34 protein-coding genes and 2 tRNA genes (1 of these 36 cut by a window edge) are annotated in these 44,031 nt (G+C 54.4%); 28 read left to right on the top strand and 8 right to left on the bottom strand.

Annotated features, from left to right (window positions below; genetic code table 11):
• Window position 1 precedes the first annotated feature (1 nt).
• The 3 genes from L6R44_RS15310 to L6R44_RS15300 all read left to right on the top strand — a co-directional run bounded on the left by L6R44_RS15310 (window position 2) and on the right by L6R44_RS15300 (window position 2,599).
• A tRNA-Ala gene (locus L6R44_RS15310) sits at window positions 2-77 on the top strand.
• A gap of 41 nt (window positions 78-118) precedes the next feature.
• Window positions 119-194, top strand: a tRNA-Ala gene (locus tag L6R44_RS15305).
• Window positions 195-409: 215 nt separating this feature from the next.
• A complete protein-coding gene (locus L6R44_RS15300) occupies window positions 410-2,599 on the top strand; it encodes a sensor domain-containing phosphodiesterase (protein WP_237424677.1) in 2,190 nt (729 codons plus the stop codon).
• Window positions 2,600-2,643: 44 nt separating this feature from the next.
• Here L6R44_RS15300 and L6R44_RS15295 read toward each other — a convergent pair whose 3' ends face one another.
• Complete coding sequence (locus tag L6R44_RS15295; RefSeq protein ID WP_237424674.1) at window positions 2,644-3,831, bottom strand: NupC/NupG family nucleoside CNT transporter; 1,188 nt, start codon at window positions 3,829-3,831, stop codon at window positions 2,644-2,646.
• Between the two features lie 348 nt (window positions 3,832-4,179).
• Between L6R44_RS15295 and L6R44_RS15290 the strand changes: the two genes are divergently transcribed.
• The gene (locus L6R44_RS15290) at window positions 4,180-5,418 is read left to right on the top strand and encodes an Nramp family divalent metal transporter (RefSeq protein ID WP_237424673.1); all 1,239 of its coding nucleotides are present in this window, start codon (window positions 4,180-4,182) and stop codon (window positions 5,416-5,418) included.
• Window positions 5,419-5,450: 32 nt separating this feature from the next.
• Here L6R44_RS15290 and L6R44_RS15285 read toward each other — a convergent pair whose 3' ends face one another.
• Window positions 5,451-5,807, bottom strand: coding sequence for a DUF2502 domain-containing protein (locus tag L6R44_RS15285; RefSeq protein ID WP_032643447.1), 357 nt, complete (start codon window positions 5,805-5,807; stop codon window positions 5,451-5,453).
• A 127-nt stretch (window positions 5,808-5,934) separates the two neighbouring features.
• Window positions 5,935-6,933 (bottom strand): L-glyceraldehyde 3-phosphate reductase, encoded by a 999-nt coding sequence (mgrA, locus tag L6R44_RS15280; RefSeq protein WP_237424672.1) that lies wholly within the window; start codon window positions 6,931-6,933, stop codon window positions 5,935-5,937.
• A 185-nt stretch (window positions 6,934-7,118) separates the two neighbouring features.
• On the opposite strand from mgrA, the gene ipdC reads away from it, so the two are divergent.
• Complete coding sequence (ipdC, locus tag L6R44_RS15275) at window positions 7,119-8,777, top strand: indolepyruvate decarboxylase (RefSeq protein ID WP_237424671.1); 1,659 nt, start codon at window positions 7,119-7,121, stop codon at window positions 8,775-8,777.
• Here ipdC and L6R44_RS15270 read toward each other — a convergent pair whose 3' ends face one another.
• Window positions 8,778-10,013 carry an ion channel protein gene (locus tag L6R44_RS15270; RefSeq protein WP_032643442.1) on the bottom strand — a complete coding sequence of 412 codons (1,236 nt, stop codon included), beginning with the start codon at window positions 10,011-10,013 and terminating at the stop codon, window positions 8,778-8,780.
• 205 nt (window positions 10,014-10,218) lie between these two features.
• Here L6R44_RS15270 and glk point away from each other — a divergent pair, with 205 nt between their 5' ends.
• Window positions 10,219-11,184: a glucokinase gene (glk, locus tag L6R44_RS15265; protein ID WP_237424670.1), complete on the top strand. Its 966-nt coding sequence runs from the start codon at window positions 10,219-10,221 to the stop codon at window positions 11,182-11,184.
• Window positions 11,185-11,219: 35 nt separating this feature from the next.
• On the opposite strand, the gene L6R44_RS15260 is transcribed toward glk, so the two are convergent.
• Together L6R44_RS15260 and L6R44_RS15255 are read right to left on the bottom strand one after the other, a co-directional pair.
• Window positions 11,220-11,951 carry a LytR/AlgR family response regulator transcription factor gene (locus L6R44_RS15260; protein ID WP_237424669.1) on the bottom strand — a complete coding sequence of 244 codons (732 nt, stop codon included), beginning with the start codon at window positions 11,949-11,951 and terminating at the stop codon, window positions 11,220-11,222.
• 3 nt (window positions 11,952-11,954) lie between these two features.
• Entirely contained in the window at window positions 11,955-13,661 is a 1,707-nt protein-coding gene (locus tag L6R44_RS15255) for a LytS/YhcK type 5TM receptor domain-containing protein (RefSeq protein ID WP_237424668.1), read from the bottom strand.
• A gap of 29 nt (window positions 13,662-13,690) precedes the next feature.
• Between L6R44_RS15255 and L6R44_RS15250 the strand changes: the two genes are divergently transcribed.
• Together L6R44_RS15250 and alaC are read left to right on the top strand one after the other, a co-directional pair.
• Window positions 13,691-14,029 (top strand): hypothetical protein, encoded by a 339-nt coding sequence (locus tag L6R44_RS15250; protein WP_237424667.1) that lies wholly within the window; start codon window positions 13,691-13,693, stop codon window positions 14,027-14,029.
• An 18-nt stretch (window positions 14,030-14,047) separates the two neighbouring features.
• Window positions 14,048-15,286 (top strand): alanine transaminase, encoded by a 1,239-nt coding sequence (alaC, locus tag L6R44_RS15245; protein ID WP_237424666.1) that lies wholly within the window; start codon window positions 14,048-14,050, stop codon window positions 15,284-15,286.
• Between the two features lie 47 nt (window positions 15,287-15,333).
• Here the strand turns inward: alaC and ypdK are convergent, their stop codons facing one another.
• The gene (gene ypdK, locus L6R44_RS24945) at window positions 15,334-15,405 is read right to left on the bottom strand and encodes a membrane protein YpdK (RefSeq protein ID WP_099458937.1); all 72 of its coding nucleotides are present in this window, start codon (window positions 15,403-15,405) and stop codon (window positions 15,334-15,336) included.
• A gap of 358 nt (window positions 15,406-15,763) precedes the next feature.
• Window positions 15,764-16,684 (bottom strand): kdo(2)-lipid IV(A) palmitoleoyltransferase, encoded by a 921-nt coding sequence (lpxP, locus tag L6R44_RS15235; protein ID WP_024907634.1) that lies wholly within the window; start codon window positions 16,682-16,684, stop codon window positions 15,764-15,766.
• Between the two features lie 12 nt (window positions 16,685-16,696).
• On the opposite strand from lpxP, the gene L6R44_RS15230 reads away from it, so the two are divergent.
• The 20 genes from L6R44_RS15230 to L6R44_RS15135 all read left to right on the top strand — a co-directional run.
• Complete coding sequence (locus L6R44_RS15230; protein WP_154219997.1) at window positions 16,697-16,834, top strand: hypothetical protein; 138 nt, start codon at window positions 16,697-16,699, stop codon at window positions 16,832-16,834.
• 640 nt (window positions 16,835-17,474) lie between these two features.
• Window positions 17,475-17,972, top strand: a complete 498-nt coding sequence (gene tssB, locus L6R44_RS15225) for a type VI secretion system contractile sheath small subunit (RefSeq protein ID WP_032643429.1) — start codon at window positions 17,475-17,477, stop codon at window positions 17,970-17,972.
• Window positions 17,973-18,004: 32 nt separating this feature from the next.
• Window positions 18,005-19,549: a type VI secretion system contractile sheath large subunit gene (gene tssC, locus L6R44_RS15220; RefSeq protein ID WP_237424665.1), complete on the top strand. Its 1,545-nt coding sequence runs from the start codon at window positions 18,005-18,007 to the stop codon at window positions 19,547-19,549.
• Between the two features lie 18 nt (window positions 19,550-19,567).
• On the top strand, window positions 19,568-20,917 hold the full coding sequence (tssK, locus tag L6R44_RS15215) for a type VI secretion system baseplate subunit TssK (protein ID WP_032643425.1): 1,350 nt from the start codon (window positions 19,568-19,570) through the stop codon (window positions 20,915-20,917).
• A complete protein-coding gene (gene tssL, locus L6R44_RS15210; protein ID WP_032643423.1) occupies window positions 20,914-21,642 on the top strand; it encodes a type VI secretion system protein TssL, short form in 729 nt (242 codons plus the stop codon). The genes tssK and tssL overlap by 4 nt, the downstream gene beginning before the upstream one ends.
• Window positions 21,642-23,324, top strand: a complete 1,683-nt coding sequence (locus L6R44_RS15205; protein WP_237424664.1) for an OmpA family protein — start codon at window positions 21,642-21,644, stop codon at window positions 23,322-23,324. The genes tssL and L6R44_RS15205 overlap by 1 nt, the downstream gene beginning before the upstream one ends.
• Window positions 23,325-23,328: 4 nt before the next feature.
• On the top strand, window positions 23,329-23,820 hold the full coding sequence (gene hcp, locus L6R44_RS15200; protein ID WP_039339792.1) for a type VI secretion system effector Hcp: 492 nt from the start codon (window positions 23,329-23,331) through the stop codon (window positions 23,818-23,820).
• Between the two features lie 158 nt (window positions 23,821-23,978).
• On the top strand, window positions 23,979-26,648 hold the full coding sequence (tssH, locus tag L6R44_RS15195) for a type VI secretion system ATPase TssH (RefSeq protein WP_237424663.1): 2,670 nt from the start codon (window positions 23,979-23,981) through the stop codon (window positions 26,646-26,648).
• Window positions 26,641-28,995 carry a type VI secretion system Vgr family protein gene (locus L6R44_RS15190; RefSeq protein WP_237424662.1) on the top strand — a complete coding sequence of 785 codons (2,355 nt, stop codon included), beginning with the start codon at window positions 26,641-26,643 and terminating at the stop codon, window positions 28,993-28,995. The genes tssH and L6R44_RS15190 overlap by 8 nt, the downstream gene beginning before the upstream one ends.
• 15 nt (window positions 28,996-29,010) lie before the next feature.
• Window positions 29,011-31,656, top strand: a complete 2,646-nt coding sequence (locus L6R44_RS15185; RefSeq protein ID WP_237424661.1) for a glycoside hydrolase family 19 protein — start codon at window positions 29,011-29,013, stop codon at window positions 31,654-31,656.
• Window positions 31,653-32,132 (top strand): hypothetical protein, encoded by a 480-nt coding sequence (locus tag L6R44_RS15180; protein WP_237424660.1) that lies wholly within the window; start codon window positions 31,653-31,655, stop codon window positions 32,130-32,132. Before L6R44_RS15185 ends, L6R44_RS15180 begins: the two co-directional genes overlap by 4 nt.
• A gap of 147 nt (window positions 32,133-32,279) precedes the next feature.
• Window positions 32,280-32,987, top strand: coding sequence for a hypothetical protein (locus L6R44_RS15175; protein WP_337249850.1), 708 nt, complete (start codon window positions 32,280-32,282; stop codon window positions 32,985-32,987).
• A gap of 688 nt (window positions 32,988-33,675) precedes the next feature.
• The gene (locus L6R44_RS15170; RefSeq protein WP_077064457.1) at window positions 33,676-33,939 is read left to right on the top strand and encodes a PAAR domain-containing protein; all 264 of its coding nucleotides are present in this window, start codon (window positions 33,676-33,678) and stop codon (window positions 33,937-33,939) included.
• A gap of 2 nt (window positions 33,940-33,941) precedes the next feature.
• Window positions 33,942-35,147 (top strand): hypothetical protein, encoded by a 1,206-nt coding sequence (locus L6R44_RS15165; protein ID WP_237424659.1) that lies wholly within the window; start codon window positions 33,942-33,944, stop codon window positions 35,145-35,147.
• 89 nt (window positions 35,148-35,236) lie between these two features.
• Window positions 35,237-38,509 carry an ImcF-related family protein gene (locus L6R44_RS15160; RefSeq protein ID WP_237424658.1) on the top strand — a complete coding sequence of 1,091 codons (3,273 nt, stop codon included), beginning with the start codon at window positions 35,237-35,239 and terminating at the stop codon, window positions 38,507-38,509.
• Window positions 38,510-40,126: a type VI secretion system protein TssA gene (gene tssA / locus L6R44_RS15155; RefSeq protein ID WP_077064460.1), complete on the top strand. Its 1,617-nt coding sequence runs from the start codon at window positions 38,510-38,512 to the stop codon at window positions 40,124-40,126.
• An 88-nt stretch (window positions 40,127-40,214) separates the two neighbouring features.
• On the top strand, window positions 40,215-41,984 hold the full coding sequence (tssF, locus tag L6R44_RS15150; protein ID WP_237424657.1) for a type VI secretion system baseplate subunit TssF: 1,770 nt from the start codon (window positions 40,215-40,217) through the stop codon (window positions 41,982-41,984).
• Window positions 41,948-43,027 (top strand): type VI secretion system baseplate subunit TssG, encoded by a 1,080-nt coding sequence (gene tssG, locus L6R44_RS15145; protein ID WP_237424656.1) that lies wholly within the window; start codon window positions 41,948-41,950, stop codon window positions 43,025-43,027. The genes tssF and tssG overlap by 37 nt, the downstream gene beginning before the upstream one ends.
• A gap of 56 nt (window positions 43,028-43,083) precedes the next feature.
• Window positions 43,084-43,611: a type VI secretion system lipoprotein TssJ gene (gene tssJ / locus L6R44_RS15140; RefSeq protein ID WP_077064463.1), complete on the top strand. Its 528-nt coding sequence runs from the start codon at window positions 43,084-43,086 to the stop codon at window positions 43,609-43,611.
• A gap of 4 nt (window positions 43,612-43,615) precedes the next feature.
• Window positions 43,616-44,031, top strand: the start of a protein-coding gene (locus L6R44_RS15135; RefSeq protein WP_237424655.1) for a type VI secretion system Vgr family protein. It continues 1,918 nt past the right edge of the window; 416 of the gene's 2,334 nt are visible here — the first part of the coding sequence; its start codon is at window positions 43,616-43,618; the stop codon falls past the right edge of the window.

Raw genomic sequence — 44,031 nt, 5'->3', positions numbered from 1 at the left:
TGGGGCTATAGCTCAGCTGGGAGAGCGCTTGCATGGCATGCAAGAGGTCAGCGGTTCGATCCCGCTTAGCTCCACCAAACTCTGAACCCAACAGAGTGCGGTTAGTAAAGACACATGTGGGGCTATAGCTCAGCTGGGAGAGCGCTTGCATGGCATGCAAGAGGTCAGCGGTTCGATCCCGCTTAGCTCCACCAAAATTGTAAACCCTTGTCGAAAGACGAGGGTTTTTTTTATCTGTATGTTACACCCGTCCCGGTAGTTTGTTATCAAAAAGAAGGTATTTCCATACCTCACCTCAATCGACATCAATAAACCAGTCTATAAATAGACTTGAACTTGATTCGTGCAATTAATAAACCTATTATCCATCCGGTCAATGATTCGGGCGGATAATATACACATCAACTTAATGAATAGAAAAACGTACAATAATGTAAAGATATTTATAATTGCCCTGGCACTTTGCCTGATTGCGGTACCTGTCTCCCGTTATCTCTCTCCCCGCGCAATTGTGAATGGTCACGACGTTTATTTGGCCTGGTTACCCCTCAGCGTTATGCTGGCGGTAATTCTGCTATTTGGGCGCAGGGCAATTCTTCCCATTTTGTTAGGTTTTACTGTCACTAATTTATTTTATGTAAATTTAGCGCCGCTACAATATTCAGTTTTACTCTTTTGTCAGACCTTTGCGTTGTTCGCAGCGTGTGGGCTGCTACGCCTCGTGCTGGGCAAGCGCTGGCGCTACAGCATCCCTAACAGGCACATCGGGCTTCGTATATTCTGGCTCGGTTTCATGGTGCCATTAGGCATTAAGCTGTCGATGTATATGGCAGGCTATTTGTTTGATTTTCCGGTGACTATTTCAACCTTTTTCGGCGAAGGCACGGTAATTTATAACGTTGTGGATATACAAAGCCTGATATGCGCAGCGTTGATTTTTACCATGATGTTCTATTACCCATTAAGAATGATAATTAATCCTCGTTACGCTATCACCTTCTGGCGCCGAAGCGTGACGCCCATTTTTTCGCACAAAAATTCATTGTATATATCTGTTTGGCTGATGCTTTTAGGCTTCGTCCTCGCCATTTTATGTGGTCCTTTTGAGTCTCCCGTTATTGCGGGCTATTTAATGCCGCTGATTTTTATTCTTTTTACCTTAGCAATAAGCCGACTGACCTATGCGCTTATCTCGCTGCTTTGGGCGGTTTCTGCGCTTCTGCTGTTAACCTACAACTATAACTTCCTGAATGGGGTGGAATCGGGCCATTCGCTCTCCTTTATTCTCTCCGTGCTGATCTCTTTTGCTATCTGCCTGCTTTACATGTCGCGGATTTACCAGCGCAGCGAGTGGCTGAAGCGGGGCTGGCAGGGCAGGGCGCTGACCGATCCGCTGACCGGTTTGCCCAATATTCGTGCGCTGGAGGATCATCTTGAGATTCATCCGGATGCCAAAGTGTGCATTCTGCGTATGGATAACCTGGAATTTTTGAGCCGCCACTATGGCATCCTCATGCGGGTCCATTGCAAACGAACGATTGCTACGTCGCTGCAGCCGCTTTTGCAGAAAGATGAGACGCTCTTCCAGCTACCGGGAAGCGAGCTGGTGCTGGTATTACTGGGCCCGGGCATCGCCGAGCGCCTTCAGCATATGGTTGACAGGCTGAACAGCCGTAAGATTTTCTGGAACAACACCGGGCTGGATATTGAATTTGGCGCGTCCTGGGGAATGGTCGAAAACGGCGAAAAGCTGCACCACACGCTGGGGCAGCTGAGCTGGCTGGCAGAGCAGGCCTGCGGAGAGCAAAACGTGCTTGCGCTCACGAATAGCCTTGAGGCGGCATCAGGACAAACGACAGAGCGTGTTCTGATGCTGGCGCGGATTAAGCACGCCCTGGAGACGGAGCAATTCCATTTATACGCGCAACCCATCCAGAAGGCGGACGGGAGCGGGTATTACGAAATTCTGACGCGAATGGAAAGCGAGGGAGAGATTATTACTCCTGACCGCTTTATTCCGCTGATAGCGCAGTTCAACCTCAGCCACCGGTTTGATATGTGCGTCCTGGAAAAATTACTGGTATGGCTGCGCGACCATCCTGCAACGCAGGCTGGCGCTCGTTTCTCTGTCAATCTGATGCCGCTCACGCTAATGCAAAAAGAGGTGGGGACCGAGATTTGCGCGCTGTTTGAACGCTACGGCGTGGCGCCTCAGGCCGTCGTGATTGAGATCACCGAAGAGCAGGCTTTCTCAAATTCAGGCTGCAGCATCCACAATATTCAGCAGCTGCGGGATTATGGTTTCCGGATTGCTATTGATGATTTTGGTACTGGCTACGCTAACTACGAGCGTCTCAGACGTCTGCAGGCGGACATCATTAAAATTGACGGCTGCTTTGTGAAAGATATTTGTACCGATGATATGGATGCGATGATCGTGCAGTCCATATGTAATCTGGCGAAGACGAAATCGCTGTGCGTCGTAGCGGAATATGTAGAAACACCGGCCCAGCGGGAGATGCTGCTCCGCTTCGGCGTGGATTACCTGCAGGGCTACCTGATAGGCAAACCCAAACCGCTGGAAGAATTACGGGCATAAAAAAACCGGGAGCCACGCTCCCGGTTTTTGTTTAACGGTAAACGTTACAGAACCAGTGCCGCGATAGAAGCAGACAGGACGCTCACCAGCGTAGAGCCGTAAACCAGCTTCAGGCCAAAGCGAGAAACCACGTTACCCTGTTCTTCGTTCAGGCCTTTAATCGCACCCGCGATAATCCCGATGGACGAGAAGTTCGCAAAGGAGACCAGGAACACGGACAGAATGCCTTCCGCGCGCGGAGAAAGCGTGCTGGCAATTTTCTGCAGATCCATCATCGCAACGAATTCGTTAGAAACCAGTTTGGTTGCCATAATACTGCCCACCTGCAGCGCTTCGTGAGCCGGCACGCCCATCACCCATGCAACCGGGTAGAAGATGTAGCCCAGAATGCCCTGGAAGGAGATACCCAGCACCGCGGCGAACAGGGCGTTCAGCGCAGAAATCAGCGCAATGAAGCCGATCAGCATGGCGGCAACGATAACCGCTACCTTGAAACCGGCCAGAATGTATTCACCCAGCATTTCGAAGAAGCTCTGGCCTTCGTGCAGGTTTGACATCTGGATGTTCTCTTCGCTGGCGTCAACGCGGTACGGGTTGATCAGCGACAGCACGATAAAGGTGCTGAACATGTTCAGAACCAGCGCAGCAACAACATATTTTGGCTCCAGCATAGTCATATACGCGCCCACGATAGACATGGAAACGGTAGACATTGCGGTTGCCGCCATGGTGTACATGCGGTTACGGGACATTTTGCCGAGAATATCTTTATACGCGATGAAGTTCTCAGACTGACCGAGGATCAGAGAACTGACGGCGTTGAAGGATTCCAGCTTACCCATGCCGTTGACTTTGGATAACAGGAAGCCAATCCCACGAATAACGAACGGCAAAACGCGGATGTGCTGCAGAATACCGATCAGGGCGGAGATAAAGATGATTGGGCAGAGAACCTTCAGGAAGAAGAATGCCAGACCTTCGTCATTCATTTTACCGAAGACAAAGTTGGTCCCTTCATTGGCGAATCCGAGCAGTTTTTCGAACATTTCGGAGAAGCCTTTCACGAAGCCGAGGCCTACGTTGGAGTTCAGGAAGAACCACGCAAGTAAAACTTCAATGACCAGCAGTTGGACAACATAACGGATACGAATTTTTTTGCGGTCAGTGCTGACCAGCAATGCAAGTGCAGTAACGACAACAAGTGCCAGGACAAAATGAAGGACGCGGTCCATATTTGCTCCAAATATGAGGCAGGTTTAATTTTCGTGCACATTCTATGTAACAAGAGAAAAGAAAACGAGATCGAGGGCACACTATAGTTACATCCTGTGACGAGTCTCAAAAATAGTGATCCACAATACATTTTTGTTATGTTAGGTAAATGAGTGAAAAGTTAAGTTTGTGTGCTAATCTTCACAAAAGCGCGCGCGATTTCAGTTTCTGCTAGATCGCCCCACTTACCCGCCCGTCTATCGTTCAAAGCTATCAGAGAAATCACTGCAAACATCACAAATGATCTTGATAATCATTCTCATTTTGATAGCATTAAACATAGCAAAGGCTATATTTCAGAGGCAGAAATGACAAACAGTCGCGTAGAGGGTAGCAGTGGCAGAGCCGCGCGCAAGTTGCGGTTCGCATTAATGGGACCTGCGTTCATCGCTGCCATTGGCTATATCGATCCGGGTAACTTTGCGACCAATATTCAGGCCGGGGCCAGCTTCGGCTATAAGCTGCTGTGGGTGGTCGTCTGGGCTAACCTGATGGCGATGCTGATCCAGATGCTCTCGGCAAAGCTTGGCATTGCTACGGGTAAAAATCTGGCGGAGCAAATTCGCGACCATTATCCGCGTCCGGCCGTCTGGCTCTATTGGGTTCAGGCGGAAATCATCGCCATGGCCACCGATCTCGCTGAATTTATTGGCGCAGCGATCGGGTTTAAGCTGATTCTGGGCGTGTCGCTGCTGCAGGGGGCGGTACTGACCGGGATTGCCACGTTCCTTATCCTGATGCTTCAGCGTCGGGGTCAAAAGCCGCTGGAGAAGGTCATCGGCGGCCTGCTGCTGTTTGTCGCGGCGGCCTATATCGTCGAGCTAATTTTCTCCCAGCCGAATCTGGCGCAGCTCGCTAAAGGGATGGCGATCCCGAGCCTGCCAACCTCTGAAGCGGTGTTCCTGGCCGCCGGGGTGCTGGGTGCGACCATCATGCCGCACGTGATTTACCTGCACTCTTCGCTGACCCAGCATCTTCACGGTGGGACGCGTAAAGAGCGTTATTCGGCAACCAAATGGGACGTGGCGATTGCCATGACCATCGCGGGGTTTGTGAATCTGGCGATGATGGCGACGGCGGCCGCGGCTTTCCACTTTAACGGCCATACCGGTATTGCCGATCTTGACCAGGCGTATCTCACGCTGGAGCCGCTGCTGAGCCATGCGGCAGCCACGATATTTGGTCTCAGCCTGGTGGCTGCCGGCCTCTCATCTACGGTGGTGGGAACGCTGGCAGGCCAGGTAGTGATGCAGGGGTTTGTCCGGTTCCATATTCCGCTGTGGGTTCGTCGCTCTGTCACCATGCTGCCGTCATTCGTCGTGATTCTGATGGGGCTCGACCCAACGCGAATTCTGGTCATGAGCCAGGTGCTGCTGAGCTTTGGTATCGCGCTGGCGCTGGTGCCGCTGCTGATCTTTACCAGCAATAAAACCCTGATGGGCGAGCTGGTTAACTCAACGCTGGTGAAACGAACCGGGTGGGCCATCGTGGTGGTGGTGGTGGCCCTGAACCTGTGGTTGCTGATTGGGACAGCGTTAGGGCTTTAAAAGAAAAAGGAGCCGTGAGGCTCCTTTTTGCATTAGTGGTGTCCGTGACCGTGGCCGTGACCACCGCGTCCTCTGCCGCCGCGATCCCAGCCGCGACGGTCGTCACGATCGTTCCAGCCTTCACGGTAGCCGCGCTCATAAGCGTTATTTTTATACCAGCCGCGATGCAGACCATTATCGTGCCTGCGCCAGCGGTCACCTCGCCATTCATAATGACGGTTCCAGTAGTCACGGTCGCGCCAGTAGCCACCGTCCCAGTATCTGCCGTAGTCGTCACGATCGCCAATTTGTAATTTTACTGATGGCAACAGGGTGATTTCGCCCGCAGTGGCGATCAGCGGGGCTGATGAAGCCAGTAATACCGCTGCAAGAATCAGTGACCTGAACATACTCTTTCTCCTTCACGATCGGGGCCCTTGTGGGGCCTGTTAACGCAATATTACGAGTTGGTAAAGGCTCGTATCATCGCCTCAACTCCGAATTCATGGATGAGAGCACTTTTTGCTAAAAGTGTTTTTATTTTGAGCTACCCAGAATCTCTTCTATACGAGTCAGTTCTTCCGCAGAGAAATGGCGGTTTTCCAGCATGCCCACGGCGTCATCAATCTGTGCCGCTTTACTTGCCCCAATCAGCACCGACGTCACGTTCTCATGGCGTAATACCCAGGCCAGCGCCATCTGCGACAGCTTCTGGCCGCGCGCTTCCGCCATGGCGTTCAGCTTTCTTACCTTCTCCAGTTTCTCTTCGGTGATCTGGTCAGGATTGAGGAATTGACTGCCGCTTGCCGCGCGTGAGTCTGCCGGAATGCCGTTCAGATAGCGGTTGGTCAGTTGCCCCCCGGCCAGCGGCGAGAAGGGAATGCAGCCCACCCCTTTTTCCTGCAACACCTCCAGCAGCCCTGCTTCCGGCGCACGTTCAAAGAGGGAGTACTTCGGCTGGTGGATCAGACACGGCGTGCCGAGGTCGTTAAGGATATCAATCGCCTGGCGAGCCACCTCTGCAGGGTAGTTGGATAACCCGACGTACAGCGCTTTCCCCTGGCGCACCACATGGTCAAGCGCTTTCATGGTTTCCTGCAGCGGCGTATGCGGGTCTGGACGGTGATGATAGAAGATGTCCACATACTCCAGCCCCATACGCTTCAGGCTTTGATCGAGGCTTGCCAGCAGATATTTGCGTGACCCCCAGTCGCCGTACGGACCCTCCCACATGGTATAACCCGCTTTGGTAGAGACGATCAGCTCATCGCGCCAGGGCAGGAAATCCTCCTGCATAATCCGGCCGAAATTACGTTCGGCGGATCCCGGCGGCGGGCCATAGTTGTTGGCAAGGTCGAAATGCGTAATGCCCAGATCGAACGCGCGCTGTAAAAGTTGACGGCTGTTTTCGAAAAGCGTGGTGTCGCCAAAATTATGCCACAGCCCAAGCGAGATAGCAGGTAACCTGAGCCCGCTTCGCCCGCAGCGGCGATACTCCATTGTCCCGTAACGATTTTTGTCCGGCTGATAACCCATTCTCATGACCTCTGGCGCTGAAGATAAAATTCAGTGTATACGTTTACATTAGCGTGAAAAAAAGCAGCATAGCGCAGCCTTTTTTGTAAAGCATTCTTTCCATGCCCTTCTTATCGCCAATTCTGGACAGCCATCACGCTTATTTAATACTCAAGGTGAGGTCAACATTAGAAGGATACCTGTTCATGCGTACCCCATACTGCGTCGCCGATTACCTGCTGGAACGACTAAGAGATTGTGGAGCCGATCATCTTTTTGGCGTGCCGGGCGACTACAACCTGCAGTTTCTCGACCATGTGATAGACAGCCCGGACATCTGTTGGGTGGGCTGTGCCAACGAATTAAATGCCTCTTATGCCGCGGACGGATATGCCCGGTGTAAGGGCTTCGCCGCGCTGCTGACGACATTTGGCGTAGGAGAGTTAAGTGCAATGAACGGCATTGCGGGCAGCTATGCCGAGCACGTTCCTGTTCTGCATATTGTGGGCGCGCCGGGGACGGCGGCACAGCAACGAGGGGAGCTGCTGCACCATACCCTGGGCGACGGTGAGTTTCGTCATTTCTACCATATGAGCGAGCCGATCACCGCTGCACAGGCGATCCTGACCGAGCAAAACGCCTGCTATGAGATTGACCGGGTATTGACCACCATGCTCCGGGAACGTCGTCCCGGCTATCTGATGCTCCCCGCCGACGTGGCTAAAAAGGCCGCCACCCCGCCTGTAAACGCTCTCACGCTCAGACACGCGCATGCCGACGCCGCCTGCCTGAAGGCGTTCCGGGATGCCGCAGAGAGCAAGCTGGCCATCAGCAAGCGGACTGCGCTGCTGGCCGATTTTCTTGTTCTGCGCCATGGCCTGAAGCATGCCCTGCAGAAGTGGGTCAAGGAGGTGCCGATGGCGCACGCCACGATGCTGATGGGTAAAGGCATATTTGACGAACGTCACGCCGGTTTTTACGGCACCTACAGCGGTTCGGCGAGCGCCAGCGCGGTAAAAGAGGCGATTGAAGGGGCTGACACGGTCTTGTGCATCGGCACGCGATTTACCGATACCCTGACGGCCGGTTTTACCCATAAGCTCACCCCGGCGCAAACGATAGAGGTCCAGCCTCATGCCTCACGCGTGGGTGACGTCTGGTTTACCGGCATCCCCATGCTTCAGGCAATCGAAACGCTGGTGGAGCTGTCTAAACAGCATGTGCACGGTACGCCGTTGCCGTCCTCTCAACGCGCGATGGCCTATGCCCAGCCGGATGGCTCGCTGACGCAGGAGAACTTCTGGGAAACGCTGCAGACGTTTATCCGCCCGGGGGACATTATTCTTGCGGATCAGGGCACCTCTGCCTTCGGCGCGATCGACCTTCGTCTTCCGGCTGATGTGAATTTTATCGTTCAGCCGCTGTGGGGATCGATCGGCTACACGCTGGCGGCGGCGTTTGGCGCGCAAACCGCCTGCCCGAACCGGCGCGTGATTGTGCTGACGGGAGATGGCGCGGCGCAGCTCACCATCCAGGAGCTTGGCTCGATGCTGCGGGATAAACAACGCCCCATCATTCTGGTCCTTAACAACGAAGGGTATACGGTGGAAAGGGCAATCCACGGGCCGGAGCAGCGGTATAACGACATCGCGCTGTGGAACTGGACGCAAATCCCGCAGGCGCTGAGCCTTGATCCTCAGGCCCAGTGCTGGCGGGTCAGTGAAGCGGAGCAGCTGGCGGACGTCCTTGAAAAAGTGGCGCACCACGAGCGGCTTTCGCTGATCGAGGTGATGCTGCCGAAATCCGACATCCCGCCGCTGCTGGGGGCGCTCACTAAAGCGCTGGAAGCGCGCAATAACGCCTGATTACTTGTCGTTTCGCCAGGCCATCATCATCGGTTTGCCCGCCAGCAGGAGCCAGGCGGGCAACATTACGATGCAGAGCAGCGGGAACAGCGTGGAATCGGGCACCACCACCGCCGCCATAAACAGGCTGAGCCACGCGTCGCGAGTAACCACCAGCACCAGCCCCAGAATCGAGCAGGAGACGGTAATCGCCGCCGGAACGGCATCGACATGCTCGTGCAGCATCAGCCCCAGCGCCACGCCGACAAAAACCGCCGGGAAGATGCGTCCACCGCGGAAACCGCAGGCTGCAGCCACCACCAGCGCGGCCAGCTTAATCACGGCAAACAGCAGATAGTCGGAAACGCTAAACACCTGGCTGAAGGCCAGCTGCTGCATCTCGTCCAGACCTTTGAACAGCGTCACCGTCCCGCCAATCGCCCCCAAAATACCGAGGGTCAACCCGCCTGCCCCCAAAATCAGCACCGGATGCTTGAGTTTATGCACCAGCCGGTGCAGGCGCGGAAGACACCATACTGCCACCATCCCCAGCGCGATGGCGATCGCGACGACGATGGCACCGCTGAAAATATCCGCAATCTGCATTTGGCCGTAGTGGGGGAGCGAGAGTGAAAAATGAGGATGGAAAAACAGGCTGGTCGTCAACGCGCCGGCAGCTGCGGCCATCAGCGGCGCAAAGAGTTTATCCCACAGCGGGACGTCATTGTTGCTGCTGAGCGTCTGAGAAAAGATCAGCGCCGCGGCAACGGGCGTGCCGAAAAGCGCCCCGATGGTGCCTGCGGAGGCGAGAATGGTCCAGTCCAGCGCGCTGACCCGCGGCAAAATGCGTGAACCGAGGAAAACCGCCAGGCCAATATTCACGGCCATAATCGGATGCTCGGGTCCCAGACTGACGCCGCCGGCCAGGCCAAGAATCAACGCGATGATAAGCCCTGGCAGCGCCGAGGGGGCTACCGGGGCACCAATCAGCGGTTCCTGTGCCGGATCGGGGCCGGCATGGCCGGGACTGAAACGGATCGCCAGGCCCACCGCAATACCGGTCAGCGTCAGCATCACAACGATCCAGGCAGGAGAATCAGCGGTGACGCCCAGTCTGGCCGGTAGCGCTGCCCATAACAGGGTTTGTAGCACCGACGCGACTTTCATCACGACGATAAGCGCCAGGCTTGAGGCCACGCCAATGATGAGCGCCGGAATGGCCAGCAACAGCATGGTTCTGGCTCGCGGGTGGAGCATGATGATTTCCTTGTACAAAACGGTATTACGTTACTTTGCACATTAAGCCTTATGGCAATAGTGCAAAAGGTGCTGAAACGGTAAAGTTATTCTGTGACGAAGATCGATAATCCATGGGCATTCACCTTCCGGTCGTTGTTGTTATCACGCCTTGAATTTACAGTGTCCCAAAGATTTATTCTGACTTTAGCGGAGCAGTAGAAGAATGACAAAGTATGCTTTGGTAGGCGATGTGGGCGGCACGAACGCGCGCCTTGCACTATGCGATGTAAATAGCGGTGAAATTTCCCGGGCGAAAACCTACTCCGGGCTGGATTATCCCAGCCTTGAGGCCGTTGTCCGCGTCTATCTGGACGAGCATCAGGCCAGCGTCGAAGATGGGTGCATCGCCATTGCCTGCCCGATAACCGGCGACTGGGTCGCCATGACCAACCATACATGGGCATTCTCCATCGCCGAGATGAAAAAAAACCTCGGCTTTGCGCATCTCGAAATCATCAATGACTTCACCGCGGTGTCCATGGCGATCCCGATGCTGAAGCCGGAGCATCTGATCCAGTTTGGCGGCGCTGAGCCGGTCGAGGGCAAGCCGATTGCGGTTTACGGCGCCGGCACCGGTCTGGGCGTTTCGCATCTGGTGCATGTCGCGCAGCGCTGGGTGAGCCTGCCGGGCGAGGGCGGCCACGTAGACTTTGCGCCAAACAGCGAAGAAGAGGACATTATCCTCGAAGAATTACGCGCTGAGATCGGCCACGTCTCCGCCGAGCGCGTCCTTTCAGGTCCGGGGCTGGTGAACCTGTACCGGGCGATTGTGAAATCAGACGGTCGTCTGCCGGAAAATTTACAGCCAAAAGACGTCACCGAACGCGCGCTGGCGGACAGCTGCATTGACTGCCGTCGTGCCCTGTCGCTGTTCTGCGTGATCATGGGACGCTTTGGCGGCAACCTGGCGCTGACGCTGGGCACCTTCGGCGGGGTCTATATTGCGGGCGGGATCGTACCGCGCTTCCTCGACTTCTTTAAGGCCTCGGGCTTCCGCGGCGGGTTTGAAGATAAAGGGCGCTTCAGAAGCTACGTGCAGGACATCCCGGTGTATCTGATCGTGCATGATAACCCAGGCCTGCTGGGCTCGGGGGCGCATCTGCGTCAGGTTCTCGGACAAATCCTCTGACGCATAGCCCTCTCCCGCGGGAGAGGGCTTTTGCTTTACAGGTGCATCAGCTGACGGAACTCTTTCACCTTGCTGCGGCTCACGGGCACCTGAAAATCCAGATCCTTCAGACGCAAAATGTAGGTGTTGTTAAACCACGGCTCGATCTCGCGGATCTTGTTTAAATTCACGCAGAACGACCGGTGGCAGCGGAAAAAGTGTGCCGCCGGCAGCTTGCTGCAAAACTCGGTGATGTTCATTGCCATCACGTAAGATTCCCGCCGCGTATAGACAAACGTCATCTTTTCATGGGCTTCGGCATAGTAGATATCATTAACCGGCGTCACGATGATGCGCTCATCCTTGACCAGATTAATGGTGTCGTTTTCCCGTACCGTTGGGCTGGCGCTGGCAGGGGCAGCCTGCTGCTGCCATGCGGTCTCCAGCTTTTGCAGCATGCTGACAATCCGCGATTCCTGGTAAGGCTTAAGAATATAGTCAAACGCCTCCAGCTCGAAGGCCTCTACGGCGTGCTCTTTCCAGGCGGTAACGAAAACAATAAACGGCTTGTGGGCAAACTGATTGATGTTTTGCGCCAGCAGTACGCCATCCAGCGACGGGATATTGATATCCAGAAAAATAGCGTCGACCCGGTTATGCTGCAGAAACTTCAGCACGTCCAGGCCGTCATCAAAGGTTCCCACAATCTCCATCTGGCTGTGGGTGTTGATAAGCCAGGTGAGCTCCTGCTGAGCCAGGAATTCATCTTCTACGATGATAACTTTCATGGGTTACTCCACCTGGGGCAACAGTGATGTCGTCGAATGGACGGGAGAGCGCTCGTTCGGGACATAAAAAGCAATTTCGGTGCCCGGTTCAAGGCGCTGAATATGCAGTCCGTCGCCGTAAAGCAGCTTGACCCGGTGATGCACGTTCAGCAGGCCGATTTTGTTTCCGGGCATCTCGTTGGCCTCCACGCGTTCTATGACTTTAGGATCAATACCGTGGCCGGTATCCCGCACGGCGATACGCACACGGTTGCCGCTTTCGGTGATGCTGATGGTGACCACCCCTTTGCCTTTACAGGGCTGGATACCGTGAACAATCGCGTTTTCGACCAGCGGCTGGATGAGCAGGCTCGGGATCACGCAGTTGACCTCTTCATCAATATCGTAAATGACCGTGAGCTTGTCGCCAAAGCGCGCCTGCTCAATCGCGATGTAGTCCTTGATCTGATAAAGCTCTTTTTTGATGTCGATCTGCTCGTCATCCTTTAGCTCGATGTTGTAGCGCAGATAGCGGGACAGGTTAAAGATCAGCTGGCGCGCGGTGTCCGGATTAAGCCGGATGGACGAGGAGATGGCGTTCAGGGCGTTAAACAGGAAATGGGGATTGATTTTGCTCTGCAGCGCGCGCAGCTCTGCCTTATTTGCCATCTCACGCAGCTGTTCTGCCCGGGAAACCTCAAGCTGGGTAGAGATAATCTGCGACAGGCCAATGGCCATCTCCTGCAGCGAAGAGGTGATCTGATGCGCGTGACAGTAATAAATTTTTAGCGTGCCCGTCACGACGCCTTTCTCCCACAGCGGGATCACCAGCATGGAGTGGATTTCCGGCGTTCGGTGGGCTTCATCATTGTTTTTGATGATGATTTTACCGTAATTAATCGCCTGTCGGGTGGTTGGGCTAATGGCGTCATCGCTGTCGCGATAGTTGTGCTCGCCAACGCCAACGTAGGCCAGCACGCGATCGATATTGGTGATGGCGACGGCGTCTGCGTGGATGTCGTGGCGAATGATCTCGCAAACCTGACGCAGCGATTCCGCGTTAACGTGGCGGAAAAGCGGCAGCGTTTTGTTGGCGATGTCCAGCGCCAGCTTGGCCTGACGGGCGGCGCTGGCCTCTTTTTCCCCTTCAACGCTCTGCACCAGCAGCACGATAAAACCGATGCAGACGCTGCCCAGGATCATCGGAATACCGATTTTCGAGACGATATCCAGCCCCAGCGCGGTGGTGGGGGCCCAGACGACGACCAGGATCATGGTCAGCGTTTCGCACATCATGCCTGCCACTATTCCGGCGCGCCAGCGCTGTTTTTTCGGGATCTTGCGGCCGATCCAGCCGGAAAGCACCCCGGCGATAATGCTGGTGATAAAGCACGGCACCGCCGTGACGCCACCGATATCAATCAGGTAGCGGTGGGTTCCGGCAATCAGGCCGGTGATAACGCCGACCCATGGGCCAAACAAAATCCCGCCGGACATGACGGCGATAATGCGCACGTTAACCAGCGAACCCTCTACCGGCACGCCGGACCAGGTGCTGAACAGGGCGAACAGCGAAAAAATAGCGGTAACGGCCAGCAGCTCTTTTGGCGAGTGGGCTGATTTGTGCAACAGCTCGCGAAACAGGCGAATGCGAATAAGGAAGAACAGGCAAATCAGCATTAATGCCGCACGGTCAAAAACCGCCAGCAGCATAGTAAATATTTCGTGCACGAGAAAACCTGGGAAAACGGGAAAGAACCATGATAAAAAACCTGGCGCATGTTGACCAGCTATCCGTGAGGTTTATCAAATGGGGAAAAACCATAATTTATAAAGGGGATTATCTGGCGGTGACTGATGCGTCCTGTTTTTTTCCTGGCGACGTATCGTCAGGTAACCGTTTTGATATCACTCTGTTAACTAACCGCTATCAGAAAGACAATCCCGAAAGAGGGGCTTCCGCTTTTAGGTTTAGCCGCGTTCCTGTTTTTAGTCGATCGCTTTTTTTTCATTTCCCTCTCGACAGCATGATTTTTTTCAGGTTATTTTCTAAGCATGCCACATCGGTGGCAGCGTCGCTCGGACGGTCCGGGCGCTAACGTTAATCTGAGGAATCTATGGCTGAATTCAGTCCTGAACGCCGTTTTACGCGTATCGATCGTCTCCCCCCTTACGTTTTCAATATCACTGCTGAACTGAAAATGGCTGCGCGTCGGCGCGGCGAAGATATTATTGATTTCAGCATGGGTAACCCTGACGGCCCCACGCCACCGCATATCGTTGAAAAGCTCTGCACGGTAGCCCAGCGCCCGGATACGCACGGCTACTCAACCTCTCGCGGTATTCCCAGGTTACGTCGCGCGATCTCGCGCTGGTATCAGGATCGCTATCAGGTAGATATCGATCCTGAAAGTGAAGCGATTGTCACCATCGGTTCGAAAGAGGGGCTGGCACACCTGATGCTCGCCACGCTGGATCATGGCGATACGGTGCTGGTGCCTAATCCAAGCTACCCGATCCATATCTACGGCGCGGTGATTGCCGGAGCGCAGGTCCGCTCCGTGCCGCTGGTGGAAGGCGTCGATTTCTTTAACGAGCTGGAACGTGCGATTCGCGAAAGCTATCCGAAACCCAAGATGATGATCCTCGGTTTCCCGTCGAACCCAACGGCCCAGTGCGTGGAGCTCGACTTCTTCGAGAAGGTCGTCGCGCTGGCCAGGCGTTATGACGTGCTGGTGGTTCATGATTTAGCCTATGCTGACATCGTCTACGACGGCTGGAAAGCGCCTTCTATTATGCAGGTTCCGGGCGCGCGTGACGTGGCGGTCGAGTTCTTTACCCTGTCGAAAAGCTACAACATGGCGGGCTGGCGTATCGGCTTTATGGTGGGTAACAAAACGCTGGTGAGTGCGCTGGCGCGCATTAAAAGTTATCACGACTACGGTACCTTTACGCCGCTGCAGGTCGCGGCTATCGCAGCCCTGGAAGGCGATCAGCAGTGCGTTCACGAGATTGCCGCGCAGTATAAGCGCCGCCGCGACGTGCTGGTAAAAGGGTTGCATGAAGCGGGCTGGATGGTGGAAATGCCGAAAGCGTCCATGTACGTCTGGGCGAAAATTCCTGAGCCGTACGCGGCGATGGGATCGCTGGAATTTGCCAAGAAGCTGCTGCAGGATGCGAAGGTATGCGTATCGCCGGGCATTGGCTTTGGTGATTATGGCGATACTCATGTGCGGTTTGCCCTGATTGAAAACAGCGACCGTATCCGTCAGGCAGTGAGGGGCATCAAGAGTATGTTCCGCGCCGACGGGCTTCTCACCTCAAAGAGCGTGGCTGAAAATCCCGCGTCGTCATGACATAAAAAAAGGAGCCATCGGCTCCTTTTTTTGACTGCATTTCTTCACTAGATCATCAGGGCAAAGGTTCCGGCCCAGACTAAAACAATCACCGAAATGCCCATAAAGAAATATTTCACGTTTCATCGCTCCGCGTATCTTGTGGTACGCATTTAAAAACAGAGTCCACCTGATTATAGAGAACTGGAATCCGGTCAAAACGGAAATGAGAATTTTCCCGTTACGCCGTTAACACCAGCTCATAATTCTGTGCTTTCCTGTTGCCAGACGGCGCTAATGTACGCCTAAAAGTGAGGGGTGACAAGAGGGATTTTTTTAAATAATTTCCGTCACTTACGAGTGTCGTGGAACGGCGACAGTTTGATTTCGCATCGCAATAAATTCACTTTGGGCGACGCAATGAAAGCGCGTTTCTTAATGAGATGGCAGGTGATTGAAAAGGTTAGTTTCTTAACGAAACTAACCATCATGAAGGGCTTAGATATAGAGCGAGGCTTCGCCAAGAGGGCGGGTTTTGAAACGACGATGCATCCACAGATACTGCTCTGGCGCACGCATGATTTCAGTTTCGATGACTTTATTGATAAACGCCGCGGCTTCACACTCGTTTTCCGGATAGTTAGCCATCTCAGGGGAGATGTGCAGACGATAGCCTGATTTATCTGCTTTTCTCACCATTGTCACGGTCAGCATAGAGGCACCCGACAGACGCGAAATGACAAAAGTGCCGTTCGTGGTCGCCACGTCTTTCACCGCAAAGAAGGGCGCAAAGCTGCTGCCTTTACGTCCATAATCCTGATCGGGAGCAAACCAGACGGCCTCTCCCTTCTTGAGGGCACCGACCATGCCGCGCAGATTATTACGGCTGATCATCGCCTTATTGGAACGCATGCGGCCACGGGTCTGCACCCACTCCATGAGCGCGCTGTTGTGCGGTCTGTAGGTTGCCATCATTGGCTGACAAAGCCCCATCACGCGGCCGCCCAGCTCCAGGGACATAAAGTGAACGCCGACGACCATCACGCCGCGTTTTTGCATCTGCGCGCGTTTAAGGTTATCCAGCCCTTCCACGTCAAACCACTTGCGAACACGCTCATCTGGCCAGAACCAGGCCATGCCGGTTTCAAGCAGCGCCATGCCGATAGACTTGAAGTTTTCCGCGATGAGTTTCTCGCGTTCTTCGGCATTGTACTGCGGAAAACACAGCTCAATATTTTTACGCGCGATGGATTCGCGACGTTTAAGGAAAACGCGGGATGCGCTGCCCAGTTTCGACCCCAGCAAACGCAGGACAGGGTACGGAAGTTGAACCAGCAGCCAGAGAACGCCAAGACCAAACCATGTGAACCAGTAACGCGGGTGTAAAAACGCACGTTGAAATTTGGATTGAGACAAAATAGTAAAACCTATGTGAAGCCTGTAAAGGTAGCGCAGAGTTTGCGATACGACGTGCCGATAAGACCGTTCTTCAAGGTGATGGTTGCAGGCTTTACCGAACTTTACGGCGTTACCTGGCCACTGCTGATTTGGGTGGGCGGCGTAATGTAGCACCGTTATACGATATGTGCTATTACTCGTTTTTGATTAAAAAAGCGGCAGTTTGGAAGGTGATTGATTTTACAGATTTTATAGGCAGTCGCATGAAAGCGCCTTTCCTGCCTGAGCGGAAGGCAAAAGCGTTAGCGCTCAGAGGGAAGGCGTAAAGAAAAAAAATGGTATTGTTGATTTGCGCCAAATTAAACATTTACGCCTTTATTTATTCCTCCGCATAATAAATAAGAAATTTCTTCGTGAAAATTCTTAAGCGTTATTCATACCATCAATGGAATAGCCATCTGCTTTCATCCATTCCTGTCTTCTTTTAATCGTGCCGCAATAAGATATTGTCGTTCTTTCGCGCTTTTTGACGTTATGCTGTGATGCAAATCAAAACATGATGTTTTTATAAACATCTCTCTGGCTACAACCCCTTCTGCGATACAAATATTCGATTTGTGCGAAAAGAGCAGTTTCTTTTCCTGATTTAGTTGTCCTATTTACGATAATGTCTTAGTGGAAAATTCTTAAGAAAATTCTTGTATCGGATTAATGATCTGTGTATTTGATTTTGTTCCGATCATTATTCTATTATTGCGCGTCAAGAACGATACCGTGAAGTTGGCATAGCAAAACAAAGAGGGATGATTAGATGGCTGACAGTTTTCAGAATGAGGTGCCTAAGGCACGTATTAACCTGAAGCTTGACCTGCATACGGGCGGGGCAAGTAAGAAAATGGAACTACCGCTGAAATTACTGGTTGCGGGTGATTTCAGTAACGGGCAGGACTCTGCGACAATATCTGAGCGTGAAAAAATTAACATCACCAAAAATAATTTTGATAGCGTTCTTTCCGAATATTCCCCAAAGGTTAATCTGGTTGTTAAAAATACGCTGTCTGACGACGGTGGTGAGGACAACATTCAGCTGACTTTCCAGAGCATGAAAGATTTCACGCCAGAACAAGTGGCTGCTCAGATACCGCAGCTGAAGGCGATGCTGGCGATGCGCAACTTGCTTCGCGATCTCAAGGCCAACCTGTTGGATAACCAGACTTTCCGAAAAGAGCTGGAAAAAATCGTTCTGGACCAGTCGCTTAGTGCTGAGCTGCGAAATGAACTCTCAGCCCTGGCATCAAAAAAACCTTAATCATCACGCTGTATTAACGGATTAATCAAGGAATGCTCATGTCTGTACAAAATAATATTACTGGCGGTGAAAGCGTGGTGCTGGAACGTCCCGCTGCAGGTGGGGTTTACGCCTCCCTGTTTGAGAAAATCAATCTGAGCCCTGTCTCCGAACTGAGCGCGCTGGACATCTGGCAAGATGCGCAGGCCATGTCAGACGCGACCGCTGATGAGCGTCTGACTGCCGGTATGCAGGTCTTTCTGGAATGTCTGACCAAAGCCGGCTCGAAGGTCGAAAAACTCGATAAAAGCCTGATCGATCACCACATCGCTGAGCTCGATTACCAGATTAGCCGCCAGCTGGACGCGGTTATGCACCATGACGAGTTTCAGGCGGTTGAAAGCCTGTGGCGCGGGGTGAAGTCGCTGGTTGATAAAACAGATTTTCGCCAGAACGTGAAAATTGAGCTGCTGAGTATGTCTAAAGAAGACCTGCGTCAGGACTTTGAAGACAGCCCGGAAATCGTCCAGAGTGGTCTGTATAAGCACACCTACATTGATGAATACGACACCCCGGGCGGCGAGCCAATTGCGGCACTGATTTCCGCTTACGAGTTCGATGCTTCAGCGCAGGATGTCGCGCTGCTGCGCAACATCTCTAAAGTGTCCGCTGCTGCACACATGCCGTTTATCGGCTCGGCAGGCCCGAAATTCTTCCTGAAAGAATCCATGGAAGACGTTGCCGCGATTAAAGATATTGGTAACTATTTTGACCGCGCCGAGTACATCAAGTGGAAATCGTTCCGCGATACGGACGACGCTCGCTACATCGGTCTGGTGATGCCGCGCGTGCTGGGACGTTTACCGTATGGCCCGGATACCGTTCCGGTTCGCAGCTTCAACTATGTCGAAGAAGTCAAAGGTCCGGATCACGACAAATATCTGTGGACCAATGCATCTTTTGCCTTCGCGTCCAACATGGTGCGCAGCTTTATTAATAATGGCTGGTGCGTACAAATCCGTGGCCCGCAGGCCGGCGGTGCGGTCCAGGATCTGCCTATCCATCTGTATGACCTGGGTACCGGCAATCAGGTGAAAATCCCGAGCGAAGTGATGATCCCTGAAACGCGCGAATTCGAATTCGCGAATCTGGGCTTCATTCCTTTGTCCTACTACAAAAACCGCGACTACGCCTGCTTCTTCTCGGCCAACTCCACTCAGAAACCGGCGCTGTATGATACCGCGGATGCAACGGCTAACAGCCGCATCAACGCGCGCCTGCCGTACATCTTCCTGCTGTCGCGTATCGCCCATTACCTGAAGCTGATCCAGCGTGAAAACATCGGTACCACGAAGGATCGCCGGCTGCTTGAACTGGAGCTGAATACCTGGGTCCGCAGCCTGGTGACTGAAATGACCGATCCGGGCGACGAGCTGCAGGCCTCTCACCCGCTGCGTGATGCGAAAGTGGTTGTGGAAGATATTGAAGACAACCCGGGCTTCTTCCGCGTGAAGCTGTTCGCCATCCCGCACTTCCAGGTTGAAGGCATGGACGTCAACCTGTCGCTGGTTTCCCAGATGCCGAAAGCGAAATCGTAAGGCGAGGGGAAATAAGGGATGAAAATTCATCGTCCGTTATGGAATGAAGGGGCGCTTCTGGCCCCTCAGCAGTTTCAGCAGCAGTCTGAATGGGATGCATTTTCCCGCGCCGGTATTGCCGCCCGCGGAAATGCCTTCCCTTGGGGCGTTGGGCGGATTGAGCTGGATGACGCGATGCTGGCCTCCGGCCGCGTACAGGCACAGTCGCTTCGTCTTTGGTTCCCTGATGACACGCTTATTGATACCCGGTTCAGCGACCTGCCACCGGAGCCGCGTGAAATCGAGGCACCGACTTCTGCCAGCAATGCCCAGGTGACGGTGTATGTGGCGTTACCGGTGATGCAGGCCGGGATCGTAAATGTGCAGACGGACACGGTACCAGCGGAGCGTCCGCTGCGCTATCGGGAAGCCTGGGAAACGATCGCCGATCGTTTCGGTGAGGAAGAAGAGTCGATGGCTGTGGCCCGCTTTAATCTGGCATTCCGTTTCGGACATGAAGATAACAGTGCCTGGGATACCTGCGCCATTGCCCGTCTGTTGGAGGACGGGGAGGGGGGCTGGCGTCAGGATCCAGATTTTATCCCGCCTATGGCACTGTTCTCGGCCAGTCGTAGACTGTGCGAACGACTGGCGCTGTTAAACCGTCAGCTGCGCTCGCGCCGTCAGCGCCTGATGTCCATGCGCCGCGAGAGCAATGACCGGATGGCCGATTTCGCTGTCTCTGACGTATCACTGTTCTGGCTGCTCAATGCTCTGAACTCCCATGCCCGTGTACTTTCTGAATATGAACGCTTTCCGGATCGTCACCCTGAGCAGGTCTGGGCCGAGCTGGCGCGTCTTGCTGGCAGTATGCTGACCTTCTCGCTTGAACACGATCTGGATGCCATTCCGTGTTATGACCACCGTGCGCCAGAAAAAACCTTCCCGCCGCTGTTTGACCTCATCAGTGAGCTGTTGGAAGCAAGCCTGCCATCACGCGTGGTTGCGGTCAGAATGGACAGGATGGATCCGGAAACCTGGAAAGCGGTATTACATGATATTCGTCTGCGCGATGAAGCGGATTTTTACCTTTCTGTACGAGCCAGTCACCCGGCATGGCAGATTGCAGAACGGTTTGCAGAGATGTGTATTGCCGGTGCCCCGGCGAATGTCGATGAAGTATCCGGCGTGGCAGTCGAAGGAATTGGCCTCATTGCCCTGAGCCGTGTACCGGCAGCGCTGCCGGTGCGTCTGGAGAACCAGTACTTTGTGCTGGACATGGAGAGTGATTCGGCTCGCGAAATGCTGGATCAGGGGGTTTGCGTATTCTACGTTCCATCTCTGCTCGGCGAGTTGGAGCTGGAACTGTTTGCGGTGCTGCGCTCATGAATAAGGTTATCGATATTGATGCCCTGATGGCGCAGACCTGGCTAACCGTGGCTCAATTGCGTCACGGAGGGCAGGTGACGGATGGCCCTGCGCTGTATGCGGCCTGCAAAGCACAGGTGGAAAGCGTACGCGAGGCGCTGGAGCGCGCCGGGCTGGATGCTGAAAGTATTGATCACATCACTTATGCTCAGTGCGCCCTGCTGGACGAAACAGTCATGAACCGTAAGTCGGTAGGGTTGCGAGCAGAAAATACGGAGGTGGCTGTTTCTGCTGACACTGCCCCCGATGTGCTGAATATGGCCCTTGATGCCGGGCAGCGCGCCTGGCGCTCTGCACCACTGCAGGCAGTTTACTTCGGATCCCTGAGAGCAGGCGGGGCCTTGTATGATCGTATCTCTGAGGTGCTGCGTCAGCCTGCACCGGAGCCTGCTGTGCTGACCTGCTACCACCGGGTGCTGGCGTTAGGGTTTCAGGGGCAATATAGCCTCTCTGGTGTCGGGCAGTCACAGCGTGATGAGGTGATCGCAGCCCTGAATGAGCGAGTGCCACCGCTGGAAAGCGGGACATCACTGGTGGTTCAGAAGACCGGTCGCCGTCGTTATAACCTGCTGCGATCCGTCTGGTTCTGGATTGTGCTGGCGGTGATCCTGACCGGTGTGGTGTGGCTGGGTGGTCATTTGTGGTTGCAGGATCTGCTGCGCCAGCAACTGCCGGAGCAGCCCTGATGCGTGGAAAAACAGTCGTCCGGGCTGCTCTGCCGGTAGTGCTCTGCCTTGCCGCCGAGTTGTGGCTGGTATGGGGATTCCTGACCTGGCCGGTTGCCGGGAAAGTCTTCCTGACCCTGGTGGCCTTGCTGGTTGCGGGCATGCTTGCTCGTCGCCGTTACCGTCAACAGCAACCGGTACAGCTGGCTGATGAGGCCGGAATTTTCCCGCCCGACAGTCATACCGGACCGGTGGTGCTGGTCTGCGGGGATGTGGGTGATAGCATGTTCGCAGCAGGGCAGACACGTGGCACGGCGCAGGGGTGGTACCTCCGGATAACTGAACTGTCCGGACTCACGCCTTTTGCTGAGCGTCTGCTGGCCCGTACGCCGACGATGGCAGGCCAGCTCGCCGTAATGTACCGCTGTCTGCCGGACCAGCATGAAGATGAGGCACTGTTGCGCGCCTCCCTGAAGGCGTTGCGCCTGCAGATGAAGCTGTTGCGGGACCTGACCGGCTATAGCGTGCCGGTTGTCCTGAGTACCGAATTCAGCGGTCCGGAAACACCCTGGATAGTGGTGCGGGGAGATACGGCCCTGGTGTGTCCGGAAGATGAATCTGCCGTCACCCTCAGTGAATGGCAGCAGTCCCCGCAGGCGGCTCTAATTCAACCATACCTGACCCAGGCGACATCGCTGCTTCACGCCGTGATGCTGGATGAACTGAGCAAAGCGGACAGGTTGTGTCCGGCCTTACGACCATTTGCTGTCACCCTGCGTCTCGGGTCGGTATCCACCTCGACAGCCGCGCTGTGGCCACAGTTATTGTTCCGCCAGACCCGCATTGCCCCTGCCGGTCATGTCACTGCCTGTGAACCTCGGTGGCATTTTGCCGATGCGGTACTTCCTCTGCTGGCCCCTTATACCACCCCATTGCAGGGTGGGAAAACCGGGCGTCGGGTTGTGATAGTTCTGCTGTTATGCGCCCTCGGTGCAATAGTCCTATCCGTGCGGCATAACCTGTCGCTTATCCGCAAGGTAAGCGCCGACCTTCAGCGCTGGCAGGTTATCCCAATGAGCCACTATGTTCCGAAAGCACAGGCCCTGCTTGCCCTGCAGCAGGACGCATTGTTGCTGGAGCGCTGGCAGCGTCAGGGAGAACCCCTTCGTTACGGGCTAGGACTTTATTCTGGCAACCGCCTGTGGCTGGCGGTGCAGCAGGCTATTGATACCTATGTGCCGCCACCGCCACCACCAAAACCGAAGCCAACGCCCGTACCGAAAATTGTTCGTCTCGACAGCATGTCGCTGTTTGATTCCGGTAAATCTGAGCTGAAAAGCGGTTCGACCAAAATGCTGGTCAATTCTCTGGTGGGGATCAAGGCCAAACCTGGATGGCTGATCGTGGTCAGTGGTTACACCGACAATACCGGTAATCCGCAACTGAATCAGACGCTGTCCCTGAAGCGTGCGGAGTCGGTACGCAACTGGATGCGGGATACCGGCGATGTGCCGGAAAGCTGTTTTGCGGTTCAGGGATACGGTCAGGACCGTCCCGTCGCAACCAATGACACAACGGAAGGGCGTGCGCTTAACCGCCGTGTCGAAATCAGTCTGGTTCCGCAGGCCGATGCCTGCCGGATACCGGGCAAACCCTTAGCGTCATCGCAGGATGATGACGCTTCACAACACAATGGAGAGTAATTCCATGGCAATTCCTGTTTATCTTTGGCTGAAAGACGACGGCGGCGCGGACATCAAAGGGTCTGTAGACGTTCAGGATCGTGACGGCAGCATCGAAGTGGTGGCTCAGGAACATAACCTGTACATCCCGACCGATAACAACACCGGCAAGCTGACCGGCACTCGTATCCACACGCCGTTCCTGTTCACTAAGGAAATCGATTCCTCCAGCCCGTATCTGTACAAAGCGGTGACCACCGGCCAGACCCTGAAGTCTGCGGAATTCAAGTGGTACAAAATCAACGACGCGGGTCAGGAAGTGGAGTACTTCAACACCAAACTGGAAAACGTGAAGGTCGTGAAGGTAAATCCTGAAATGTATGACATCAAGGATCCTTCTAAAGAGAAGCACAACCACCTGGAACGCGTTGAACTGCGTTACGAAAAAATCACCTGGACCTACAAAGACGGCAACATCATTCATTCCGATTCCTGGAACGAACGCGCCACGGCGTAATCCTGATGCGGGCAGGTTTTCCTGTCCGCAATTTTTTGCTGAGTGCCTGAGATGCGGACACTCAGCAAAGAAACAACAATCTGCCTGCCTGACCTTATGCGCTTTGGTGAACAGCGAGGGGCGGTAGCGTGTCCAGGAACCGACAAAGAGAGAATCTCATGGAAAATCCAGCCATCCTGTTACGTCGTCTGAATCCTTACTGTGCCCGAGCGATGGAGGGCGCAGCTTCGCTCTGTCAGACCCGTGCCCATGCCGAAATTCTGCCGGAGCACTGGCTGCTGAAGCTGCTGGAGCAGGGGGAAGGTGACCTGACGGTACTGGCTCGACGCTACGAATGGGATATGGACAGCATCTGGCAGGATTTACTGGGCTGGCTGGATAAACAACCGCGCTCGGTGCGCCACCGGCCGCAGCTCTCAGAAAACATTCAGTTGCTGATGCAGCAAGCCTGGCTGATAGCCTCACTGGCGGGTGAAGAACATCTCCGCAGCGTTCATTTGTTGATGGCCCTGATTGAGAAACAAAATCTGGTGCGCTGCGACGGCCTGTGGCCTTTGCTGACCCTGGGCCAGAGTCAGCTTGAGCGCTTGCGGCCTTTGCTTGATGCACAGTCAGATGAACGTCCGGAGGTGCAGCAGGAAGCGGAACTGGCGCAAAGCCATGGTGGAGAAGTGGAGTTCGTTGGGCGTCCTGTGGGTACAGAAGTAAAAGAGGGTGAACTCAGCCCTGCGCTGCAGAACGCGCTGGATAAATTCACCCTTGATGTCACCGCCAAAGCGAAGGAAGGGAAGATCGATCCTGTGTTTGGCCGTGACACCGAAATCCGCCAGATGGTGGATATCCTCTCTCGTCGCCGCAAAAACAACCCGATTCTGGTCGGCGAGCCGGGTGTCGGCAAAACGGCACTGGTTGAGGGGCTGGCGCTGCGAATTGCCGAGGGCAACGTTCCTGAATCCCTCAAATCGGTGATCCTGCGCACCCTAGACCTCGGCCTGCTGCAGGCCGGAGCGGGCGTGAAAGGCGAGTTCGAACAGCGGCTGAAAAACGTCATTGATGCGGTGCAGCAGTCGCCTGTGCCGATTCTGCTGTTTATTGATGAAGCGCATACCATCATTGGCGCGGGCAACCAGGCGGGTGGAGCCGATGCAGCCAACCTGCTGAAACCGGCCCTCGCCCGGGGCGAACTGCGTACCATTGCGGCCACCACCTGGTCTGAATATAAACAGTATTTCGAACGTGATGCGGCGCTGGAGCGCCGTTTCCAGATGGTGAAGGTTGACGAGCCTGACGACGATACCGCCTGCCTGATGCTGCGTGGCCTGAAATCCCGCTACGCGGAGCACCACGGCGTGCACATCACTGATGATGCAGTCCGCGCGGCAGTCACGCTGTCCCGCCGCTATCTGACGGGCCGCCAGTTACCGGATAAAGCCGTTGATCTGCTGGATACCGCCAGCGCCCGCGTGCGCATGAGTCTCGACACCGTGCCTGAAGCGCTGACGCAGTACCGCGCGCAGTTCACCGCTCTGGACATTGAGAAGCAGGCGCTGCTGGAAGATATCGCGCTGGGCAACAATCAGCACGGCGAACGTCTGGCGGCGATTGAACAGCAGCAGAACGATCTGATCGTCGAACTCGACGAACTGGAAAGCCAGTACGGTCGCGAGCTGAGCCTGACGGAACAGTTGCTCGAAGTGCGCCAGGACATCAGCCGGCAGACGGATATCAACCGCCTGCAAAACCAGCTCTCCGCGTTGCAGGGCTGCACGCCGTTGCTGTTGCTGGATGTCGACACCCGCACCGTGGCGAACGTGATTGCCGACTGGACCGGCGTACCGCTCTCCTCGCTGATGAAGGATGAACAAACCGAACTGCTGGTGCTGGAAAATGAACTCGGCAAACGCGTGGTTGGACAGGATGTGGCGCTGAATGCCATTGCCCAACGCCTGCGTGCCGCGAAAACCGGGCTGACGTCAGAGAACGGTCCGCAGGGCGTGTTCCTGCTGGTCGGTCCGAGTGGTGTCGGTAAAACCGAGACCGCGTTGGCGCTTGCGGATGTGCTGTACGGCGGTGAGAAATCCCTGATTACCATCAACCTCTCTGAATACCAGGAGCCGCACACGGTTTCGCAGCTGAAGGGCTCCCCTCCGGGCTACGTTGGCTACGGGCAGGGCGGTATTCTGACCGAAGCCGTGCGCAAGCGTCCGTACAGCGTTGTGCTGCTGGATGAAGTGGAAAAAGCGCACCGCGATGTCATGAATCTGTTCTACCAGGTTTTCGACCGCGGCTTTATGCGCGACGGTGAAGGGCGTGAAATCGACTTCCGTAATACCGTTATTCTGATGACCTCTAACCTCGGCAGCGACCACCTCATGCAGCTGCTGGATGAGCAACCGGATGCCAGTGAAAGCGACCTGCATGAACTGCTGCGCCCGATCCTGCGTGACCACTTCCAACCTGCGCTGCTGGCCCGTTTCCAGACCGTGATTTATCGCCCGCTGAATGAACCCGCCATGCGCACCATTGTGGAGATGAAGCTCAGCCAGGTCAGCAAGCGCTTACAACGCCATTACGGCCTGACCACGCATATTGGTGACAGCCTGTATGACACGCTGACGGTCGCCTGCCTGCTGCCGGACACCGGTGCGCGCAACGTCGACAGCCTGCTCAACCAGCAAATCCTGCCGGTACTGAGTCAGCAGCTACTTACTCACATGGCCGCGAAGCAGAAACCGCACAGTCTGACGCTTGGATGGGATGAGGAAGAGGGCATCGTGCTGGAGTTTGACGCCGCGCAGAATAAACAGCAGGAGATAACCGATGACTGAACGCTTAAGCAGCCTGGCGCAGAACGCGATTGATGAGGCTCTGGGGTTGTCCCGCTACCGGGTGGATGTGCATGAGTGCGATCATTTCCTGGACGTGCTGCGGTTTCGTGCCAGCGAATCGCTGAGCCAGCCTTGGCGTTACGAGGTCACCGTCACCTGTACGGCAAGTATTGCCAGCAGTGAAGTCATGTTGAAACCGGCATCCTTCACGTTCCAGACACCTTTGTTTAATGGCACGCCAGCTGTGCCGGTACGCACGATATATGGCGTGGTGGATACCTTCCGTCGGATCTCGATGTCGGGGGATGAAATCACCTATGCCCTTCGCATCGTGCCGCGTATTGCTCTGATGCAGCACACGCAGCGCAGCGAGGTTTATCTGAATCAGTCGGTGCCGGAAGTGGTAGAAAAAATTCTGCGCGCCCACGGTCTGGAAGGCGCGGATTTTGAGTTTCGCCTGTCGCAGCATTACCCGGTCCGTGAACTGATTACCCAGTGGCGTGAGACGGATCTGGAATTTATCCAGCGTCTACTGGCGGAAGTGGGCATTTTCTGGCGTTTTGAAATGGACAGCCGTATCGAGCAGGATGTGGTGATTTTCCAGGACAGTCAGATGCAGTATCAGTTTGGCGTAAAACTCCCGGTGATCCCGCCCTCACGCACCAGTGATAACGGTCAGGAGAGTGTCTGGGATATCAGCCCGGAAGACCATGTGGTCACCGGAAGCGTCGCTAACCGCGACTATAACTACCGTGAAGCGTTGACGCCACAGGACAGCTCGGCGACCGTCCGTCAGGAGGGCGGAGCCACCACCGGCGAGACCTATCACTACGCGGAGCCGTTTTTGAGTGAGGGTGATGCTGACATCCCGGAAGGCGGTGCCTGGTTTGCCCGTCTCCGCCATGAGCGGTATCTCAACGGGCAGCTGACAGTAAAAGGGCGCGCAAGCAGCCCGTTACTGGCACCCGGTGAGGTACTGGAGCCTCAGGGCAGTATTCCGGCGTCGCTGAAAGACGGTATTGTGATCACCGGTGTGCAGACCTCCGGAGCCCGTGATAAGGGGTTTCAGCTGCGCTTTACGGGGATCCCTTACAGCGAAACCGTCTGCTATCGCCCGGCGCTGCTGAAGCGTCCGGTTGTCGCCGGTACGTTACCTGCCCGGGTGGAAAGCGACGAAAAGGGCGACACCTATGCGTATCTGGATAACCAAGGCCGCTACCGGGTTCGCCTTGATTTTGACCGCAGCGAGACTGAGCAGGGATACGCGTACCTGTGGCTGCGAATGGCCAAACCTTATGCCGGAGACACCTACGGTTTTCACTCACCGCTGCTCGACGGGACTGAAGTCTCCGTGATGTTTGACAGCGGCGATCCGGATAGGCCCTACATCGCTCACGCCCAGCATGATTCCGAACACCCGGATCATGTCACCCGCGACAATCACACGCGAAACGTCTGGCGTACGGCGGGGGACAACAAGCTCCGCCTGGAAGATAAGCGTCAGGAAGAGCATTTTAAGCTGGCGACCCCTTATGGGAAAACGCAGCTTAACGGTGGCCATGTGGTAAATGCTCAGCGTGAGCCTCGCGGTACCGGTTTTGAACTGCGTACCGATGAATTCGGTGCCGTTCGTGCCGGAAGAGGCATGTTCCTGACCGCGGATGCGCAGGCAAAAGGTGAAGGTCAGATGCTGGAAATGACGCCGGCCGTCAACCGCATCAAACAGGCCAACAGCGAAATGCAGGCACTGAACAATGCGGCTGAAGCGGCGAAAGCGCTGGTCAGTGATATTCAGGCTCAGAACAACCTTGTGACGCAGAGCATTGCTGACTTGCAGGCAGCAGTCCTGCTGGCGTCCGCCCCGCAGGGGATCGCCTTTACCTCAGGCGAGCACCTTCAGCTTACCAGTACAAATAATACGATGCTGACGGCCGGTAAGCACCTTGATATGGGAGCAATGAAAAACATCTCCCTGAGTGCTGAGAATGAACTGGGGCTGTTTGCACACAAAGCGGGAGTGCGAATGATAGCCAACCTCGGTGATGTGGAAATGCATGCCCGCCACAACACGTTGGACATGAGTGCGCAAAAAGAACTGACCATCACCAGTACTGACGATGAAATTGTTATCAGTACGCCTAAAGCCCTAACGGTGAATGGCGGCGGCTCTTACTTGAAACTCAGCGACAGCGGCATTGAGCACGGCTCGAAAGGTGACCTGACCATGAAGGTGGCTAATTATCTGGTGCCAGGGACAGGGAAGAGCCTGCCGTTTGAAACACCTGATTTCAAAACGACAGAAATCAGTGTGGTCGGTAAAAACTCCGCCAAATACGCCAGCGAATAACAGTGAAGGTAAAACATGGCTTCAATACCCAAAATCAGTTTTCCGGTTCCGGCTAATGGCAGGGGACAGAAATTTGGCAACGCCGAAGAGCTGCTGAGTATCCTTGAAGGCGAAAGTTCAGGGCTTTATCTGGTTGGTAGCCAGGGAATGTGGCATGGCGGCATTCATATTACTGATGCTACTGTCCCGTGGTGTGCACTCACAGGTTCGAATGCGTCAGAGCTGGCTTATGTCCATAAGCCTTATGCTGGCGAACAGGCGGTCAGTTGTATGGCCGACGGTAAAATCGTGGCTTACCGGGTGTGTGACGACTACGACTTCGTTGAGTGGCGTGGTGATAAAGTCTTTTTCTCAACATCATTTGTCCTGGTTGAGCATAATATCCAGCCGGGTGAACAGGCCAGCAGCGGGCTGAAATTTCACACGCTGTATATGAATCTGGCTCCGGTATCGGCTTACGGGCGGGGTGATGTTTATCTTAGGGAAACGGCAAAGGGACAGAAGTACTATAGCTCGCAGGACGATGTGAATACGGCAACGGCCAGTGGCACCCTACCCGCCGGGACTGAGGTGAAGCTGGGCGCGCAGGTGATGACGTCAAGCCATCATCATCGACAGTTCTGTGAAGTGACAGTGGTAAAGGATACCGGGTCACTGCATGCAGGCGACAAAATCTGGACGGTGTCGGACCGGGGATGGCTGAAGCCGCAAGGTGGGCAGGCAAAAGAGCCGTCATGGTGGAGCAATTGTTCACCAGTCTGCGGTGCAGAAAGCGGTACTCAGCAGATCGGTAAAACGACGACAACCATGAAATGCTATCTCAGCACTGAAGATATCAGCAGCGGGAAAGACTGCGGCAATCTGGCTAAGGATTTCCCGGTGACGGTGGATACTGATGTTCCGCCATTTACGCGGGTATCAGATAGCCGTGTTTTTAGTCTTGTCACGCTGGGCCAGGACAATAACCCGCTGAAGAAAGGGGACCGTGTGTGGGTGGTGTCGGATAACGATAACCTGACCGCAGAAGGTGGAGCCACAGTGGGGCAGCCAAAATACGGAGAAGTGGTTATCCCGGCCACACCGCTGACCATTAATGCCGGTGACAGCATCGGACACCTGGGTTTTTACGAACTGCCGGAAGAGCACGGCAAGCGTTCGCGCTACCAGGTACATATTGAATGCCTGAGTGCGGACAGCAAGTTGCCAACGTTCCTGACCAATCCGGATAAAGTGGGGGAGGAAAACCCGGCTTACCTGACCTATGCAGAGGGCGCAGACCTTTATATGCCGGATGCGCAAGGGAAGATGGTTAAGTCAGAGCGTAAAAGTCGAGCCCCAGGCATTCTGACTCTCTCAAAAGTTCCCGGAGTGGATGCTGACGGAAAAGCGTTATCCAACAATGCTGAAGCAACCTATTACCAGATAAGACCGGAAGGCGGCTGGATGGAGAAAAGCAGCGTGAAGAAGGTGGCGCAGTTTGACCTTGCGGGCCAGGGTTTTGTGACGCTGGATAAGGCACCGGAGAGTTTTGACCTGATAGACGGCATTCATCATCCGGACAACGTGGTGAAAGGCATTCTGAGCGAGTTGTACAAAGCGGCACAGAATGAAACTGACAGCAGCCGGAAGCTGAACCAGTACAACTATGACCGTCTGCTGAAGCAAATAGATACCAATCAGGACGGGCAGTACTCAGAGCAGGAATACCTGCAGGCAGTGCATAACCCGTCTTACCGCGACCATCTGTATCGCCTCATAGTTAAACATCCGAGTGAATGGTATTACGGCAAGGATGATGCTTACTGGAAGGTGTATCTGGACACGCTGGCAGCGGACCCTTCGCTGGCGGTGTGGAAGACGTATACCGAAGCGTTTATCAGCAAAATGAGCTGGATGAAACAAGTACCGGGGATGGTAGCGGAGCCGTGGCATATGCATCCCGTGGTGTTTTTAGATGGGTTTTTGACTGACAATGATGGAGTTACATACGCTCAGTTGAAACGAATTTTCCCTGATGCCTCAGATGCAGATATCAATACTGTTGTTGAGGAGTTAAGAGGCAAACTTCAGACATTTAAATTGGACACTCCGACGCGATTGAGGCATTTCTTCTCTCAGATTAAAGGTGAGGTGGGTCCGCAATTGAAAGGTAAAACAGAAGGCTTCCAATTTTCCCCAGCAACCCTAAGGTCATTTAGTCAGTATTATCGTGAGCATCCAACTGAATCCGAAAATGATGGCTACGAGAAAAATGCAAGCGGGCGGATTATTCGCAGGGCTGACGAGCAAGCTATTGGGAGAAAACATTATCTAAGGTTGAATGGTAATAGACAAAGCAACCCAGATGATGGCTATAATTTTAGAGGCAGGGGATTGATTCAAGTTACTGGGTATGGAAAATATCATGGATTTATGGAGGAGTATAATAATTACTGGCAAGGAAATCCACCTAATACTGTTGAAGAACCAGAGAAAATAAATGAGATGCCCTATGCCATACGAAGTGCTATATGGTTTTGGTTGCACTATGAAGTATATTCTCGTGATCAAGGTAATGGCTTTGATGATGTAATAAGTGTAACAAGAAGAGTCAACGGTGGGACTATGGGGTTGGATGAACGTCAAACAGCATATCAGTTGTGTGAGGGGGTTTTTTTATGAGAATACGTAGTTTTTTTTGGGTGGGAGTGAGCATTTTTTTATTGTCAGAAAGTTCTACAGCTGCTTCCGGCTTAAATACAACTGAAATTATCTCGTGTTCGTTGCCAGGGAAATTAACTCGAAAGGTTTTGTTTACAATAGATAACGAAACTCAGGCTCTTAACTATACATTCCAAAAAGATGGTAAGGTTGAATTGATAGTTCACTTTGATGCGGAGAATAAGCTAAAAAGACTTGTAGATAGTAAAATGGGTGTTACATATTATGGATTTAATCGAGGGAAATATAGTTATGTTATTGACATAATTAATGGGGCGGAAAAGGAAGAATATACAATGTCATTTGATGTCAAAAAAGATGACAAAATCGTACAGTCAGATGATTGTCTGCCATCCTCGTTCAGGAATAAGAATATTGAAAGTAAATTCATAACTGAAATTCCTTATACAGATGATGATGGGATGGTTTTCCCGTAGCGGTGTTGTGAAGTGGAATATTCTAAGTGTTTTGAGCCTTACAAAGAGCGCAGATCTTTACATGCCAGATGCACAGGGCAAAATGGTTAAGTCAGATCGTAAAAGCCGGGCGCCGGGTATTACCAGATAAGGCCGGAAGGCGGCTGGATGGCGAAAGAGAGCGCGAAAAAGGTGGCGCAGTTCGACCTTGCGGGCCTGGGTTTTGTGACGCTGGATAAGAAGCCAGAGAGTTTTGACCTGATAGACGGCATTCATCATCCGGACAATGTGGTGAAAGGCATTCTGAGTGAGCTGTACAAAGCGGCACAGAATGAAACTGACAGCAGCCGGAAGCTGAACCAGTACAACTATGACCGCCTGCTGAAACAAATAGATACCAATCAGGACGGGCAGTACTCAGAGCAGGAATACCTGCAGGCAGTGCATAACCCGTCTTACCGCGACCATCTGTATCGCCTCATAGTTAAACATCCGAGTGAATGGTATTACGGCAAGGATGATGCTTACTGGAAGGTGTATCTGGACACGCTGGCAGCAGACCCTTCGCTGGCGGTATGGAAGACGTATACCGAAGCGTTTATCAGCAAAATGAGCTGGATGAAGCAGGTATCGGGCATGGTGGCGGAGCCGTGGCATATGCATTCAGTGACATTTTTATCATATTTTAATGGTATGCAATGTGATGGTGAAAAACTATATGCGGATAAATTTAAAGTTACACGTTATGGTACTCGGTATGGGCCAGTGTATCGGGGGAATATTACATTAGCGATATACTCTAGATGGGATAACCGGATAGCGGATGGATCCTTAACCGTGGATGGAAAAAATTTTGGTTGCAATGTCCGAAAATGAAGGGGACATGGGCGCAATTCAGTCATTTGATAGTGAAGTTATCTCTGCCGGTGCAATGCAGAAACTATTAAAAGCGAAATTAATTTAGAGGGCAAAGGGGAGTTATTAACCCAACTGGCTAAGTTTCGTGACTTACATCAGGACCACTATCAGCACTATGCGGTTCGATGTTGATGGAGTGTTGAGGGTAGTGGGAGTCTAGCAGTGATTTATTATTGTGACTCAGTTCTCACAAATAATGAAAAAATAACCTCATCAAAATTGAAGCTGCTTCTGAAAGAGGGTTGTAGTGAAAGCATGTATGTGAAAGTCGTTCATAATAAAACGTTAGCGGCCATCCTTAAAGTCACATCATTACCTACAACGAAAATAAGCAGCTTTCAGATATAGACTAAAAAGCGCCTGGTCATATTAAAAACGCTGTAAAGGAATTGGATGAGGCTGAAATTTCTCAGGCTAGTAATGATCCTAAAATAAAGAAGAAAATATCAGGCTCGAGAACGTCACGGGATAAAATGATCGATAAAAAATCTCACTTAGAGACGTTTGAGTCAAATGTCATAGATGCTAAAGTTGCAGAATTTTATCAATGTATTACTGAGGGTGTCTGAAGGAGGTTGAGTTTTTTAACAGCACGCTTCCTTAAATATTTTATGTTCGTGGTTATGACAGGTTAAGGAAATTTCATATGTTAGCAATTATCCGGGTTGGCGATAAAACCACGCATGGTGGAAAGGTATTAACAGGCTCTGGCACGATGAAGTTCGGGGGCATAGGTGTAGCACGTAAAGGCGATAAAGTTTCATGTCCAAAAGACGGTCATGGGCCAACGACAATCATTGAGGGTAACCCCAATTATCTTGATGAAGGTATACCCGTTGCTTTTCAGGGGCATAAATGTGGGTGTGGTTGCTCTCTTATTAGTTCATTTTCGGTGGCAAAGGTTGGGTAAACATGCCGGTATTTCTGGATGAGATTCCTGAGCTTGCTCCGAAAATAAAACGTCCTGATACGCGAAGATGGCTAGGCCTGTTGGTAATACTCCTTGCAACGGGAACCGTATTGGCTTTTTCTTTCTGGAGTACGGAAAGGGAAGGTGCAATATTCTGGTTTACGGCGCTTGGCGTGCCGTTTTGCGTCTGGGGAACATTGCTTGGGATCCGTCGTACTGCTTATAAAGCCGATCAGGTCTGGGCAGAATCCTGGAACGCCGACAGAAGTATTCTCTGGAACGACGAAATTGTTCGCGGACAACGTGCTGCCTGGGTAATTACCTCCGGGGTGATCACTCAGGTCGGAAGCAGTACGGATAAATTATTAACAGCTGTAAGGACATCATTACCTGTTTTACAAGTACAAAAAACGCGTAGTGGTGCAGGGCCTGTTCGTCATTCAAAGCTAAAAGGTTTCGAAGCCGAATCAAAAGTGGGGGAGTTCAACGCATCCATAAAAACACTCATCATGCAAGTGATGCCCGCGCTAGAAAAAATACCTGGGAATATTCCTTGCTGGCTGATCGCTGATTTTGATATTCCACTTACCCTGGATGCAGAACAGAGCGCGCTGGACATAATCTCGTCAGAAACGGGCCGTTCATTCTCGTTATTCACCGCTAAAGGATTTACAGCGTTTGATTACTGGCTGGATAACGCTTGGCTCAAACCTTCGTTGCTATTGTGCTTAAGCGCAGTCATCCGGGATACCCCTCAGGAAGGCGACGGGGAGGCTATTTCACTAACACTCATGCTGAACAGAAAGCATCCTGGATTTCCTGACGCAATTCAACTTCACCGCCCTGAAAAACATCACAATGGCTCATTGGCGAAAACACTCTCCCGGGCTCTCTTGTGGAGCAAACTCTCACCTGAAAAGGTTCAAGGGAGTTGGGTGGCAGGGCGGAAAATTTCGCAGGGAGGAGAGTGGAATACCGCATGTGAAGAACATAAGTTGAGTGTTGAAATGACAGAAGATCATAAAAACATTGACGATTACATTGGTCAGGTTGGCATTTCTTCTCCATGGCTGGCCGTTGCTCTTTCTGCACCGTCGGCTCGCTCCGGAATGCCACAAATTATAGCTGTTGAGACAAGTGAGAATGAACTCTGGATTGCCGGGGTGACTTCCGGAGATTACACAGGGAAACCACAGGACGCATTGTGAAAATAAAAACGCTAATAGGGAGTATCGTTCTCACTCTGTTCTTTTTGACGGCAATATTTGCTTATTTATTTTTAGCATTGCCAGAAAAGATGGTGAGCTGGACTGGCATTGGCCCACTTGATAATACCCGGTTGCTGATAGGGTGCCTGGTGTTTATTCTCATTGTTATCATCATCGGTTGGATAGTTGAAAAATTATTCGATCGCGCTGGCAAAACGGGAGTAAAGACGGCGTTTGAAGAAAACAAGAAACAGTCGGTTGCAAAATTAGAGCCTTTAATTCTGAAGGAACATGTGGCGGGTGATGTCTTTTCCAGTGTTGATCTTATCGATCACCTCCACCTGCGCTACCGTCGCCGCTGGAAAGCAAAAGTGCGCCTGCTTATGGTACAGGGCAGCGATAACGATATTGAGAAGGTGGTGCCGGGGCTGAAACGTGACCACTGGCAGGAAAGTGACGGGATTGTGCTGATCCACGGTGGTCTGTCTGACAGCGTGCCAGATGACGAATTTCTGTCGGTGCTGAAAGCTGTTCGCCCGCAGCGTCCACTGGACGGGGTAGTGCAGGTGATGAATGCCGGTGCGCTCCCGGACACGGCCAGACAGGACACCCTGATTCGTGTGCGCCAGAAAACCGATGCCCTGATGGGCTGGCAGCTGCCGGTGTGGCTGTGGCTTGTCCGTGAAGGGGCATGGGCACATGATGGTGAAGGCGTTCCACCAACGGGAGCCCTGTTTGGCCCGGGTGTCACCGCAGATGAGACCCGTACAACGCTTGCGGCCCTGTCGTCAGAGTTGCAGGCGGCTGGCGTGGCTGCCCTGCTTGACGATTCGCAGCACCACTGGCTGTTAAACCTTTCTGACGCACTGCAGGGCCGTCTTCGTCGGTCTCTGTTGTCATTACTCAACGTGCTGATGTCCGGCCCGGCGCCGTACCGCCTGCGCGGGGTGATGTTCAGCCCGGCCTTGCCGGGGGCCACTACGGTTCCCCATGCGCGTCTGTCGCCGCCGGTCTGGCAGGCGCTGGAAGAAGACAGCCTGCAGGCGCATGCCCGTAAAATCGGCGTCCACTGGCAGAAAGCCCTGCGCCTGGTACTACTGGGGCTGATTCTTTTGTGGGGTGCGGGTACGTTGCTGTCACTTTCAGTCAACCGCACACAAATCTGGCTGGCGCAGGATACGGCGCGCACCGCCGCCGATACCCGACAGCCGCTGCCCGAACGTTTGCGTAATCAGCTTCTCCTGCAGCAGACCATTGCCCGTCTGCAGAACCGCGAAGTTCATGGTGCGCCCTGGTACACCCGGTTCGGTCTGAATCAGGACAGCGATACGCTGAACATGCTGTGGCCACTTTACGCACGAAACAACCAGACGCTGATGCGCGATGCCCTGGCCAGTGAGCTTCACCGCCAGCTGAATGCCTTTGTGCAGCTGCCGCCAGCAAGTGATGCGCGTACCTCCGCAACCCAGAAGACCTATAACCTGCTGAAAGGATATCTGATGCTGGCGCGTCCGGACAAAGCGGATGCGAACTGGCTGGCCGGTAATATGATCAAAGCCTGGCCCTCACGCTCAGGCGTATCTGACATCGTATGGCAGACCCAGGCACCGAAGCTGCTCGGGTTTTATGCCCAGAACTTACCGGCGCACCCGGAGTGGAAAATTACGCCAGACCGCGAACTGGTAGGCACCGTACGCCAGATTTTGCTCAAGCAGATTGGTCAGCGTAATGCCGAGTCAGGCCTGTATCAGGAAATGCTAGGGCGCATCGCCCGCAACTGGCCGGATTTAACGCTGGCCGACATGACCGGTGATACGGATTCGTCGACGCTGTTTTCCTCTGAGGAAGTGGTGCCGGGCATGTTCACCCGTCAGGCATGGGAAGAGCAGGTGCAGGAGGCCATTGATGAGGTGGTGAAAACCCGCCGTGATGAAATTGACTGGGTGCTGACGGACAAAAAGCAGCAGGCTGGCAGCGACATCTCACCTGAAGCCCTGAAGCAGCGACTCACTGAGCGTTACTTCACTGATTTTGGTAATGCCTGGCTGAACATGGCCAACAGCATTCAGTGGCAGGAAGCAACCTCGCTCTCTGAAGCTATCGCCCAACTGAACCTGCTGGCGGATGTGCGCCAATCGCCTCTGGTGGCGCTGATGAACACCCTGGCCTGGCAGGGCCAGACCGGGGCCAAAGGCGAGGCGCTGGCCGATTCACTGGTGGATTCAGCGAAAAAACTGGTCGGTCGTCAGAAGAGTGCAAAACAGTTTATTGAGCAGGCTCAGGGGCCTAAAGGTCCGCTGGACGGTGTGTTTGGCCCCCTGACCAGTCTGATGGCTGGTAAAGATGGCACCGGCAGTAACGGTAACCTCAGCTTCCAGTCGTGGCTGGCCCGTGTGACCCAGGTGCGCCTCAAGCTGCAGCAGGTGACCAGCGCACCCGATCCGCAGGCGATGTCCCAGATGCTGGCCCAGACTGTCTTCCAGGGGAAAGCCATCGATCTGACCGACACCCGGGACTACGGCAGCCTGGCGGCGGCAAGCCTGGGCCAGGAGTGGAACGGCTTCGGGCAGGCGCTGTTTGTGCAGCCGCTCGACCTGGCCTGGCGTCAGGTGCTGGCTCCGGCGGCAGGCAGCCTCAATGCCCGCTGGCAGAGCACCATCGTTTCGCAGTGGAACACCGCCTTTGCCGGACGCTATCCGTTTAAGGCCACCGGCAGCGATGCGTCACTTCCGCTGCTGGCTCAGTTCCTGCGTGGGGATTCCGGGCGAATTGCGGCGTTCATCAAAACCAACCTTGGCGGCATCCTGCATCAGGAAGGCAGCCACTGGGTGGTCGATCCTGCGGCGAGCCAGGGAATGACCGTTAACCCAGCATTCCTTTCAGCCATCAACCAACTGGCAGACATCGCCGATATCGTCTTTGCCCAAGGGGATGCCGGGGTTCACTTTGAACTGATGGCGCGACCGTCTCGCGATGTGGCGCGGATGCAGCTGACGCTGGATGGTCAGAAACTGGATTACTTCAACCAGATGGAAAGCTGGCAGAGCTTCACCTGGCCGGGCAATACCTATTACCCGGGTATGGATCTGAGCTGGCGTTCAACCAGCACCGAAATGCGGCTCTACGCCAACAACCAGGGGAACTGGGGCTTTATCCGTCTGCTGGATAAGGCGCTGATTACGCCGCTCGACAGCAGCCGGACACAGCTGGTGTGGATCACCCCGGACGGTAATCCGCTGAAATTCATTATGCGCAGTGAGCTCGGAGACGGGCCACTGGCATTGCTCAAACTGCAGGGATTCACTCTTCCGCAGAATATCTTCGACACCACCGGCGCATCAGCACCAGGAGATGTGTACTAAATGACCACTGCAGAGACGTTACTGACGCTGTGTCTTCCGGATGAAGCTCAGCGCGCCGCGCTAATTGTACATGCCCGGGACAACCTGTCCCGGTGGGATGCCTGGCTTGCTCCGCTTGCCGCCGGCAACGGGGCGGGGGATGACCCGACCTATGAGGATGATTTCCAGCTGATGCATGAGGAAATCAACAAACTCTCCGGTACCGATACCGGCTTGCTGTGTCGTCTGGCCGAGCTGGTTGTAACCCACCAGGCGCGTGATATCCGTGTGGTGACCTGGTATATCTTTGCCCGTCTGCAGCGCGAGGGTGACTGCGGGCTGGCCGATGGTCTGACGCTGCTTGTCGCCATGCTGAAACAGGCAAGGCAGCACTGCCACCCGTTGCGCAGCAATGCCCGGCTGACGGCACTGGAATGGCTGAACAGTGATAAAGTGCTGGATGCGTTCTCGCGCTGGCCAGATGTGACGCGGGAAGACACTGCCAGAACGGCCGCAGCACTCTGTCTGCTGGAAGAAGCTCTGGCGAATCTGTCAGACAGCGAGCGACCCTCATTTGCTGGCCTGTTGCGCGCCCTTGAAACCCGTCTGGCCGGTGCCGGAGGACTCGACACACCAGTGGCCTCCTCACATCAGGAGGAAACCACCGGTGTCGGAACCTCTACCTTTTCAGGCAGTGCCGTACCGGCGGCAATAGCTGTTAAATCGGAAGTGGAGCTGGTCCGTCAGCTGCGCGTGTTGTCCGGCTGGGTGGTGGAGCAGCCGCAGGGCTGGCTTGCGGCTCACCGGATGATGAAAGCGGCCCGCTGGGACCTGGTTACACAGTTACCTGCACTCGATGCCAGCGGCCGGACCCGTCTGCTGCCCCCGAAACCGGACTATCGTGCGCAGCTTAAACGTCTGTATCTCCAGCAGAGCTGGACCGAATTGATTGAACAGGTGGATGTAATGTTCACCGAAGGCGGCAACCGCTTCTGGCTCGATTTGCAGTGGTACCTGTGGCAGGGGCTGAGCCGCGCGGGAGCCCCTTGGGAGCACTGGGCCGATTATGTGATCAGCGACCTAAAGTTAATGCTGAAACGCCTGCCAGGACTAGACACCCTCGTCTGGAATGACGGTACGCCGTTGGCTGATGAGGTGACGCTGGGCTGGATAGCGGAAAAGGTTAACAACGACATGCCCGGGTTCGCCGACGAACCGGCTATGACCATTGATGGTCACGCTGGTGACATTCTGTCACTGGAAACCGAGGCGATGGAAAAGGGCGACAGTGAAGGCCCGGAAGCTGCGTTGAGCTGGCTTCAGAGCCGTCCGGGCATGGACTCCCCCCGTAGCCGCTGGTTACTCCGTTTACTCATGGCACGAGTGGCCGAGCAGTACGGGCGCAACGAATTGGCATTGCACCTGCTCGGTGAACTCACTGGCAGTGCGCCGCAGCTGACCCTCAGTGACTGGGAGCCAGGTCTGTTGTTTGACGTGCAGGCCCGCCGACTACGGTTGTTGCGCCTGAAAGCCGGGCGCAGCGAAAGTGACAAAGTTCGCCTTGCTCCCGAAATGGATACCCTGCTGGCGGGGCTGATTGCCCTCGACCCGGCCCGTGCAATGGTGCTGTGCGGGTAAATCCCCGGTCGCCATTGCGCTTCAGTTAACGATCGTCCTCTTGATGACGTCTTTCTTTTGATGATTTTTCCACTCAGGATGTCCATACATGGATGATTTAACCCTGCGATATTACGAAGCCGAGATGCGCTACCTGCGTGAAGCCGGTAAAGAATTTGCCCGCGCCCACCCCGACAGGGCAGCCATGCTCAATCTGGATAAAACCGGGGCACGTGACCCTTATGTGGAACGGCTGTTTGAAGGCTTTGCCTTCCTGATGGGGCGCCTGCGCGAAAAGCTTGATGATGACCTGCCGGAGCTGACAGAAGGGCTGGTCAGCCTGCTGTGGCCGCATTACATGCGCACCATCCCTTCGCTCTCCGTGGTGGCCTTTAGCCCGGAGTGGCAGCAGCTTCGCAAAATGGAAATGCTGGAAGAAGGCTTTTCCGTGCTGTCACGCCCTGTCGGGCCGCAGAAGACGGTCTGTCAGTACCGCACCACCCGCGAGGTGCCGCTGCAGCCCCTGCACCTGGCAGACGCCCGTCTGCAGACCGAACCGGATGGCCGTGCCGCCATTCGCCTTCGTTTTGACTGTCCGGACAAAGTGGACTGGTCAAAAGCCGGCATCGATAAGGTCGCCATTTACCTCGATGCCGAGAGCCCGGTGGCTTCGGCGCTGCATCTGGCGATGACCCGACGGGTTCACGCCATGTATGCCCGCCACAGTGAAACCCGCACCGAGCGGGTACGCTTCGACGGCTGGTGTAAACCCATGGGTTTTGATGATACCGACCGCCTGTGGCCAAAAGGGGATTCAGCATTCAGCGGTTACCAGCTGCTGCTGGAGTATTTCAGCTTCCGCCAGAAATTCATGTTTGTGGAACTGCGCGGGCTCGAAATGACCGGCCTCAGCGCCAAAAACACTTGGTTTGAAATCGATATCGTACTGAATGATGGCTGGCCGTCAGACCTGCCGTTTGAGACGGAAAACTTTCGCCTGCACTGTGCGCCGGTGATTAACCTGTTCCCGCTGGAAGCCGATCCCCTGACGCCGGACCCGCTGCAGAACGAGTATCTGTTACGACCGATGCGCGTTCAGGATGGCCATACTGAAATTTACAGCGTGGACGACATTCACGGGGCGGTGAAAAACGGCAAACATCCGTATGTGCCGTTCACCAGTTTTCGACACCGTGGCGGCATGATGCGCTTTGATGCGCCGGAGCGTTACTTCCATACCCGTGTGAAGCGCGGTCCTTCGGGGCTGTATGACACCTGGCTTATTCTCGGCGGGAAGTCCTTCGAGCTCGAGCAGTTGTCACAAAGCCCGGAATCACTGTCCATCCGTATCACCGGTACCAACGGTCAGCTGCCGCGCCGGTCACTCGAAAGTACCCTGCTTGACCGGGTGGTGAAAGCCGGCAAGGTGCCGGTGAAGGTGATGAACCTGAAGGTCCCGACGCTCCCGCTTTATCCACCGGCCAATGACCGCTTCCACTGGCGGGTCATGAGCCATCTGGGCTCCAGTTTCTTAAGCATGATGGATAACCCGGAGGTACTGCGCGGAACGCTGGCGCTGTATGACTGGACCGACGACGAGATGAACCGTCGTCGGCTGGAGGCGATTGTGGCGGTGAAGCACACCCTTATCCGCCGCTTCGAACGCGGCTTTATGCTGCGCGGGGTTGATATCGAAATCACCCTGAACGCCGATAATTTTGCCGGGGAAGGAGATGTCACGCTGTTTGGTGAGATGCTGCACCGCTTCTTTGCAATTTACGCCGATGTGCACCTCTTCAATCAGCTCACGCTGGTACTGCAACCGACAGGGAAACGACTGCGATGGAAAGAGAATCACAGCCAGCACATTCCGGGCTGACAGAACAGCTTCGCGACCATATCTGGCGGGTCAATTTTTACCGTTTCTGCCAACTGCTTGAACAGGAAAACCCACTGGCGCCCCCGCTCGGCAGTACCGATAAACTCAGCAATGATCCGGTGCGCTTTCGTCCCTGGCCGGGGATGGGATTTCCGGCCAGTGAACTAAAGGTTGTCGAAACCGATGAAGATTATCCGGACCTGGCACCGACGGTACGCACCACTTTCCTCGGGATGTACGGCGTGGATTCACCGCTGCCGACGGCACTGCTGGATGATATTGCCCAGCGGCGGGAGGGGTATGAAGCTACCTCCGCGTTTCTTGATATCTTCAGCCACCGTATCCTGACGCAGTATTACCGTATCTGGCGCAAGTACGCTTATCCGGTGACGTTTGAGGCGGGTGGTGCAGATGATATCTCCCAGTGCCTGCTCGGCCTGGTAGGGCTTGGTATTCCAGGCACGGCAGAGCAGGTGGCGACGCCGTCATCCCGCTTTCTGGCGCTGCTCGGCACGATGCGGATGCCGACCCGCAATGCCGAAGGCATTCGCCAGTTAATTAGCCTGCTTGCCCCGGAGACGAAGGCCTTCATTATCAGCCCGGACCCGTCCATCGTGCCTGTGACTCATCGCAGCGGACTTGGCAAGGGAAACCGCGTATCCCTGTCGCAGCGAGCCACCCTTGGAAAAAACGGGAAAGAGGCCTGCAGCCGCATTCTGCTGATGCTCGCCACAGATAACCCCGATGAAGCAGAAGGCTGGCTGCCGGGCGGCCAGATACATACCGACCTGATGGTCCTGCTGCGGGTGTATATGGGTTACCGCTCCGATGTCAGGGTGCGTCTCACCGTACCCGTGACCAGTCTGCCAGAGCCGCGGCTGGGTAAGACCCGGCGCGTTCAGCTTGGGCGCACCGGCGTGCTTGGGCTCAAACGCGATAGGCCCGCGAAACGCACGCACCTGACGGTCAGTCTTGGCACTTATAAAGGACTGACTTGCCTTGCGCTTCCTCCGGCACAGTCCGGTGATTACCGGTTTGACTAATGTTCCACGTCCTGACCCCAATTAATTCTGTTGTGAAGTCTGAAAAGGATCTCCGAATGACATTCGCTTCCCTGCAACGCTGCGCGTTCCTGATGCTGCTTAGTGTTCTGCTTACCGGCTGCGGCCTGACTCAGGCGGTCTCTGACGGCACCGTCAGCGCCACGAAAGCCATTTTCTACAAAAAAATCAAGGTGCTGCACCTGGATTTCGAGCCGCGTGCCGCCGCCAATGCAGATGAAAGCCAGACGCCGCTGGCCACCATGCTGCAGGTGTATCAGCTTAAAGACCGCCAGAAGGTGGATGCCGCCGATTACCAGAAACTGCTGCGCGATGCGGACACCACCCTGAAAGAAGACATCATTGCCAGTAAGTCTTTGCTGGTGATGCCCGAAGGCAGCGTTATCCTCAGTATGCCGATGGACGAAGACGCGAAATATGTCGCAGTGGTGGGGCTGTTCAATCGCCCGGATATGCGCAACAACAGCTGGCGCCTGGTACTGACCCGGGATGATCTTGATCCGGATAGGCCGCGCACCATCCAGCTGAACAGCACCGGGCTGACCCTGGTGCCGGTGAAGGAGTAAGTACATGGACACGCTGCAGGATAACTGGCTGGCCCTGTTTGACGGGCAGACTCGCTATACGCTTGAGATAAATGACAGTCCGCTTAAGCCCGACGTGCTGAACTTCCACGGTCGTGAGGCGCTGAACGAACCGTTCAAATGGACCATTGAGTTCACCACCGCGCAGCAGGGCATCACCCGTCAGGATGTGATGCTGAAATACGCCACTCTGTCGATGCGCTCCGGGCGAGTGGTTCAGGGCGTCATTACCGGCTTTAAGCACCTGAAAGAAACCGCTGACCAGACGCATTTTGCGCTGACGCTCTCTCCGCGCCTGGCGTTGCTCACCCACACCCGCCGCTGTGCTGTGTATCAGAATGTCTCCGTACCGGAACTGGTGGAGCAGATACTGCGCGCCCACGGTCTGGAGGGCTCAGACTT

The organism is Enterobacter cloacae complex sp. ECC445 (assembly GCF_021892025.1).
Classification (GTDB): domain Bacteria; phylum Pseudomonadota; class Gammaproteobacteria; order Enterobacterales; family Enterobacteriaceae; genus Enterobacter; species Enterobacter chengduensis.
The sequence above is the reverse complement of the archived record's forward strand: the minus strand, read 5'-3'. Positions and strand labels throughout refer to the sequence as shown.

Bases quoted from the DNA above. Each gene is read 5' to 3' on its own strand.
- L6R44_RS15190 (WP_237424662.1), top strand. From the start codon at position 26,641: ATGACTGAACGCTTAAGCAGCCTGGCGCAGAACGCGATTGATGAGGCT.
- L6R44_RS15290 (WP_237424673.1), top strand. From the start codon at position 4,180: ATGACAAACAGTCGCGTAGAGGGTAGCAGTGGCAGAGCCGCGCGCAAG.
- hcp (WP_039339792.1), top strand. From the start codon at position 23,329: ATGGCAATTCCTGTTTATCTTTGGCTGAAAGACGACGGCGGCGCGGAC.
- L6R44_RS15205 (WP_237424664.1), top strand. From the start codon at position 21,642: ATGCGTGGAAAAACAGTCGTCCGGGCTGCTCTGCCGGTAGTGCTCTGC.
- L6R44_RS15270 (WP_032643442.1), bottom strand. From the start codon at position 10,013: ATGCTCCACCCGCGAGCCAGAACCATGCTGTTGCTGGCCATTCCGGCG.
- L6R44_RS15295 (WP_237424674.1), bottom strand. From the start codon at position 3,831: ATGGACCGCGTCCTTCATTTTGTCCTGGCACTTGTTGTCGTTACTGCA.
- tssB (WP_032643429.1), top strand. From the start codon at position 17,475: ATGGCTGACAGTTTTCAGAATGAGGTGCCTAAGGCACGTATTAACCTG.
- mgrA (WP_237424672.1), bottom strand. From the start codon at position 6,933: ATGGGTTATCAGCCGGACAAAAATCGTTACGGGACAATGGAGTATCGC.
- L6R44_RS15185 (WP_237424661.1), top strand. From the start codon at position 29,011: ATGGCTTCAATACCCAAAATCAGTTTTCCGGTTCCGGCTAATGGCAGG.
- alaC (WP_237424666.1), top strand. From the start codon at position 14,048: ATGGCTGAATTCAGTCCTGAACGCCGTTTTACGCGTATCGATCGTCTC.
- tssH (WP_237424663.1), top strand. From the start codon at position 23,979: ATGGAAAATCCAGCCATCCTGTTACGTCGTCTGAATCCTTACTGTGCC.
- tssA (WP_077064460.1), top strand. From the start codon at position 38,510: ATGACCACTGCAGAGACGTTACTGACGCTGTGTCTTCCGGATGAAGCT.
- L6R44_RS15285 (WP_032643447.1), bottom strand. From the start codon at position 5,807: ATGTTCAGGTCACTGATTCTTGCAGCGGTATTACTGGCTTCATCAGCC.
- glk (WP_237424670.1), top strand. From the start codon at position 10,219: ATGACAAAGTATGCTTTGGTAGGCGATGTGGGCGGCACGAACGCGCGC.
- L6R44_RS15260 (WP_237424669.1), bottom strand. From the start codon at position 11,951: ATGAAAGTTATCATCGTAGAAGATGAATTCCTGGCTCAGCAGGAGCTC.
- tssJ (WP_077064463.1), top strand. From the start codon at position 43,084: ATGACATTCGCTTCCCTGCAACGCTGCGCGTTCCTGATGCTGCTTAGT.
- L6R44_RS15250 (WP_237424667.1), top strand. From the start codon at position 13,691: ATGATAAAAAACCTGGCGCATGTTGACCAGCTATCCGTGAGGTTTATC.
- tssK (WP_032643425.1), top strand. From the start codon at position 19,568: ATGAAAATTCATCGTCCGTTATGGAATGAAGGGGCGCTTCTGGCCCCT.
- L6R44_RS15165 (WP_237424659.1), top strand. From the start codon at position 33,942: ATGCCGGTATTTCTGGATGAGATTCCTGAGCTTGCTCCGAAAATAAAA.
- L6R44_RS15300 (WP_237424677.1), top strand. From the start codon at position 410: ATGAATAGAAAAACGTACAATAATGTAAAGATATTTATAATTGCCCTG.
- ipdC (WP_237424671.1), top strand. From the start codon at position 7,119: ATGCGTACCCCATACTGCGTCGCCGATTACCTGCTGGAACGACTAAGA.
- L6R44_RS15180 (WP_237424660.1), top strand. From the start codon at position 31,653: ATGAGAATACGTAGTTTTTTTTGGGTGGGAGTGAGCATTTTTTTATTG.
- L6R44_RS15170 (WP_077064457.1), top strand. From the start codon at position 33,676: ATGTTAGCAATTATCCGGGTTGGCGATAAAACCACGCATGGTGGAAAG.
- tssC (WP_237424665.1), top strand. From the start codon at position 18,005: ATGCTCATGTCTGTACAAAATAATATTACTGGCGGTGAAAGCGTGGTG.
- L6R44_RS15175 (WP_337249850.1), top strand. From the start codon at position 32,280: ATGGCGAAAGAGAGCGCGAAAAAGGTGGCGCAGTTCGACCTTGCGGGC.
- tssL (WP_032643423.1), top strand. From the start codon at position 20,914: ATGAATAAGGTTATCGATATTGATGCCCTGATGGCGCAGACCTGGCTA.
- L6R44_RS15160 (WP_237424658.1), top strand. From the start codon at position 35,237: ATGGTGAGCTGGACTGGCATTGGCCCACTTGATAATACCCGGTTGCTG.
- tssF (WP_237424657.1), top strand. From the start codon at position 40,215: ATGGATGATTTAACCCTGCGATATTACGAAGCCGAGATGCGCTACCTG.
- tssG (WP_237424656.1), top strand. From the start codon at position 41,948: ATGGAAAGAGAATCACAGCCAGCACATTCCGGGCTGACAGAACAGCTT.